Raw genomic sequence first — 57,671 nt, 5'->3', positions numbered from 1 at the left:
AAGTATCCGAAACCAAATCTTTATTTTGCAATAGAACCTAAATCTAAAAATGACGAGGATAAGATTTCACAAGCTCTTCATAAGTTACATGAAGAAGATCCTAGCTTCGTATCTGAAAGAAATTCAGAAACTAAACAACATTTAATAGGTGGACAAGGAAATGTTCAACTTCAGATAGTTTTGGATAAACTTAAAAATGTTTATGGCGTGGAAACAAATATTGTTCCTTTAAGAATTGCTTATAGAGAAACTATTAAAGGAAAATCGGATGTTCAAGGAAAACATAAAAAACAATCAGGTGGGGCAGGTCAATATGGAGATGTATTTATGAGATTTGAGCCTACGGCAGAAGAGTTTGAATTTGCAGAAGAAGTTTTTGGAGGAGCCGTTCCTAGAAATTATTTCCCTGCTGTTGAAAAAGGTATCAGAGATAGTCTTGAAAAAGGAATTTTAGCGGGATATCCTGTTGTAAATGTTAAGGCAACCCTTTATGATGGTTCATATCACCCTGTAGATTCAAACGAAATGGCATTTAAAATAGCTGCTTCTTTGGCATTTAAAAAAGGAATGGAACAAGCACATCCCGTTTTACTTGAACCTATAATGAAAGTGGAAGTAAAAATACCTGAAAGTTATATGGGAGATGTAATGGGTGACTTAAATAAGAGAAGAGGAAAAGTCTTAGGTATGGAAATGCTTGAAGATGGAACTCAACTTGTTATTGGAGAAGCACCACATTCTGAACTTTTTGAATATGCTATAGATTTAAGGTCAATGACTCAAGCAAGAGGAGACTTTACAATGGAATTTGATAGATATGAAGAAGTTCCTGCAAATATTGCTGAAAAGATTATTGAAGAGTCAAAAACAGAAAAATAGACAATTATAAATTATCCCGCCCTTCCACGACATAAAATATTCAGTAAGGGCGGGATTTTTATTGTGAAACAACAAGGTTCCCGGGAACCCATCCGATGCGAAGCATCGTGGAAGGGAGGGGCTCTTATTTATAAAATTAATATTTTACATAATGGATAAACAAGGGAGAGAGTATATGCGAAATGAAAGATTACCTGCAGAGGAGAGAAAATGGCAGATAAGATATTGTGCGAAAGATGTTTTTCTTCGTAAGGGATTTCATAATACAACTATGGAAGATGTTATTTCAGAGAGTGGTTTGAGCAAAGGTGGAGTTTATAGATATTATAAAAGTACTACTGATATGCTCTATGATTTAATGGAAGATGGTTGTGTATATAGATATAATATAGTAGATAATTTTTTGACAGCTAATAAAAATTTAGATAAATATGATATTGTATCTGAAATGATTGTGGATAAAATTTTAGATGATAATGAACTTTCTAAAGTTTACGCTATGTTCCTTCAAGAAAAGCAATACGATGAAAATTTAGAAAGACTATTCTTGAAATTGAAAGAAGAAACTTTTTCCGATTTAAATAAACTTTATAAAAAATTTGGTTTTTCTTTTGATTTTAATGAATATAATTTTATAACAGATTTTATGAATAGTTTAGTTTTGGGAATAGAAATACTAAGTGCTAAAAATTCATTTTTTGAAAATCGAGCACTTATTAAAAATATTGTTAGAGAATATTTAAAAAATGCAGAAGAAGAGTAGATTGTTCTACTCTTTTTCATTGTAAAACAATAGTATCATCGGATAATGTGCAACACAAAATATTTAAAATAGTATTATTACAATTTTGTAATAAAAAAATTTGAAGAATTTTTGAGTGAGATATTGTAATTTTTACTATAATAAAAATTTAACGAATTTTTTTAATAAATAAACTTTGAATAATCATAATGTATATTTTTATAATATAACGTTTTAAATATATATACTTTATTTTTTTTGCCTGTTTCAGTTTTTTTACTTTCATGTAAGATAAAATTTAAACAATATTAACTATTAATTAAATGTAATATAATAAAATTAAAGATTGCAAAAAATAACTGATATACTTTTATTGGACTATAGTAAGTTATTTTTATAATATCATTTTTATGATAAAATAATAAAAAAATAAAGGAGGATATATATGAATCAAAAAATGTTAAAAAAATTTCTAGTTGGTTTATTAGCATTTAATATTTTTACAACAGGAGCATTTTCGGCGCACGAAAATGATAGTAAAATTACATATGCACAAAAAAAACAAAGTTTTGCCTTTGTTATTTCAGATCAAAGCGGTCCAATTATGACTAAGGATTTTATTTTTGAAGTATTAGATGAAAAAGGTGGAAAAACAGAAGTTAAAAGTATGATGTCCATGTTGAATTTAAAACTTTCAAAAGGCAAATATACTGTTAGGTTAAAAGATGATGAATATACTATGAAAGATGTAAGTTTCATAGTAACGGATGATGGAATTGCTAATTATGATAGTATTGTAAACTTTATGCTTACAAAGAAAAAAGCAGAAGAAAAAGCAAAAGAAATTCCGATTACTATAATGTTAACTACTCAAAAAGGGGAAGTTAAGGGTGTTGTAATGGGTAATTACGAGTTTGAAGTTTTTGATAAAGAATCAGGGAAATTTGTTACATCAGCGACTTCTGATAAATCAATGTTAAATCTAAAACTTCCGGATGGTATTTATACATTAAAGCTTAAGAAAAATAAAGATTACACAATGAAAGATGTTAGATTGGATGTATATGAAGATGATGGCTCTTACACTATTGATGAAAAAGAATCTATGGAGTTGAATTTAGTTAAGATTAAATCTGAAAGTGAAAAGCCAGCTATTCCGGAAATTAAAGGTTCTAAAGAGGTTTTAGTCAGAGTATTATTTAACGGTAAGCCTAAGAGTAATTTTTCTCTTGCATTAATGGAATTTGATCCAATTCCTAATATAGTACAACAAAAATCAACAGATGAAAAAGGTGAAGTTAAGTTCAGCGGTTTTAAGAGCAATGTAAAATATCAAATAAGACTTAGAAGCGCGGATAAAACAATGACTTTTGAAACTGAAGTTTTTGAATTCACTACAAATGAAAAGGGAATGGTTACAAAGATTAATAATAAAGAAGTAAATAGCAAGGAAGATGCTGTTGTAGAATTTAGAGGTTCTAATAAAGATTCTGAAAAATTTAAAACTTTTCCAGTTGAATTTTATGCTAAATATAAAGATGGAACTCCTGCAAAGGGAGTAGAGTTCTCCATAAATAGACTTTCTCCAAGATTATCTTCATATAGAAAAGCAAAATCAGACGAAAATGGAAAAGTTGTTTTCTTGCTTGAAGGAGAAGCTCCAAAAGATGCTTCCTTTGGAAGACTTTATAATATAACAATTTCAAAAATGGAAATGTTTAAACATAAATCAGTTCCTTTTGGAATGGACTTTACAGTTGATGATAAAGGAAATGTTAAAGTTATAAGTGTCGAAAGAGAAATAGGCGATAAAGATACAGACACTTCAAATCCTGATAAATACAATAAGACATTTACACTTGAAAAAGAAGATAAAACACATATTTATAACGAATTTAAAGCTCAATATGAAAAAGCTGTTGAATATTTAAAAAATACTAAATTTGAAAATAGTAAAGAATCAAATAAGGCTAAAAAAGATCTTGAAAATGTAATCTTTGCATCAAAGGCAGAGTTGGAAGAAACTATTCCGGAATATGCATTAAAAAAGACAGATGAATTAAAAAATGCTATGGACAATTTGAAAAAGTTTGAAATAGCGAATGAAAATCCAAGCAAATCTGAAGAAAAAGTAAATAAGATTATAAATTCCAAAGAAAAAGTTACAGTTGAAAGTGAAGGTTTAAATGCTAAATTAAAATTGATTGTGAAAAGATTAGATAAAAACACAGTTGAAACTTTAAAAAATAAAAATGCAGATTTATTTGATATTTTCTTTACTCTTGGAAATGGTACTGAAAAAATGCCTAATCAAAACTATAAGGTAACATTGGAAAAAAGAAAAGGAGAAACTGTTAAACAAGTTTGCTATGTAAATGAAGATGGAAAATTGGAAAAGCTTGAATTTACACAAGATGATAAAAATGTTACTTTTACAACTACTCACTTTTCAAAATATGCAGTAATTTATGAAAATAAAAGTGAAGTAAAAAGAGAAGTTAAAAAAGGCGTTAAGAAAGCGCAAAAAATGCCAAAAACTTCTATTTCTGAAATTAGTCTAGCTGTTCCAACATTGCTTTTTGGAGTGATGATTGTTATAAATAAAAAAAGAAATAAATAGTTAATTTAAAAATCTCAAGGCTAGAGCTTTGAGATTTTTTTATTGACATGAAAAATTTTATGGTTTATAATTTGTTTTAATTGGATTGAAATTTTAAATAAGTGAGATAATTATGAGAGATATTGAAGTTAATATAAATGATTCTGGACAAAGAATCGACAGATTTTTAAAAAAATATTTGAATAATGCAAGTACTTTTATGATTCAAAAATTTTTGAGAACAAAAAAGATAAAAGTTAATAGAAAAAAAGTTGACTCAAGTTATATTTTAGTCTTAAATGATGTAATTAATATTTTTATTTATGAGGAAGAACTTGAAAAACTGATAGTTTCAAAATCAAAAAAATATTCTTATTCAAAAAAGCTTGATATTGTATATGAAGATGAAAATATTATTGTTATGAATAAACCTAAAAATTTATTATCCCATGCATCTTCTAAAGAAGATTATGGAAATAATTTGGTAGATTTTATGATTGGATATTTGCTTGAAAAGGGAGATTATAATCCAAGAGCTGAAAAGACTTTTGTTCCTGCAATAATTAACAGATTGGATAGAAATACTTCAGGTCTTGTTATAGGTGCTAAAAATTCAATGGCTCTTAGAGAGTTAAATAGATTAAAAGAAAATTCAATAGAAAAATATTATAAGACTATTGTAAGTGGGAAGGTTAAGAAAAATTTTGTCATTAATGAAAAACTTGAAAAAGACGAAGAAAAGAATAAATCGACTATTTCTAAAAATGGTAAAGACTCTATAACAGAAATTTATGTAGAAAAAAATAATGATGAATTTAGCCTACTAAAAATAAAACTTATAACCGGAAGAACACATCAGATTAGAAGTCATTTAAGTAGTAAGGGTTTTTATATTATAGGTGATATTAAATATGGAAATGCAAAAGTTAATAAGTTTTTTAGAGATAATTTTAATTTAAGAAGCCAATTTTTACATGCTGAAACAATAATTTTTAAAAATATTGTTGGAGATCTGAGTTATCTTAATAATAAAGAATTTTTTGCACCAATGGATGAAGTTTATAAAAATATAATTAGGAAAATATTTTGATAAAAAGTTATATAACTTTTGTTGTGGGTATATTCTCCATATCAGAACATTATTAGGAGAGTATTATGAAAATTTTAATTGATGAAAGAGCTAAAAATTTTTTGAACAAAAAAAATAATAATATCATTACCATTGATGTTAAAGGTTGTAGTTCTTGAAGTGGCGTTGTTTTAAAACCAATGGCTTCATTAGGTAAACCTTTAAATGCAGATAAGTACACATTGGAAAATGTAGATGGTATAGATGTGTATGTTATGAATGGAATAAATGCAGTTAATGATACTGTTAATGTTTCAACTATGAGTTTTCTTTTTATTGAAAATTTAGTAGTTAATGGAATAATTGTTTAAAAGGCTGTTAATTCAGCCTTTTTTGTTAGGAGTGATTTTTATTAAAGTTGTTATAAATAAAGAAGCGGAGAAACTTTTAAAGGAAAATCAAATAGATATAATTGTTGAGCTTAAAGGTTGGAGCAACTGAAATTGCTCAACTGAATTAAAACCATCGGTTTCGATTGGTATACCAAAAAATACTAATGCTTTTGACTTTTTTAAGGTAGATGAATATAATATTTATGTAAGTAGGAAAATTCCAAAAGATGCATTTGTTGAAATTTCTTCCGGAAATTTTTATGGTTTGGAATATTTAATAGCAATTATAAAATAATTGTTATGTATGATAGATTTTAAATATAGGGATGATAATATGGCTAAAGGTTTTAAATTGATTATTCCTACAATGGAATACGAAAACGAAATACAAAATTTTAGACAGGAATTTTTAACAAATGGTGGGGATATGGATGGGTGCTTATCTTTAAGGAGAATGGAAAATATTTCTGACTGGATAAAACAAGTTGAAGATTTTTCATCAGAAAAAACATGTCCAAAAGAATATGCCCCACAAACCCAATTTATTTTTATCAGAGAATTGGATAAAAAAATTATAGGTGTTATTCAAATAAGGCATTATCTAAATGAATTTTTTGAAAAATATGGTGGACATATTGGATATTCAGTATGTCATTCTGAAAGAAAAAAAGGTTATGCAACCTTAATGCTAAAAGAAATTTTACCTGTATGTAAAAAAATGGGATTTGAAAAAATATTAATCACTTGTTTAAAGGAAAATGAAGCTAGTAAGAGAGTAATCATAAACAATGGAGGAATTTATGAATCTACTGTTTACGAGCCTAAAGATAAAGTTTATTTAGAAAGATATTGGATAAATTTGTCTGATAAGTAAATTAAGATATAATATTAAAATTAGTTGTAAATAAGTGACATTTTTTAGGAGCTAAAGGTATGTCTGATAAAATTAAAAAATATTGGGAACAATTTTGTGATGAAAAGAATATTTCTAAGGATACAAAATATGAAGCATGGAGTTTCGGAAACACAAAAGAAATGGCTGATGAGTTGGCTGATTTAGTAAATAGGGGAATTAAAACTGCCACAACTGGAGCTTATGAGCTATATGAAGAAGATGAAGATATTCCAAAGGTTGGTGAATACAATATTATTTTAGATGGTTCAGGAGAACCGAAATGTATTACGATAACAAGAGTAGTCGAGATTTTAGCTTATAATTTAATATCATCTAATCATGCTTGGCTTGAGGGTGAGGGTGATAGAAGTTATGAGTATTGGAAAAAAGTTCACGATGAATATTTTACTGAAGAATTTAAAGAATGCAATAAAGAGTTTTATGAACAAGCTCCTATGGTATGTGAAGTATTTGAAAAAGTGTATTAAATAGTAAAATATAGAATAAATTTTAAGACAGTAAATCATATCATAATTTGCTGTTTTTTTTATTTATATTTTTGTTGAAATTCAATTATCAAAATATTTTACCATTAAAATAGTAGGTTAGCAAATTTATCAATCTAAGTTAGTTTACGACTTGAAAAAAATCGCAAAATATGATAATATATGTGAAAAAGTAGCAGTAAAATTATTGTTAGGAGGAAATTTTATGTGCGGTATTGTTGGATATATTGGCAGTTCAAATGCCATTGATATAATTTTAAATGGACTAGAAACTTTAGAATATAGAGGATATGATTCATCAGGAATTGCATTTTTAGATAATAATAAGATAGATGTTGTTAAAATTGTTGGAAGAATTAGTAATTTAAGAGAAAAATTAGAAAGTGAATATAAAAATAAAATTTCAAATATTGGAGTAGGTCATACAAGATGGGCTACACATGGAGTTCCTTCAAATGAAAATTCACATCCACATTTGAGTATGAATTCAAAGTTTGCAGTTGTTCATAATGGAATAATTGAAAATTATTTACTTTTGAAAGAAGAACTTTTAAAGAAGAATTTTGTTTTTAAATCTGAAACTGATACTGAAGTTATTCCACAATTATTGGAAGATTTAGATGATGGAGATTTCTTAAGCACTGTTTTCAAGATGAGAGATAAGGTTAAGGGAAGTTATGCCTTTGGTATTTTAAGACAGGATACTAATGAACTTATCGGAACAAGAAAAGAAAGTCCATTGATTGTGGGCGTTGGAGATAACGAATTTTATATTGCTTCAGATGTTATTGCAGTTTTAAAATATACAAGAGATGTTATTTATCTTGAAAATGGAGATTTAATTCATTTTAAAGATGGAAAATATACTATTTATGATGAAAAAAATAATGTTGTAAAAAGAGAAATTAAACATATTGATTGGTCCGTTGAATCAGCTACTAAGGACGGATATGATCATTTTATGTTAAAAGAAATTTATGAACAACCAAAAGTAATTGAAGAAACTTTCCGCAGAAGATTAAATGAAAATGATAAATTAATCTTAGATGGAATGGAAAATCTATTAGAAGGAGATTTGAAAAAGTTCAATAAATGTTATGTTGTTGCCTGTGGTACAGCATACTATTCAGGTCTTGTAAGTAGAGAAATTTTAGAAAAGGCTTTGAGATTTCCCGTAATTGTTGATGTTGCTTCCGAATTTAGGTATTCAGACAGAATGATTGATGATAAAACTTTAGTTATAATAATCAGTCAATCCGGAGAAACTGCTGATACTTTAGCTGCTCTTAGAGAAGCTAAAGCAAAAGGAGCAACTATCTTGAGTGTTACAAATGTTGTAGGTTCTTCAATAGCTAGAGAATCTGACAATGTATTCTATACTTGGGCAGGTCCGGAAATTGCTGTTGCAAGTACTAAAGGATATACAACACAAGTTACAGCTCTTTATATGATTGCTTTGAAATTTGCTGAAATTTTAGGAACAATTTCTTCCGATGAATATAAGAATATAATTAATCATCTAAAGGAATTGCCTAGTAAGATAGAATTATTATTAAAAGATACAGAAATTTACAAAAAAATTGCATTGGAATTAAAGGATAAGACTACTTGTTTCTATTTAGGAAGAGGTCTTGACTACTATACTGCTATGGAAAGTGCATTGAAATTAAAAGAAATTTCATATATTTACACTGAAAGCTTTGCAGCCGGAGAGTTAAAGCATGGGACTATTGCATTGATTGAGGACGGTACACCTGTTTTTGTAATTGCTACTCAAGAAAGATTGTATGAAAAAGTTATTTCAAATGTAAAAGAAGTAAAAGCCAGAGGAGCAAGAGTTTTTGAGATAACTCAATTAGATAATAATCTTGATGTTTCTGATGAAAGAATATTAATTCCAGGTACTATAGAAATTTTAATGCCTATAATTTCGATTGTTGCAAGTCAACTTATCGCTTACTATGCATCATTAGCAAAGGGAAATGATGTTGACAAGCCAAGAAATTTAGCAAAATCTGTTACGGTTGAATAGATTTAAAGGGACTGGGAAGTCCCTTTTTTATATAAAGGAGAAAATTATGTATAAGTTAATAGCGCTTGATATGGATGGCACTACTTTTAACGAAAATCACGAAATATCTGATGAAGTTAAAGACAGCTTATTTTATGCGATGAACAAAGGTGTTAAAATCGCTTTTATTTCAGGTAGAGAAGAGTTTACAGTTAAAGAAATTTTAAAAAGTTTAAGTTTAGATACTTACTATGGGGCTTTAAATGGTAGTTTGATTTCTACAACTTATAGTGAGGTTCCAAAATTCGTAAAGAGTTTAGAAAAAAAGTATATTTTTGATGTTTTAGATATTATTGAAAATAACGGTTTTTCACCTATTATTTTCTTGAAGGATTTTATTTTTACCAAAGATTCAAATGATGAATATGTTGAAATTATTTCTAAATTTATAAATCCTGAAATAGCTAGAGTTAAAGATGTAAAACAATATATTAAAGATAATAAATTGGAAGAAAAAGTTTTGAAAATAGGAATTTGTCAAGAATATGATGTATTAAAAGAATTGGACGATAAATTTACCAATACCATAAAGAATGAATACACTATTTCTTTTTCTCTTCCATTTTTTCTTGAGTTAATGGCAAAAGATACGGATAAGGGCTCTTGTTTAAGAGAAATATGCAGGCTTAACAATATTGATATATCTGAAACTATTGCAATGGGTGATGGAGAAAATGATATACCGATGCTCAATATTTGTGGACTTTCTGTTGCAATGGGAAATGCAATGGAAAATGTTAAGAAGAATGTGGATTATATAACTGATACTAATAAAAATGACGGGGTTGCAAAAGCCATAAGAAAATTTGTTTAGAGGAAATTATGGAAAAGAATTTTGTTGAAAAAACCGAAAATGTGGAAAGTTTTGTAAATGAAGTAATTTTAAATGCAATTAAAAATAATGCTTCAGATATACATTTTGAACCTAGAGAAGATAATTTTTATATAAGATATAGAATAGATGGAGAGCTAATTGACATTTATCAAATAAATAGTTTAAATGCCCCAATTATTATTTCTCGTATAAAGATTATTTCAAAAATGGATATTACAATTAAGAGAATGCCACAAGATGGAAGACTGGATTTTGATTATAATGGGAATTTAGTTGACATTAGAGTTGCATCAGTTCCTGTAATTTTGGGCGAAAAAATTGTAATGAGAATTTTAAATGCTGGAAATTTTAAAATTGACATAGAAAATCTAGGATTATATGACGAAGAAAGGCAATTAATTGAAAATATAATAAAAAGTCCAAATGGAGTTCTAATTATAAGTGGTCCTACGGGAAGTGGAAAGTCATCTACATTGTATTCATTTGTAAAAAAATTACAAAATGAAAATATCAACATAATTACTTTGGAAGATCCTGTTGAAGTTAGAATTAGTGGAATAAATCAAATAAATATAAATTCAGCTTTGGGACTTGACTTTGCGACTGGTCTTAGAGCGATGTTAAGACAAGATTTTGAAGTCGGATTAGTTGGAGAGATGAGAGATAGAGAAACTGCAAATATTGCTCTAAGAGCAGGAATAACAGGACACCTTATCTTTACGACTTTGCATACTGCAGACACGGTTTCAGCAATAATAAGACTTTTGAATTTAGGAATAGAAAATTATGTTATTTCTTCAGGTGTAATAGCAATTTTATCTCAAAGACTTGTTAGAAAACTTTGCCCAAAATGTAAAATTAAAAGAGATTTAACAAATTTTGAAAAAGAGATTTTTAAGAAAAATAATCTTGAAACACCTGAATATATCTATGAAAAATGTAGTTGTGAACATTGTAATAGAGGATATATTGGTAGAACTTTAATTTTGGAATCTTTAATTTTAGATGATGAAATAAAAGAAATAATAAATGGAAATTGTAATAGTGTAAGACTTTATGAATATTTTAAGAAAAATGGAAATGAAAGTTTATATAAAAACGGATTAAGAAAAATTGCAGATGGAATAACGAGTTTTGAGGAAGTAAATAAAATTTTATTTTCATTAGGAGAATTTTAAAATGAGCTTTAAAGAAAAAGTTTTTAATATTTTAAATATGGAAATTGGAAATAAACACAATTTATTAGATTTAAGTATTTCTTTAAAAGAGGCAGGGCTTCTTTTAAAATCAAATATTAATACTGCAGAAACTATAAACTTGCTTTCAAAAACTTCGCCAAATAAAAATTTAAAGAAAATTTTTTCAGAAGTTTATGAAAATTTATTGCAGGGACATGATTTATATAACTCCTTTTTAAAAGTCAATAAATTTGACAATTTATTTTTATCTTTGATAAAATCAGGGGAAAGTTCGGAAAGACTATCTGAAGTTTTTCTATATCTATCTTTGTACTATGAAAAAAAGTATAAACTTAAACAAAAACTTATAAGTTTATTAACTTATCCCTTTATTTTATTGTCGGTTACAGTTATAGTTTTAATTTTTCTTTTGAATAATGTTATTCCAACATTTTTGGATATTTTTGAAGATAGCAATATTGAATTACCTGCTATTACAAAGTTTTTAGTTAAAAGCATTGATTTTGTTAAATATAATTATCTTTATATTATTTTAGGAATCTTGGTTTTTATCCTATTTCTAAAACTAATTTTAAAAAAATATAAAGTTAGAAGATTTTTTGGAAAATTGCTATTTAAAATTCCATATATAAAATCGCATTATCAAAACTATATAACTTCTGTAATTGCAAAAAATTTTACTATCTTGCTTAATGGAAATATAAATATAGTTGATAGCTTGGAGATAATAAAAAATTCTACTAGAAATGTATTTATACAAGAACATTTGGAAAAGGCGATTTTAGAAATAAAAAACGGTAATTTAATTTCAACATCTTTAAATGACGAATTGATTTTTAATCTCGCATTTATAAACATGCTTGCAATAGGAGAAAGTAGTGAAAATTTAGTTGAAATACTAGAGAGTGCAACGGAATACTATGATTCAAAAATAAATTATTCAGTTGATAAAATTTTACAGTATTTACAACCTTTAATTATAGTTTTAATCTCTCTATTTGTAGCATTCATTGTATTTGCAATAGCAATACCAATTTTTGATTTATCTAATGGAATAAGTATAGAGTAATTATTTTGATGGAGGTAGTATATGAGAGCGTTACTTGTAATTGATTTACAGAAAGGGATAATAAGTCAAAGAGATTGTAGTAATGAAATAGATAAAATTAGGTGGTTGATTGAAGATTTTAAATGTAAAAATATGCCAATTATTTTTACAAAACATCTTGATGAAAATATTGAAAGCCCTTTATACAAAAATTGCGAAGGTATTGAAATAATAGATAATTTGGATATAAATGCAAAATATATAGTTGAGAAAAGTAAGCCAGACTCATTTTTCAATACTAATCTTGAAAAAATTTTAAAAAATGAAGACATAACTGAATTGGTTATTTGTGGTTTTAATACTGAATATTGTTGTTTATTTACTTCTATAGTTGCAGCTGATAAAAATTTCAAGGTTTATTTTATAGAAGATGCAACTGGAACGGTTTGTGATGAAAATACTTATGAAATGCCTGGATTGGATATTCAAGATTTTATAGGGTCAATACTAAACTGGTCAAATATGGTAAATGTTTTGTATTTAGATGAATATAAGAAAGAGTTGATTTAATAAATTTTTAATTAAAGAAAAGCAAGTTATTTTAAAACTAACTTGCTTTTTTGCTATATATAACTTTATTATAAATATAATTAAGTCCAGTATTATTCTTGAAAATTATTAATATAAGTTGTATAATTTAATTAGCGACGAAAACGTCTTTAAGAGATATAATTATATAAAATGGATATTTTTTTAAAACTTGTTATTAATAATAAATATCGATAAGAAAATAAATAATTTTTTTGTCGACACTAAATTTTATAATCTTTTTTATATTTAAGTACTTTAGTTATTCACATTTCTTTTTTAATATGTTACAATATATGTGAGAAAATTTTGGAGGAAATGTGTTGAGTAGGGAAAAGATATATGTAAAAAACCATTATAGATATGATGCAATATTTATATTTTCTATTTTAGCGATGTCTGTTGGCTTTCTTTTTGACAGTCCTAAAGAAATTTTAGACGGTTATATTAATATTTTAAAATCTCCAAGTCATCTACTTACTGATTATATGGCGGTAGGAGGAATAGGAGCAACATTTTTAAATGCCGGTTTTCTTATGTTACTTGCATCTTTTGTGTTGTGGAGAAGGCAACAATTATTGACGGGTCCTATTATAGCGGCGCTTTTTACGCTTTTTGGTTTTTCCCTTTTTGGAAAAAATCTATTTAATACAATTCCGATAACTTTCGGAGTTTACCTTTATGGTAAAATTGAAGGTTTAAAATTTAATACATTGACTATGAATAGTCTGTTTGGTACTGCACTTGGTCCTGTTGTAAGTTATATTTGTTTTGGGATTGGACTTCCATTTTTTAAAGGATTAGTTATTTCTTATGCAGTTGGTATTTTTATTGGAATGATTATTCCCGCACTCTCTGCATCATTTTTACGTTTCCATCAAGGTTACAGCCTATATAATATTGGTTTTACATGTGGAGTTATTGGTCTTTTCATTCAAGGAGTTTTTAAATCTTTTAATTTAGAAGTAAAAAATGTAAATGTTGTAAGTGATGGAAATTTACGAATTGCAATTATAATGTATATATTTTTTACTATAGTTTTCACTTTGGGATTTTATCTAAATGGATTTAGTTTTAAAAATTTAGGAAATTTATTAAAGAATAGTGGTAGGGCTCCATCTGATTTTGGGAATATTTATGGTAGAGGTGTCAGCATGATTAATATGTCTGCACTTGGAATTATATATACTACTTATGTGTTAATTATGAATCAACCTTTAAATGGACCAATTCTTGGTGGTATATTTACCATTTTTGGTTTTGGAATATTTGGGAAACATATTAGAAATGTATTACCCATTCTTGTAGGAACATTAATTGCGTACTTTTTAAATATTTATGATCCGCATAGTGTTTCTGCAACAGTTACTATTTTATTTGCAACAAATTTAGCTCCAGTTGCTGGAGAGTATGGTTTTATTGCTGGAATATTTGCAGGCTTCTGCCATGTATCAATTGTTTCTAGTGTTGGTGTCTTGCATGGAGGCTTAAACCTTTATAACAATGGTTTTTCAGGAGGTTTTGTTGCTGCAACTTTAGTTCCGATTTTTGAGTCAATCAGAAATTCGAGATTTTTTGATAAAAAAGAGGAGGAATATCTTTGAATACAATAAAAAATGAAGAAAATTGTGCAAAGTTGATTGTTAGTGGTCTAGTACATTATTATTTTAGTAAAAGAGTTCAAGATTTAAAAATAGATTTTAAAATAGAAAAAGATTCCCTAAGAGTTATTGCTGAGGGAAATGTTAAAATAAAACCGAAAGATTTAGAAGAATTAAATAGAATTTCGAATTCTGCAAGACTTCCGGAGTTTGAAAATTATTATGATAATTTAATAGGATTAGGAAGCAATTCAAGTGATATATCAAATATAGATACTTTAGGTTCTATGGTTGATGAGGCGATAGTTTCTTATTCAGATGATGGTCTTTTGACTATTTTGTTAGTTAGAAATTTCTAGCCTTTAGTATTTGGCAAATTGTACATATTAGTTTATTGTCCTGCCCTTTGGGTATCACAATTATGCTAAATAAAACTACTATAAGGAGTAACATATATGAAAATATTAGAGGTAAAAAATCTCCATGTTAATGTTGGAGATAAAGAGATTTTAAAAGGTATCGATTTGGATATTTTTGAAGGAAAGGTTCATGTCATCATGGGACCTAATGGAGCGGGAAAATCTACACTTACTAATGCTATTATGGCTCATCCTAATTATGAAGTTACAAAGGGCGACATATTTTTTAAGGGTGAAAACATAAATGAATTAAGAGCGGATGAAAGAGCAAAACTTGGAATGTTTATGTCTTTTCAAAATCCGGAAGAAGTTCCTGGAGTTACCGTTTCAAATTTCATCAGAGCTTCAAGAATGTCAATAACAGGAGAAAAAGAAAGTGTTATTGAATTTCAAAGAGAGCTTGAAGAAAAAATGGAAAGTTTAACTATGGATGCTTCTTATGCTCAAAGGTATTTGAATGTCGGTTTTTCCGGTGGAGAAAAGAAGAAAACTGAAATTTTACAAATGGTTATGTTAAATCCTGCACTTGTAATGTTGGATGAAACTGATTCCGGACTTGATATTGATGCAGTTAAGGTTGTTTCTGAAAATGTTGAAAAATTTAAAAGTGAAAATAAATCAATTTTAATCATAACTCATCACAGAGCAATTTTATCAAGAATCAAACCGGATTATGTACATGTTTTGTATGATGGCAAAATTGTTAAAACATCAGATGCTTCTTTGATTGATAAAATTCAAAAAGAAGGTTATTCTTGGGTTGAACAAGAGGTGTAGTTATGACATCAGAAAGAAAAAAAACGCAAGTAGAAGAAATGGACAGAGGTGTCTATGATATAAAAAACGAAGTAAGGTATTTTTCAAAAACTGAAAAAGGCTTAACTCGTGATATTGTTATGCAAATTTCCAAAGAGAAAAATGAACCTGACTGGATGTTGGAATTAAGACTTAAAGCATTGGAAGTTTTTGAAAAATCTAAAAATCCAAATTGGGGACCTGATTTGTCTCCTGTTGATATAAATGAGATTACAACATATATTCGTCCGGACGCAAAAATGAGTGAAGATTGGAATGAGTTGCCTGAGGATATTAAGGGAACATTTGATGCACTTGGTATTCCGGAAGCGGAATATAAAAGTGCACTTTCAGGAGTTGGAGCTCAATACGACAGTGAAGTTGTTTATCATAGCTTAACTGAGAAAATGAGGAAACAAGGAGTTATTTATACAGATTTTGAAACTGCCGTAAGAGAATATCCTGATATAATAAAAGAATATTTTATGACTTGTATAAAACCTGAAGATCATAGATATGCTGCGCTACATTATGCAGTTTGGAGTGGTGGCTCTTTTGTTTATGTTCCAAAGGGAGTTAATGTAAGTATTCCACTACAATCATATTTCAGACTTAATGCACCGGGAGCAGGGCAATTTGAACATACTTTAATCATTGTTGAAGAAGGAGCGTATTGTCATTTTATCGAAGGCTGTTCCGCGCCGAAATATAATGTTTTAAATGTTCACGCCGGAGCAGTTGAACTTTTCATAAAGAAAAATGCAACTTTAAGATATTCTACAATAGAAAATTGGTCAAGAAATATGTATAACTTAAATACAAAAAGAGCAATTGTTGATGAAAATGGAACTATTGAATGGGTTTCAGGATCTTTCGGTTCAAAGGTAAGTCTATTATATCCAATGAGTGTGTTGAGAGGAGAAGGAGCAAAAAGCGAATTTACCGGAATAACTTTTGCAGGTAAAGATCAATATTTGGATACCGGTGCTAAAGTAATTCATGCAGCTCCAAGAACAAGCTCATCAATAAATTCAAAATCCATATCTAAGGGTAATGGAGTTGCAATTTATAGAGGCCTTGTAGATGTAAAACCTAATTGTCCCGGCTGTAAATCAACTGTAACTTGTGAATCCTTAATGTTGGATCAGGAATCTCAATCAGATACAATTCCTGTTATAAATATTCAAACATCTGATATTGATTTGGGACACGAAGCAAAAATAGGTAGAATTGATGACGATGTAATTTTTTACCTTATGACGCGTGGTATTCCTGAAGAAGAGGCAAAAGCTATGATTGTAAGAGGTTTTGCAGAACCTATTGCAAAAGAATTGCCTTTGGAATATGCTGTTGAAATGAATGCTTTGATTAATCTTGAACTTGAAGGAACTATTGGTTAGGAGGTGTCTGTATGAGAGGAAATTTTATACCAAGTAATACTTGGAATGCAACAAGAGTTAATAATACAGAAGTACTATTACCTAATCTGAATCTAAAAGAATATTCTTTAATTAAGAGTGAAAATAAAAATTTGGATTTTTCTTATGAAAAATTTTCGTTTTCAAATGAATTGACTGAAAAATTAAAAGGCTTTACAAATCTAAAAATGGATTTTATTTCAACAAAAGAAAATCCGTTAAATAAAGTTGTTTCATTGGAATTAAACGAAGAAAATAATCAATTAGTCGATGTTATAAAGGTAAGAGCTGAAGAAAATTCGACTTTAAACTTAACTTTGGATTATTTTTCAAGAGAAAGTGTTAAAGGGTTCAGACATTCAATTATAGAAATTGAAGCTGAAGAAAACAGTGATGTTAAAATTTACATTTCTCAAAGATTTTCTTTGGAGGTTTTGAGTATTCAGAGCGTTTATTATAGAGTTAAAGAAAATGCAAATGTTGAATTTGTTCAAGTTGATTTAGGAGGCAGAGAAAATTATGTTTCCTATATAGGAGATCTCGTTGATAACAATTCAAATGTCAACGTAAATTCTATTTATTTCGGCAAAAATGAACAAAAATTAGATTTTAATTATGTGGCAACTCAAAGAGGACGTGCTACAAATTATGATTTGGCGATTAAGGGAGCATTAGCTGATAGAGCTCAAAAGACTTGTAAAGTTACTATTGACTTTAAACGTGGTTCATCAACTTCAAAGGGATCCGAAGAAGAATATGTAACATTACTTTCTGATGATATAAAAAATGTTGCAGTTCCGATTTTGCTTTGTACTGAAGATGATGTTGAAGGAATTCATGCAGCGAGCGCGGGGAAAATTGATGAAAATATACTATTTTACATTATGAGTCGTGGTTTTAGTGAATCTGAAGCCAAGAGATTGATTTTGGAATCAAAATTCGCCGAAACTATTGATTTAATAGAAAATGAAGAAATAAGAAAGAGAGTTTATACAACTTTGTCCAAAAAACTTTCGGAGGTATAATATGACTAAAACTGTTCTTGATATTAGAAAAGATTTTCCATATTTGAATGAAGAAAAAGTTGGAAAAAAAGTTATTTATTTAGACAATGCAGCTACAAGTCAAAAACCTCAAGCTGTTATTGATACTATAACAAATTACTATTCTTATCAAAACGGAAGTCCACATAGAGGCAGTCATTATTTAAGTATGTCTGCGACTGAAATTTATGAGGGAACAAGAAAAAAAGTTAAGAATTTTCTTAATTCAAAGAGAACGACTGAAATAATTTTTACAAAAAATGCTAGTGAAGCGCTTAACTTAGTTGCCTATTGTTATCTTAATAAATTAAAAAAAGATGATGAAATAATGCTTAGTATTATGGAACATCATAGTAATTTATGTACTTGGCAATTTTTAAAAGAAAAAACAGGGGCTAAACTTAAATATATTTACCTTGATGATAATTTTCAATTGGATATGAAATCTTTTGAAGAAAAAATTTCCGATAAAGTAAAATTGGTATGTATAACTGCTGCATCAAATGTAGTAGCCACAATGCCTGACATCAAAAAAGTTATTGAAATCGCTCATAAAAACGGAGCAAAAGTTTTAGTTGATGCATCACAAATAGTTGCACATAAAAAACTGGATGTTCAGGATTTAGATGCTGATTTCTTAGCCTTTTCAGGACATAAAATGTTAAGTGCAATGGGCGTTGGTGTGCTTTATGGAAAGTTTGACCTCTTAAAAGAAATGGATCCATTCCTTTATGGAGGAGATATGATTGAATATGTTTATGAAGATTATTCAACATATCTTTTACCGGCAGGCCGTTTTGAAGCAGGGACACAAAATGTAGGAGCAGTTGCTTCGCTAGGTTCTGCTATTGACTATCTAGAAGAATTGGGATTTGATTATATAGAAAAACTGGAAGGAGAACTTATGAATTTTGCTTTTGAAGAAATGAAAAAGCTAGATTTCATAAAGACTTATACTACAAAGGACAAAAATAGATGTCCTGTAATAGCTTTTAATGTAAAAGATGCTCATCCTCATGATGTATCTTCAATACTTGATAGCTTTGGAATTGCAATAAGAAGTGGGCATCATTGTGCAGAGCCTTTGCATAGATATTTGAATGAAAATGCAACTTGTAGAGTGAGTTTTTCTTTCTATAACACTAAAGAAGAAGTAGAATATTTCATTGATAAATTAAAAGAAGTAAGGAGAATATTACATCTTGGACATTAGAGAAATTTATACTGAGATAATAACAGAAGAAAGTAGAAATACAAAAAATAAAAGATATTTGGAACATCCGACTCACGAAGAAAAAGGTCATAACCCAAGTTGTGGAGATGAAATTACATTACAATTAGATATTGAAGACGGTATAATCAAAGATGCCTCTTATGTTGGAGTAGGTTGTGCAATCTCCCAAGCCTCAACATCACTTATGATTGATTTAATTAAGGGAAAGACTTTAGACGAAGCAAAAGAACTTTGTGAAACATTTTTAGCAATGATTACAGAAGGTCTTGAGGGCGATGAGCTAAAAAAACTTAAGGATGCTATAGCTCTTCAAAATATTTCTACAATGCCTGCAAGAGTTAAATGTGCTGTTCTTGCTTGGCATACATTAAAAAATATAATTGAAGCTAATTAAATATGGTCGTAACTCTTTTGAGTTACGACTTTTTGAATAGGAGTGTATATGAGGATATTTTTTATATTATATTTGCTTTTAGACGGTTTGTTATACAACTATAAATTATTGATTTCTATAATTTTTATAATGAATTTAATATCTTTTACAATATTTTATATTGATAAAAGAAAAGCTATAAAAGGCAAGAATAGAATTTCAGAGAATAGCTTATTGTTATCAGCTTTTTTATTTGGCTCTATCGGAGCTTTTTTATCTATGCAAATATTTAGACATAAAACGAAAAAGTTGAAATTTAGAATTTTAGTACCACTATTTTTTGTTATGAAAGTATTGATTTTATATTATTTATATAAATATATGTTTTAGGTGATGTTATGAAAAATATTAGATTTTTTACAGAAAGATTGAATATAGCAGATATGCAGTTTTCCGATTGTGACTACGCAGCGAAAGAATGGGGAAATGAAATATCCGGAAAATATATGTGTGATCCATTTTACAAAAATGGAGAAGAACTTAGAGATATATTGAAAGATGAGTTGGAAAATTCGGAAAAATGGACTGACGATTTCTATTTTTCAGTTTTTAAAAAAGAAAATGATGAAATAATAGGAACTGCTTGTGCTTTTGAAGTTGAAAAGAGTAAGAAAATATGGGGCATAGGATATTCGATAAAGCTAACTGAATGGAATAGAGGTTATGGAACAGAACTTGTTAATGGTTTGTGTGAATTCTTAAAATTATATAATGTAGAAATTATAAACACATTAATTGCAAAAGAAAATATTTCATCTCTGAAGATTTGTTTTAAGAATGGATTTGAGATTTTTAAAGAAACTGAATTTATTAAATCAGGAACGGATATAAAACATTCAGCATATGAACTTAGGAAAAAATTATAAAACAATTAAATAATTAAAGTCAAAGATATGAAAGAATTAGGAATTATTTAAAGGAAGTAATAAAAATTACTTCCTTTTTTAGAGAAAAAATTCCACTAGAAAGTGGAATTTATAAAAAAATATTAAAAGTTAAAATTTATCTTTAAATAAATCGTATAAATTAAAAGCTATTGCTATTGTCATACAAGTAATTGTAATAGTGGAAAGGTTGTTGAAATCAAATATAATTAAAAATACTAATAAAGTGGTTACTAAATAATTTGTCCATTTTTTTCTCATAACTGCCTCTTATAGATTAATATTAAATAATAATTTATTGAACTATCAAAACAATATATTTACAACTGTATTATACCATAATATAGTATTTAATTAAAGTATTCATAATGTAAAATTAAAATTATCAGGTTCAAAGGTCAATTTCTGTCTAAAAAAATGAAAAAATTCTAAAAAAGACTTTACATTTTACAAAAAATCTGTTAAAATTTAAAGATAATAATGTAATAGTGGGATAATATGTATTTTTATCTTTTTTTAATTTTTCAAAGGGGTGAAGTTTTATGACACATACTGAAAAGTATGGAATCACAGAAAGGGTTAGTTATTCAAAAATTCAAAATGTTTTGGATCTTCCAAACCTAATTGCCATTCAAACTGATAGTTATGATTGGTTTATTAAGCAAGGAATTAGAGATGTTTTTGACGATATTAGTCCGATTAGAGACTATTCCGAAGCGATGAAGCTGGAATTTTTAAATTATCGTTTAGAAAATGCTCCAAAGTATTCAGAACAAGAATGTAAGGATAGGGATATGAACTATTCAACACTTCTAAAAGTAGATGTTCGTTTAACAAACAATAATACAGGCGAAGTTAAAGAACAAGAAGTGTTTATGGGAGAAATTCCTTTGATGACTGACAACGGGACTTTTATTATTAATGGTGCTGAAAGAGTTATCGTAAGTCAGCTTGTTAGAAGTCCGGGTGTATATTATGGAGAAGAAATTGACAAGTCAGGTAATAAGTTATTTTCTTCAACAGTAATTCCGAACAGAGGTGCTTGGTTAGAATATGATACCGACACAAACGGAGTTGTAAGTGTTCGTATTGACCGAACAAGAAAATTGCCTATAACAACTATGATTAGGGCGTTGTTATATGAAACAAATGAAGAAATGGTTGAAAATTTCGGAGATATTAAAGAACTTCATACTACTTTGGAAAAAGATATAACAAAGAGTTATCAAGAAGCTATTCTTGAAATTTATAGAAAATTAAAACCTGGAGATCCTGCTACTGTTGAAAGTGGGGAAAGTTTATTACATAATTTACTTTTCGATCCAAGAAGATATGATCTTGCAAAAGTTGGTAGATATAAATTTAATAAGAAATTAGCTTTAAGAAATAGATTAATAGGAACAATTTTAGCTGAAGATATTTTCAAGACTGATAAATTCGGTGAAATGGAAAAAATTGCAAGTGTTGGAGATTATATTTCAGAAGAACTTGCTGAAAAAATTGAAAATGCAGGATATAAGAGAGTTCATGTAAAAGTTGAAGACAAAGAGATTATCGTTGTTGGTAACCACTTTGTTGATATTGGTGCGTTTGAATTGGGATTTGACATTTCATGCAATGGACTTTCAGAAAAAGTTTATTATCCAGTTATGATGGAAATTTTAGAATCTGCATCAGAATATGAAGGCGAAGAATATGAAACACAAGTTAAGAGAGCTGTTAGAAATAGAGTTAAAGAGCTTTCTCCTACTCATATTATTCGTGATGATATTGAAGCTACTGTAAGTTATGAATTTAACTTATTCTATGGTCTTGGAATTTGTGATGATATTGACCATTTAGGAAATAGAAGAGTTAGAGCTGTTGGAGAACTTTTACAAAATCAATTTAGAATTGGTTTATCAAGAATGGAGAGAGTTGTTAGAGAAAGAATGTCAACTCAAGATCCAGACCTTGCTACGCCTCAAGGACTTATTAATATAAGACCTCTTGTTGCGTCTTTAAAAGAATTCTTTGGTTCTTCACAATTATCACAATTCATGGATCAAAACAATCCACTTGCAGAACTTACTCATAAGAGAAGATTATCAGCATTAGGACCTGGTGGTCTTAGTAGAGATAGAGCAGGATACGAAGTAAGAGACGTTCATGAAAGTCACTACGGAAGAATTTGTCCGATAGAAACTCCAGAAGGTCCAAACATCGGTCTTATTACTTCTCTTACAACTTATGCAAGAGTTGATCAATATGGATTTATTGAAACACCATATCGTGTTGTAAATAATGGAATTGCTACAAAGGACATTGTTTATTTAACTGCTGATGAAGAAGATGAAGTTATTATCGCTCAAGCCAATGAACCACTTGATGAAAATGGACGTTTTGTAAACGAAAGAGTAAGTGGTCGTGGTATTAATGGCGAAAATGATATTTATCCAAGAGATACAATTCAACTTATGGACGTTTCTCCTCAACAAATTGTATCAGTTGGTACAGCAATGATTCCTTTCCTTGAAAATGACGATGCTACTCGTGCGTTGATGGGTTCAAACATGCAAAGACAAGCAGTGCCTCTACTTGTTACTGAAGCTCCTATTGTAGGAACCGGTATAGAACATAAAGCGGCAAGAGATAGTGGTGTTGTTATCATTGCTAAAAATTCAGGAATTGTTACAAAAGTTGATAGTGATGAAATTCATATTAAAAGAGATTTAGATAATGTAGTTGATAAATATAGATTACTTAAATTTAAACGTTCAAATCAAGGAACAACAATTAATCAAAGACCTATAGTTAATGAAAATGACAGAATTAATGCAGGGGATATTATTGCCGATGGCCCTTCAACAGAAAATGGAGAAATTGCATTAGGTAAAAATATTTTAATGGCATTTATGAACTGGGAAGGTTATAACTACGAAGATGCGATGTTGTTAAATGAACAACTTGTTATAGATGATGTTTTAACTTCATTACACATTGAAGAACATGAATGTGAAGCGAGAGAAATCAAATTAGGTTCTGAAGAAATCACAAGAGATGTTATAAATATCGGTGAAGATATGAGAAAGAACTTAGATGAAAATGGTATTATAAGAATTGGTGCTGAAGTTAATTCGGGAGATATCTTGGTTGGTAAAGTATCACCTAAGGGAGAAACTGAATTAAGTGCAGAAGAAAGACTTTTAAGAGCTATTTTCGGAGAAAAAGCTAGAGAAGTAAGAGATACTTCTTTAAGAGTTCCTCATGGAGAAACTGGTATTGTTGTAGATGTTAAATGTTATAGTAGAAAAAATGGAGATGAATTACCACCAGGAGTTAATGAAGTGGTTAGAGTTTATGTAGCCACTAAGAGAAAGATTAATGTAGGAGATAAAATGTGCGGTAGACATGGTAACAAAGGGGTTATTTCAAGAATAATGCCTCAAGAAGATATGCCATTCTTACCGGATGGAACTCCTTTACAAATCGTTCTTAATCCGTTAGGGGTACCTTCTCGTATGAACATCGGACAAGTACTTGAAGTGCATTTAGGACTTGCAGCTAAAAGACTTGGTTGGAAAGTTGCAACACCTGTATTTGACGGAGCAAGTGATATTGATGTTCTTGATGCATTAAAGCTTGCTGGTTGTCCTGAATCAGGAAAAATAAAACTTAGAGACGGAAGAACTGGAGATGAATTTGACAATCCTGTAACTGTTGGTTATATGTATATGTTAAAACTTCACCATTTAGTAGATGAAAAGATTCATGCTAGATCTATCGGGCCTTATTCTTTAGTTACACAACAACCACTTGGTGGTAAGGCACAATTTGGTGGACAAAGATTTGGAGAAATGGAAGTTTGGGCATTGGAAGCATACGGTGCAAGTCATACTTTACAAGAAATGCTAACTGTTAAGAGTGACGACATTGTAGGTAGAGTTAAAACTTATGAATCAATTGTTAAGGGTGTAAATATTCCTGAACCAGGTATTCCTGAATCCTTCAAAGTTCTTATGAAAGAATTACAATCATTATGTTTAGATGTTAAATTGATTGATGAAGAAGGAGAAGAAATCAAACTTAGAGAAAATTCCGATGAAATTAAGGCTCAACTTGTTTTAAATGAAGAGTATGCCAAAGAAGAAGAGGAAGAAGATTTTGACTTTGATTCATTTTATGATCAATCTGGAAATAAGGAAGAAGATTTTGATGGCTTTGACCTTAGTTTCTTAGAAGATAAAGATGAAAAAGGAAAAAACAGTTCAGAAAAAGTAGAACAAGACGAAATATTTATAGAAGAAGATATTGATCAATAACATAGAGGAAGGGAGTGGACTCCTTGTTGGAATTAAATAATTTTGATGCAATGAAAATTGGCTTAGCTTCACCTGATAAGATAAGAAGTTGGTCAAGAGGAGAAGTTAAAAAACCAGAAACCATAAATTATAGAACTTTAAAGCCTGAAAAAGATGGTCTTTTCTGTGAAAAAATATTTGGACCGGTAAAGGACTGGGAATGTAATTGTGGTAAGTATAAAAGAATAAAATACAAGGGAAATGTATGTGAAAAATGTGGAGTTGAAATCACAAAGTCTAAAGTAAGACGTGAGAGAATGGGTCATATAGAACTTGTTGCTCCGGTTTCTCATATATGGTATTTTAAAGGAATACCTTCAAGAATGGGTCTTATATTAGATATGAGCCCAAGAGCTCTTGAAAAAATCTTATATTTTGCAAATTATGTTGTTCTTGATGCAAAAGATACTGACCTTTATGTTAAACAATTACTAACTGAAGGCGAATATGGAGAAGCTTGTGAAAAATTTGGTACAGAAAATTTCAGAGTTGGAATGGGTGCTGAAGCAATTAAAGAGCTTTTAGAAAATATAGATTTAGATGAGCTTTCAGATGAATTGAAAAAAGGTCTTGTTGATGCAACTGGTCAAAAGAAAATTAGACTTTCGAGAAGACTTGAAGTTTGTGAAGCTTTCAGAAAATCAGGAAATAGACCTGAATGGATGATTATTGATGTCGTTCCTGTTATTCCACCTGATTTAAGACCTATGGTTCAACTTGAAGGTGGAAGATTTGCAACTTCAGACTTAAATGATTTGTATAGACGTGTTATAAATAGAAATAACAGATTGAAAAAACTTATTGAAATTCACGCTCCGGAAATCATTATGAGAAATGAAAAGAGAATGTTACAAGAAGCTGTGGATACATTAATAGATAATGGTAGACATGGAAAAGCTGTAACAGGAGCAGGAAATAGAGAGCTTAAATCTTTATCAGATATGTTAAAGGGAAAGACAGGAAGATTTAGACAAAACTTACTTGGAAAGCGTGTTGACTATTCAGGACGTTCAGTAATCGTAGTAGGACCAGATTTAAAATTCCACCAATGTGGACTTCCTAAAAAAATGGCTCTTGAATTATTCAAACCCTTCATTATGAAACAATTAGTTGAAGACGGAATTGTTCATAATATTAAGAGTGCAAAAAAATATGTAGAAAGATTAAATTCAAATGTTTGGGACATCTTGGATAAAGTTATCAAAGATCATCCTGTGCTTTTAAACAGAGCACCGACTCTTCATAGACTTGGTATTCAAGCATTTGAACCGGTTTTAGTTGAAGGAAAAGCAATAAAATTACATCCGTTAGTTTGTACTGCATATAATGCCGACTTTGACGGTGACCAAATGGCTGTGCATTTACCTTTATCAACTGAAGCCCAAGCAGAAGCAAGACTTTTGATGCTTTCTACAAATAATATTTTAGCACCAAAAGATGGTAAGCCTATCACAACTCCTACACAAGATATGGTATTAGGTTCATATTACTTAACAAGTGGAACTGTTGAAGAACAAGCTGTTCGTTCATTTATGGATTATGATGAAATGTTTAAGGCTTATTCTACAAATAATGTTAAAATTCATGATACTGTTAATATCTTGTATAGAGATGAAGAAACAGGAGAAAGTCAAATCGTAAAATCAACTGTTGGTAGATTTATATTTAATGAACATATTCCACAAGATTTAGGATTTGTTGATAGAAGTAAAGATAAATTCTCATTAGAAATAGATAGACTTGTAGATAAAAAAATGCTTGGTAAGATTGTAGATAAATGTTTTAGAAAACATGGAAATATTAAAACTGCTGAAGTATTAGACTATATTAAATCTACAGGATATAAATATTCAACTGTTGGAGCTATTTCAATTTCAATGAATGACGTAATAGTTCCAGAAGAAAAATGGGAAATTCTTAAAGAAGCAGAAAAGAAAATTGCTGTTTATGAAGAATTATTTAGAGACGGTTTAGTTTCCGAACAAGAAAGATATGAATATGTAATCTCTGTTTGGACTAAAGCTACTGAAGATATTACAAAGATTCTTGTTGAAAAGCAAGATCCTACAAATAGTATTTCAATCATGGCTGACTCAGGAGCCAGAGGTAATATTAACCAAATTAGACAGTTAGCGGGAATGCGTGGACTTATGAGTTCTGCTACTGGTAGAATCGTAGAAATTCCTATCAAAGCAAACTTTAGAGAAGGTCTTTCAGTACAAGAGTTCTTTATTTCAACTCATGGTTCAAGAAAAGGACTTTCAGATACTGCACTTAGAACAGCTGACTCTGGATATTTAACAAGAAGACTTGTAGATGTTTCTCAAGATGTTATTGTTAGAGAAGATGACTGTTGTACAGATGAATATGTATTGGCTAGAGACTTTAAAGATGGAAATGCCATAGTTGAAAAACTTGCGGATAGAATCGTAGGAAGACATTCATTTGAAGATGTATTAAATCCTACTACAGGAGAGATATTAATTCATAAGAATGAAATGATTACCGAAAGTCTAGCTGAAAAAGTTGAAAAACTTGGAATTACAGAAATAAAAGTACGTTCTGTTCTAGGCTGTAAATCTAAACATGGTGTTTGTGCAAAATGTTATGGACGTAATCTTGCAACAGGAAATCCAGTTAACATTGGAGAAGCTGTAGGAATTATAGCTGCTCAATCTATTGGGGAACCTGGTACTCAGCTTACAATGAGAACATTCCACTCTGGTGGAGTTGCCGGTGTTGGAATCACTCAAGGTCTTCCTCGTGTTGAAGAACTTTTTGAAGCAAGAAAACCAAAAGGACTTGCTTATATAACTGAAATAGACGGTACTGTAAAATTAGTTGATAATAAGAAGAGATATGATATAGTTGTAACTGCCGATGATGGTGATGAAAGAATTTATGCTATACCTTATGGAGCCAGAATTAAAGTTAAAGATGGAGAAAAAATTAAAGCGGGCGATATGCTTACTGAAGGTTCTATAAATCCACATGACATTTTAGCTATTAAAGGTCCAACAGGTGTTCAAGAATACATCACTAAAGAAGTTCAAAAAGTTTATCGTAATCAAGGAGTAGATATCGATGATAGACATATCGAAATCATTATAAAACAAATGCTTTCTAAAGTTAAAATTGATACTTCAGGAGATACTAATTTCCTAGAGGGAAGTCTGGTTCCGTTTAGAGAAGTAGAAGCTGTTAATAGACAAATGTTAGATGAAGATAAGATTCCTGCAACTTTTGATAATGTATTATTGGGAATCACAAAGGCGTCTCTTGCTACTGAAAGTTTCTTATCAGCGGCATCATTCCAAGAAACAACCAGAGTTTTAACTGATGCTTCTATAAAAGGAAAAGTGGACGGGTTGATCGGATTGAAAGAAAATGTAATTTTAGGTAAACTTATTCCTGCCGGAACAGGTATGAAAGTCTATAAATCCATTGAAATTGATTATGAAACAATGGAGGAAGAAGAAAGACTTGCAAGAGAAGAAACTGTTGAACATAATGAATCTGAAGAAACTAAAGAATATGATGAATCAAATGAAGTAGAAGAAAAAGAAAGTGAAACTGAAACTGAAGAAGTTGAAAAAATAGAGGAATAGTATTTAGAGTCGGAAAATTTTTCCGACTCTTTCTGTAAAGTGAGGCGTAAAATGAAAAAAGCTTTAATTTTAACGGCATCTTTCGGTGGTGGGCATAATAAAGCTGCTAATAATATTAGAGAAAAGCTTGAACTAAGAGGTTTTGATGTAGAAGAAATAGATTTATTAAAAGAAATTTCTGAAAAATTAGACAGTTTGCTTGTTGGAGGATATTTGGGAATTGTAACTAAGACTCCTGAAATTTATGGACTGATATATAAAGGAACAAATTTAACTCAATCACAAAATGTCCTTTCAAAACCGATTTTAAATATTTTGAGCAATAAGATATTACCTATTTTGGAAGAAAAAAGACCTAATGTAGTCATAGGAACTCATGTTTTTGCAATTGGAATTATGGAACATATAAAGCAAAAAAAATATTATAATGTTCCCTTTATTTCAGTGATTACAGATTATATAACACATAAGATGTATTTTAGCGATTATGTAGATTATTATATAGTGGCAAGTGAATTTACAAAAAGCAGAATGATTGACGACGGGATAAAACAAGATAGGATTTGTGCTTTTGGAATACCTATAAGTGATAGCTTTAAGGAAAGACATTATGAAAAAAAAGACGGATTTAATATTTTAACGATATTTGGAACTTTAGGAATGAATGATTTCTCTGAATATATTATGCCGATATTGGATATTGCAAATGACATCAAACTTACTATGGTCTGCGGGAAAAATGAAGAATTAAAAGAAAAACTTGAAAAAAAATATAGTCTGTTTATAGATGAAAATAGACTTGAGATTTTTGGTTATACAAATGAAATTGCAAGACTTATGGAAGAAAATCAAATTTTGATTACAAAGCCCGGAGGACTTACAGTTACTGAGGCAATTGTTAAAAATATTCCACTCATAATTCCATTTTTTATTCCGGGTCACGAAGAAGAAAATAAAAATTTTATAGTTGAGGAAGAAATTGGAGTCTATGCAAACGGCATTGATGCAGTTGTAAAGGAAATAAAAAAATTTTATAAAAATAGAAGAAAAATAGAATATATGGCTTTGAATATGGAAGATATAGCAAAAGGATTTTCAGTAGATAAAATTGTAGAATTAGTTGAAAAAATAAGTTAAATTCATTGACAAAAATGATATGTTATAGTATAATCCACTATGGATAAAGATTTTTAGGAGGTTTTTATATGAAAATTAAAAAATATTTAATTTCTGCTATGGCTATATTTTTAATGGGATCAATGGTTGCTTGTCAATCAAAACCGGCTGAAAATAAAAAAGCAGAAGAAAAAAAGGAAGAAAAGAAAGAAGAACCTAGGATGGAAAAGGCTTCTGACGAAGAAAAAAATTCAACTATAAAATCATTGGAAGCTCAAAAAGCTATTGAATTGGAAATTCCTAATTTAAAGGATGCAGACAAAGAAAGTATTGAAAAAAAATATGCTAATTTAATTGCTCAAGTTAAAGAAGATAAGATTGATAAAGCTGAAGTTATTAAATTAGGTAAAGCCGCTGAAAATTATATTAAAAATGTAAAAGAATCAAGAGGCGAAAAAAAATAAGATTACATTTTTAATGAGGGTTTTAAGACCCTCATTTTTTATTGTGAGAAAATAAATTGTAAATGGTAGTTTATATATAATATATAAAGCATAAAATATTCTTAAAAATAATCAATAGTTATTATTATTGAAAATTGTTGGGTATAAATGGATTATAAATTTTACTTCTTAATATAACTATTTTATTAAATTTAAAATAAAAAATATAAGCACTAATCACAATCATATTATTAGGATGTAAATACCACACTTAAAATTTATAGAAAATAAGCTATGTAAAATTTTTGCATAGCTATTTTTTTATTCAAGAGCTATATTATAGACAAAGATAAGAAACTATTAAATCGTTGAAAAAACTCATTTACTATGATACAATGATTATGTAAAATATTGGAAAATTATTTTGTATAATTGAAATTTATGGAGTATTAGTTATTATGAAAAAATTAAAAAAAAATATTTATCTATATTCTATGTTAATTGTTATTTTTAGTATTTTTACAGTTTATTCAAATGCTAATATGCCAATGGTAATTAAGGAAATTACAGATAGTATTACAGAAAAACAATTTGATAAAATTTTTGGATATTTTGTAAAATATGCTCTACTAATAGTATTAGTGTTGTGTTCTGAATTTATTGGCAAATTGTTGAATGCTAAGTATAGAAGATTATTATACATGAAGCTTAGAAATCTTTTTGTAAGAGGAATTTTATTAAAGGGTAAAAAGGGAGAAAATCCTCAAGAACTTTATTCTATTTATAATAATGAGATAGAATCTGTTGTAGAAGAATACTATTTAACAATACCACATATTATATTTCAAGCAGTATCTATTATTTGGTATATGTATTTGCTGTTTTCATTGAATATTCTTGCATCATTTATTATCCTAGGAACTAATATTATATCAATTCTAATTCCTTATTTTTTTGAAATAGATATGCAAAGAATAAGAGAAAAGAGTATTTTAGGACTAAGACGATTAAATACGGCTTTTTATGATATTGTTGAGGGAATAGGCACTATAAAAAGATATTCTGTAGAAAAAAATATAAATAATAAAATGGAATCTATTTCATCAGATGAACAAAAATATGCTTATAGATATAGCATAAAAAATGCAGTTCTAGAAATTAGTATGGGAGCCATTTCATTTATATCCCAGTTTCTAATTTATTATGTTGTTATCAGTTCAATTATTAGTGGAAAAGAAACTATCGGAGCTTTTATAGCAATTTTGCAATTATCGGAGTTGTTAATATATCCGATTAATACTATTTCCAGCTATTTGATAACTGTATTTTCTATAAAGAAAGTGAAAAATGATTTATTTAATACCTTATCCGATTGTGAATTTGAAGAAAATGAGCAAGAGAGAGTTGAGAAAATTGAATTTGAAAATGTAAGTTTCTCTTATAACCAAAATAAATATATTATTGATAATTTTTCAAATGTTTTTGAAAGTGGTAAAAAATACCTTATTAAAGGTCAAAACGGCTCAGGAAAGAGTACGATTTTGAAATTACTGTTTGGGGAGTTTGAAAATTATAGCGGAAATATAAAGATAAATGGTAAAAATATAAAGGATTATCCTGATATTTCAAAAAATATTGTCTATGTTGAACAAAATTCTTTCCTATTCAATGAAAATATAGTTTCAAATATAACTTTATTTAAAAATTTTGAGGATAATTTGATTTATGATATTTTAAATAAAGTAAATTTGGATAAAAAACTTATAGAAAATAGAAACGAAAATTTGAATGAATTGAATCTTTCAATTTCCGGTGGTGAAAAACAAAAAATTATAATTGCTAGAGCTTTACTTAGAAATAGTAATTTTTTGGTATTTGATGAGGCTATGAGCAATATTGATAAAAATTCAATTTCAATTATAGAAAAAATGATTTTAAGTGATGAAAACTTGGGCTTTATTAATATTTCCCACAATTATTCTGAAGAAAATGTAAAAATGTATGACTACATTTTAGAATTTACAGGAGAAAAAATTAATATAATAAAGAATTAATAATTGTAAATAAATACTATATATGGAGGAGTTATTTTATAATGAAAAATTCAAAATTCGATTTGCCGATTAAGTTAAAAAAATCCAGTGTTATTTTTCTATGTATTTTTTCGCTGGGAGTTTATTTTATTTCACTTATTTTTCCTTATATTTTTAAGAGTATTCTTGATAATGTAGGGAATATGGACAGTGGAAAATTATATTTATACATATTTGGGATAATTGTATTTGCGGTTTTTATTCATGGAATTAGCTATTTATGTGATTATCTAAATCAGATATTTTGTAATAAAACTGCTTTAAAATATCAAAAACAAATTGTAAAAAAGATTTCTGCGATAAACACACCGGACTATGAGGGGATGAGCAAGGCTAAGGTGTTGAATCTTTTGAATTATGATATAGCTGTAATTTATACATATATTAATTTAAAAATAGATTTAGTAGTGGATTCTATAAAGATTTTATTAGTAGTTCTTATACTGATAAAAATTAATTACATACTTGCAATAATAACTTTTATATTAATACCGATTTATTATCTTGGAAATTATTTTAATAAAAATCGAATGGAAAAACTTGCAAGTGAAGAGATGAAATTAAATGACAAAATTTTTGAACAAGAAGAAGATGTTGTTTATAAAAAAACAAGTATTGAGTTGTTTAAGGCTTGGGGCATGTTTTTTAAGAAATTTAATTATATAGCAGAAAAACGTTGGAATATTACAGGTACAAAACATAAATTTTTAATTTTAAATATGGAATTTCCAAAATTTATTTCAACTCTTAGTCCTTTTATAGTGTTAATCTTGGGGGCAAGTTTTGTTCATAGAGGAATTTTTACTATTGGAACATTGATTATGTTTTTACAATATGCTCAAATGATTTATACTCCGATAACGTCCATTGCAAATTTAAAGGCAAATGCAAATTCTTCAGTAGCAAGTTTTGAAAGGATTAGAAACTTTTTAAACTATGAAAATGAAGAAAATAATTATTCAAAACTTTTTGTAAAACAAGAAAATCCTATAGAAATTAAAAATGTCGAAATTACAAATGCAAAAGATGAGTTATTGTTTAAAATAGATGATTTTACAATTTCTAAAAATGGGCTTTATATTCTAAAAGGTGATAATGGAACAGGAAAAACTACGCTTTTAAATTTACTTGCAGGGGTTTATTCCGTAAAACAAATTAAGGAAAAAGGTGGATATTTTAGAATATCGGAGGATAAAAAAGACGATATTTCCTACTTATATAATCCCGCAATGTTGTTTAACGGAACCGTTAGAGAAAATATAGTTTTAACTGAGATAGAAAGGGAAGAACAAATTTCAAAGATGCGAAATCTTTTGAAAAAATTTAATGCAAAAGATGAAAATTATGAAGTTAAAACAAATCCTGCAAATCTTTCACTTGGAGAACAGCAAAAACTATTTTTGATAAGGACATTTATGCAAGAAAAGAGTATTGTTTTACTTGACGAGCCGTCAGCAAATTTAGATATTGAATCAAAAGCTATTTTAAGAGATTTTCTAGAAGAAGAAAAGAGAAAAAGCATAATGATTTTAATAGCTCACGATTTGCTTTATGAAGAAATTGCTGATGAAATTTATACTATAAATAATAAAAATTTAGAACTTTCTAAATAAAGATAAAAGAATTTCATTCCCGATACTTATGTGTCGGGTTGTTTTATAGCAGATTTTTTAGTGAAAAAAATTTACAATATATGTACATATGTGATATAATATAAGTAGCTTTGCGCCTAATGGCAAAGCTACTTATATTTCATCATAACTACCATAAAGAATAATCAAAAAGGAGTTATGATTTAATTATTAGCTTTATACTTGTAGATAAAGCTTATATATTTTAGATAAAAATAAATTGTTAAGATAAATTAAAGTTGATTGTAGTTATAAAAGGAGAGATATACTTTGTTTGATAAATTAGAACTATTAGTTGAAAAATTCGAGGAGCTTGAAAAGAAAATTATAGATCCTGAAATTATGAAAGATATGAATGTTTGGCAAAAACTTGCTAAAGAACATGGCGATATGAAGCCTATTGTTGAAAAATATAGAGAATATTCTAAACATAAGAAAGAACTTGAAGAAAATAAAGAGATGTTAAAGGAAAGTTTAGACGATGAAATGAAAGAACTTGTTAAAGAAGAAATTTCAGAGCTTGAGGATAGTATTGAAAAGGAAGAACAAGATCTTAAAATTTTGTTATTGCCAAAAGACCCTAATGATGAAAAGAATGTATTTATGGAAGTAAGAGCCGGTACAGGTGGAGATGAAGCGGGACTTTTCGCAGAAGATCTTCTTAGAATGTATAGAATGTTCGCAGATAAACAAAAATGGAAAACAGAAATAATGAGTATTTCTGAACAAGGTGTCGGTGGAATTAAAGAAGTTGTTTTCTTAGTTAAAGGTAAAGGGGCATACTCAAAATTAAAATATGAAAGTGGTGTTCATAGAGTTCAACGTGTTCCTGCTACAGAATCAAGTGGAAGAATTCATACTTCTGCTGCAACTGTTGCAGTTTTACCGGAAGTTGAAGATGTTGATGTCGTTATAAATCAAAATGATCTTAGAATTGATGTTTACAGAGCTAGCGGTAATGGAGGACAATGTGTAAATACAACTGACTCTGCTGTTAGAATTACACATATTCCTACAGGAGTTGTTGTTACTTGTCAAGATGAAAAATCACAGCTTAAGAATAAAGATAAGGCAATGAAAATTTTGAAATCAAGACTTTATGAAAAGTATCAAGAGGAACAGAATAAGGATATTGCTGATGCAAGAAAATCACAAATCGGGTCAGGAGACAGATCTGAAAGGATAAGAACTTATAATTTTCCACAAGGAAGAGTTACAGATCACAGAATAAATATGACTATTTATCAATTAGACAGTTTCCTAAATGGAGATATTTCCGAAATGATAGATGCGCTGATTACAAGTGATCAAGCTAAGAAGATGTTGGCAATTGCGGAGTAGATTATGAATCGCAATTTGCAAAATAAATTAACTAAATTCGGTATTTATCTTGTATTGTATACATTTGGAATATTTGTATTTTTTAATTTCGTTTTTGCTAAAAAAGAAACCAAAATTGCAGGTAATACAGCAAAAGAGGTTGAAACTAAATCAAAGACTTTAAATGCTAACGGAATAGATGTAAGTAAACTTTCTACAAAAGTTAATACAGGTAAAAAGGCAAATATTTTGACTGAAAAAACCGTTCTTGAAGGGCTTAAAAATAGTGAGGATTCAGATATTCAAGAAATATTAAAAAGTAAAGATAAATTAAGCTATAGCTATTTGGCTTTGCTTTATAGAAATCCTTCTGCAAAACTTTTTGTTAAAGACAAGCTTGAGAATAGAACAGTTGATAATTTTACCGGAGAAAGTGTTGATTTTAAAAGAGATATTCCATATTATTTGCAATGGGACAGACGTTGGGGACAAAACAAATATACTGATGATAATATAGCCATAAATGGTTGTGGTCCAACTTCAATGGCTATGGTTATTTCCGGACTTTTAAAGGACAATTCCATTACTCCTGTAGAATTGGCAAAATATGAAGAATATTCTGAAAAATCAGGAACCGGTTGGGAATATTTTACAGAAATTCCAAAAAAATATGGAATTAAAGTTAAAGAGTTGTCAACAAATGAAAAAATTTATAAAAATGAGTTAAAGAATGGAAGACCTATAATTGCAAATGTAGGACCGGGAGATTTTTCTTCAACTGGACATTATATCGTTTTAGTTGGAGTTGATGAAGACGAGATGTTCATAATAAATGATTCTAATAGCCCTACAAATACAAATGAAAAGTGGAGTTTTGAAAGATTAAGAACACAGATAAAGAATTCTTGGTCTTTTGTTAAAGGAGAATAGTTTTGAATTTTTTAGAAAGAATTTTAGATTTTTTAATTTATTTTTTCAGGTCAAAGCCTGAAGGATATGACATAGAAAAATACGGTTCTACTCATATCGTGCTTGTTATAATTGCTTTTGCAGGAGCAATTATAATTTATAAGTATAGAGATAAATTTAAAAATAGCAATAAAAATATTTTAAAAGTTTTTGTTGCAATATTATTTTTACAACAGTTTATATTATATTTTTGGTATATAACAAGCGGTGCATTTTCGATAGAAACCAGTCTGCCTTTGTATGATTGCAGGGTTGCGATTATATGTTTGATATACGGGGTGTTTTTTCATAATGAAAAGTCAAAAAGAATCGGGATTTATCTTGGCTTTGTAGGCTCAATAGTTGCACTATTGACACCGGAGTTAGATAAATTTGCATTTCCACATTATACTTGGATAAGCTTTTTTGTTGGACATACTCTATTGCTATGGGTAAGTTGTTATATATTCTTTGTAGAAAAAATAGAAATTTCATTCAAAAAATATACAGAAGTTTTTGTTTTTACAAACATTTTGCATATAGCAATTGTAATTTTCAACAGTCTTACAAACTGTAACTATGCATTTCTGTCAGAACCGCCAATTTTTAAAGATGTAGCTGATAGATTGCATCCAATAACATATATAGCAATAATGATGCTGATATTAAACTTTGGACTATATCTTGTACATTCATATTTTATGAAATCAAGAGATAGGGAATTTAAAATATCACATAGAGAAATTGAAAATTAAAAATATTTTGTTTTAAATTAGTAACTGAATATTAAGTAAAAGATGATTTAAGAATACACCTAATAGTTATATTATTAATAAATTAGGTGTATTCAATATAAACTTTGTTATTAGTTAGTGATTACATACAAACGTTTTTTTATAATTGGGATAGTAATCAAAGGCAAGGGAGGAGAAAATGAAGATATCTGAAATTTATAGAAATGAAAGAACAAAAAAACTATTGGGTTTATTAAGTCTTTATTTAGTATATGTGTTATTTTTCAAAAGTGTTAGTTTTCCGTCTTTATGGGGAAAGTTTTTTATAGATAAATATGATTTAAAAAGTTATTTAATGTATGAAATATCAAAAAGGTTAATTACTCTGATAATTTCTGTTTTTATAATTTGCGTATTATTTAAAAATAAATTAGATTTAGATGATTCAAAAAAGATGAATTTAATAAAAAGTATTTTAATAGCTATAACTGTATTTTTACTATATTACTTTTTTATTGCTAGAATAACAATATATTTACAAGGGTATTTATTCAATTCATTTGAAAGTCCTGCTACAAATATAATAACAAAATTAATCAATCAAGTACCAGCTTATATTATATGTGTTGGAATTTTAGCTCCAATAATGGAGGAATTAGCATTTAGAAAGGGATTGTTTGGGTTTTTATATGAATTATATTCAGGATGTAATGAGTATGTTAGGATAATTTCTTCGGTATTAATTTCATCAATAGTTTTCGGAGCAATACATAATGGGTATTTTCATCCTTCTATGATATACTATTCTGTTTTTGGAATAGTTTGTTCACTATTATATCTATATACTAAACGTATTTCATCACCCATAATAATTCATATGATGCTTAATTTGACTTGGGCTATATTTACAATTTTTGGATAAAATAGTTTATTATAAATTACAGTAAAAAGTACTGCATCCATTACTTGTTTTCGAGTTTTTGGAGCAGTACTTTTTTGTTTATATTTTAAATAATTTTAATTTAGCTTTTTATTATCTTTTCTTCTTTGAAATGTAAAGACCTGCAAGAGAACTGATAGCTAATGTTGATAATGTAACAAAATTTAAACCTATTGATGTTTTTGCCAATTTAGATTTTTTACTTTGCTTTTTATTGTTATTTTCAATTTGTTTATCATCTTTTACTTTTTGGAATTTGTATTCTATTGCATATTTAGAAAAATGAGAAGTTTCAAAACTTATTTCTTTTCCATTTTGATTGAAACTTAAAGCATTTAATTTTCCATTATCATCTAAATAGTGGACAGCTACTACTTCATTATTTGAAGTTTTTGGAACTGTAACTAAAAATTTCCCATTTTCTACTTTTTTAAGATTTCCTGATTTATCTAAGAATTCAATATCATAAAGATTTACATTTTTTCCTCTTAAACTTTCGAATTTGTTAGAATCCGGTTTGTTTACTTTCAATTTTAAACCTTCAAGTATCTTCTTTGGCCCTTTAACAGAAATTTTAGTTTGTTCATCGATAAGTGTAATTTCTTCATCTTTGTTTTCATCAGGTTTATTTGGTATATCTAATCCTGTTTTTTCAAATTCTATCACTAAAGGATATATTCCTAAGCTATGAACATCAGTAATTTTTACAATATCTCCAATCTGTTCAAATTTTAATTCTTCTTTGTTATTTCCGTTTAGATAATAAGCGGAAGAAACTTTTTTACCTGTAGGGATTTTTCTTAGAATTTCAAAATCTCCATAGGCTAATTTAGTTCTTTCACAATTTTGTCTTACATGATTAAGTAGAACTAAATCGAGAATCATAGCATCTTTTTCTTTTAATTCAGGATAATCAGATTTATCTAAGTGGTCAGTAAGCAAGAATAAATTTTTAAAGTCCATTCCTTTTATTGTTGTGTTACCTGGTTTACAAGTAATAGAGCCATTAGTTCTACCTGAAATTTTATTTTTTACTTTGATAATTTCAGCACTTCCACAAGATGAATGATCAAAAACATATTTAATTCCCGGAGTTCCCCATTCAGTTTTATCTTTTACAACGATAGGGAATGTATCAATTATAAGATTTTCATTAGTTGGTTTAGCAACATAAGTTACATCTTCCATTAATCTAACTTTTAAATGTCCTAATTCATCTGTTGTAGCTTTTGTAGTATGAATTGCACTAATAAATTGAATTTCTTCATTTACAAGAGCTTTATTATCTTTTACGAACTTAATGTCAATTTCATAAGTTCCATCATTTTTAACATTAGATGTATTATTTTTAACAACAAGTTCTGTTAATTCTTTTTTATCTTTGAAGGAAAATGGGAACTTACCTTCTTTTACAGCTTCAAAATGTTTATTGTGCATAAAATATTTGTTTGAAACTAATTGTAAGAAATATGAATTCTTTTCAAATAACTCAAGAGCTGGTAACTTTCCGTTTTCATCTAGAGTAAATTCTCCTTCATATTGTTGTTTACTTGAATTAAATAATTTGAATTTTATATCTTTTTTGTCTGCACCTTCCGGTAGTTTTACAGAAATCGGTAAAGTTTTTACTTTGCTTTTACTTACTTCACAAACAACATCTGAATTATCAGGACAACTTGGACAAGAAGGATCTGTATCATTTCCACCAAGACCTGGAATATTATTTCCTACACCGTCATAACGTTTTAAAAATACAGCTTTAAGTTTTCTATTCTTACCTTGAGAAGTATCTCCTTCTGGTACTTTTGGCCAATATAAACCGTCTTCTTTATCTTTTTCAACTGTAAATTCTATAGGCTTTTCTAAATAATATTCAGAGTCCTTATCCTTCATAGTTATTTTATAAGACTTACCGATTTTTGCATCAAAATTTAAAAAGTTATTTTCATTTTTTCTAATTTGAACTGAGTTTGTTCCAATTTCTTCAATTTTAAAATCAATAGATTTTTTTAGATGTTTTCCACCTTGAATAACATAAATTCTAACTAGATAGGAACCTTGATATACATTTAGTTTTTCAACCTTCTCTTTTGATTCGTTTTCAATACTATTATCATCATTTATTCTGAATTTAAAGCCGCTCATTTTATAAGTATTTTCAACAGATCTAACTATATTTATAGTATATTCGGTATTTTTGTAAAGTTCTAATTCGATTTTTCCATTTTTACTTACAAATTCTTTAGTTTCTCCACCACCCATAACTACGAATTTTAAATTATTTTCAGTAACTGCTTTATGTGAAGTAATATCAAAAACTTCTAGAATTTTTTTTGTTAATATTCCATTTTCGGGTTTTTTACCAATTAAGTCTGATTTTTTAACAACAACTATTTTTTCTACAGTTTTTTCGGATAATTCTCCGGTTATTTCATTATAATATTTTGCTATACCGTTTTTATCTGCCTTAAACCAAATATAGTTTTCGTATCCATTATCAGTTTTTAAAGTATATTTATCCTTATCAGTTGAAATACCTAATTTCATTCTAGCTCCAAGCGGTACTTTAACTCCTGATAATTTTCCATTTGAAGTTACATAATCAGCCATATCCTTGTTTTCCTTGTTAAATGTATGGAAATTAACTCCATCCGGAACTTTACTTCCATCAGGGAAAACAACTTCTATTTCTTTAATAGTAACATCCTTATTTTCATCCTCAGTATTTTCGTTATCATTTGATTTTTTTTCAAAAATTAAACTATTGATTTCAACTTCATCACCATTTAAGTTAGAAGTACGCAATGTCTTCTTTACAGAATCAAATTTTAGAATATTAAGATTTTTATTGTCTTTTTTAATATTTGATAATTGATAATTTGATTCTCCTTTAATCTCAATAGTGTAAAGATTACCTTTATCTTCAACTACTGAAAAGTCAAAAACCCCATTAACACTTTCAATATCGTACTCTTCCTCGCCCCAAAATGCATAATCTGGGTGAGTCTTTACTTTTAAAGTAATTTCTTTTGTTAATCTTTTTCCTGTAGCTTTATCAATACCTTCTAAACAAAAGTTTGGAAGTTTTGCATTTTTGGCTTTCTCTGTGTTTTCAGCATATACGGTATTACCAGTAGCCATAGCCATAGGAGTCAATGCTAAACTTAAAAGTAAAGACATTACTACAAATTTTCTAAAAATTCCTTTTTTTCTTTTCATATTTTCCTCCGTAAAATAATTTTTGCAATATAATTGTATACTGAACAACTTTTTTTTGTCAATAAGCACTTAAATTTTCTTTTTTTCTAAATTTTTAGTTTTTGTGACTTTTTTCTTTTTTTGCAGTGTGTAAAAATATATATAAAGATGATTGTTAATTTTTTTGTATATATAATTTTTTTGTGAAATAAAAAACAATTAAAGCCTCTTAAGATAGAATTTTATTTTATATAAAAATGATAATATTTTATCTTGATTAATTTTTAACTCTTAAAAGATAACTTTATTATATTAAATCTAACAGTAAAATTTATAATTAAATAATTTTTAGAGAAATAAAAAAATGATTTATCAAACGAAAAAACATATTGATAAAAAATATAAAAAAGATAATTAAAAATTTTTATAGATGTAAAATTTTTTAAAAAACAAGTAATATTATGTCATTAATTCATTTTATTTACATAATATAAAAAATTTAAATAAAAATTTATTAAAAATATTTTTGAGTTTAATTATGAAAAAATTTTTAATTTATGGTATACTATAAGATGATATTTATAATACAAAGAAGGGGTTTTAATTATGAAAAATTTATATTTGTTATACGGGGGAAAGAGTACAGAACACGAAATTTCTGTTTTAACTGCAAAGTCCGTTATAAATAATTTAGATAGAAAAAAATATAAGATATTTCCTATTTATGTAGATAAATGTGGAAGATGGAATTACTTGGGAAAAAATACTAAGAATATTGAAAATGAAAAAGAGTTAGTTGTCGAAGGATTTGGAAATGTTGCAGATTCTATTTCAAATTTTTTTGCAAAAGACTTTGTAAATGAAAATGCGATTTTCTTTCCGGCAATGCACGGAACTTTTTCTGAAGACGGAACTATTCAGGGTTTTTTTGATATAATGGACCTTACATATGTGGGAAATAATGTTTTATCTTCCGCAGTTTGTATGGATAAGGGAACTGCAAATGATGTTTTTGCGGGTAATGGAATTTTACAACCTGAATATTATTTAGTAACGAAATATGAATTTAATAAAAATAAAGATTTACAAATCAAAAACATTCTTGAAAAAATTGGAGAAGTTTCTTTTATAAAGCCTTGTAATGCGGGATCAAGCGTTGGAGTTACAAAGGTAACTAAGAAAGAAGAGATTGAACCTGCTCTAATTGAAGCTTTTAAATATGATAATAGAGTTTTAGTTGAAGAGGCTGTTATTGGAGATGAGCTTCAAGTTTTAATTATGGGAAATAATATTTTGAAAGCTAGTTTACCCGGTGGTGTAAAAGTTACTAGAGAATTTTTTGACTATGAAGCAAAATACTTTGACGAAACTACAGACCATATTATTCCTTGGGATTTAACTGATGAAGAAATTAAAGAAATTCAATCTGTAGCAAAAAGAGCCTATGCAGTTACAAATTGTAAGGGTTTTGCTAGAGTTGATATTTTTGTAAGAGATAGTGATAGAAAAATGCTCGTAAATGAAATTAATACAATTCCGGGAATGACTGCTGTTTCTATGGCTCCTGCAATGTATATGAAAACTTTCAAAAAGACTTATAGCGACTTTTTGGACGAGTTAATTGAACTTGCAGTTGAAAATAAAAAAGAAAAAGATTCTTTGACAACAAATAGGGGGTAATTATGTTAAAAGCAACTTTGGAGACTATAGCTAAAATAGTTGGTGGAACTTTGGTTACTACAAGTATGAAAGATAAAATTATAGAGGGAGTTTCTACAGATACTCGTGAGATACAAGTACACAATTTATTTATTCCTCTTGTAGGAGAAAAATTTGATGGGCATAATTTTGCTTTTGATGCCGTGAAAAAGGGAGCAGTTGCTACTTTATGGGATAAAAGACATCCTACACCTTACCTTGATGCCGGAATTATTATTGTAGATAATACTCTACAAGCATATCAAAAACTTGCAAGTAGTTATTTAAAGGCAACTGGAGCTAAAGTTGTAGGGATAACCGGTTCAAACGGTAAGACTGGAACTAAAGATATTTTAGCATCAATTTTAAAGGAAAATTTTAGAGTTCATAATACAGCAAAAAATCTTAATAATGAAATAGGTGTTCCAAAAACAATTATGGAAATGGACTTAGATGATGAAGTTGTCGTTTTGGAAATGGGAATGGAACGCTTTGGAGAAATTAAAACTCTTACGAATATTGCAAGACCTGATATTGCAGTTATTACAAATATTGGAGATAGTCATTTATTGGAACTTGGAACTAAAGAAAATATTGCTAGAGCAAAGTTTGAAATTCTAGAAGGGTTAAAGCCGGATGGAGTGTTCATCTTCAATAATGACGATGAAGTTTTAAGAGAAGTAATAAAAGAATATACAATTACTCAAAAAGTTATCAAAATAGGAACAAGAGAAGATTCGGATGTAATCATAAGACCTATTCGTTCGGATGAAGAGGGAAGCAGTTTTTCAATCGGAGAATATGCTTACAGTATTCCATTTATTGGGAAACATCAAATTTACAATGCTTCAGTTGCGATAACAATAGCCGGACTTTTGGGAATGAACTATGGCGATATTGTTAGAGGTCTTTCAAGAGTAAAATTAACCGGAATGAGAATGGAACTTATGCACTTGTCAAGTTTTGATATCTTAAATGACTGTTATAAGTCAAATCCTCAAAGCTTAACTTCCTGTATTGAAACTGTCTATACTATGAAAGGCTACAAAAATAAAATTTTAATTCTTTCCGATATGTTGGAGCTTGGTGAAAACGAGAGAAAACTACATTTTTCTGTAGGAGAAAAAATAGATAGAAATAAGATTGATTATGTGATATGCATTGGAGATTTAGCTAAAGAGATTTACAATGGAGCAAATAGAAATTTCAATGTCAACAACCTTTTCCATTTTGAAACTAATGAAGAAGTCGTAAATAAAGTTAGAGAACTTATTTCGGAAGATACTTTAATTATGGTTAAGGGAAGCAGAGGAATGAAACTGGAAAAAATTATTGAAATGTTAAAGGAGATTTAATAAAAGGAGGTATATATGAAGCTTTTTTTAAAGAATATAGGAAAAATAGAAAAAGCAACTATAGATTTAAATGGGATTACAGTTATAGCTGGGGAGAATGATACTGGTAAAAGTACTATAGGAAAGGCATTATTTGCAGTTTTTAATAGTTTTTATGATATAGAGTCTAAAATAAAAATGGAACGTGAGAAATCTATAGAAAATTATATATTTGCAAATTCTAATTCTAATTCAATTAATTTAAGTATATTAAGAGAAAATTTTATTGATACTGTTATTAATGAGCTTAATTCTGATAATATTCATAATATTGATGAAAAAACTATAAAAAAAACTATATATAATAACATTGAAGAAAATGTAGATGACGAAACAATAGAGTTAGTGGATAAAACTGCAAAAAAAGTTAAAGAAGTTTTTGGTATTTCACATTTAGAATTTTTAAAAGAAATTTTAAAAAATAATTTACTTACAGAGTTTAGTTATCAAATAGGTAATATATTTTCCAATGAAGATTCAGAAATAACTTTAACAATAAAGGGAAGAGATATAAATATAAAAATAAAAGATGATAAGTTTTTTAGTGTTGAAAATGATATTTCTCTAGGAACTGAAGTTATATATATAGATAATCCTTTCATAATAGATGATATTGATACAATAATTTTATCACGACTTAATAGAAATATATCTTCAAAACATAGTTATTTTTTACGTAAAAAATTAGAAAGTGAGTATTTTTTAAATACAATTATTGATAAAATAATAATTCAAAAAAGTTTTGAAGAAATCTTTAATAAAATAGATTTAGGGAATTTTGTGAAATTTGGTCCTGGAATAAAATATAAGAAAAATAATAATGAAAAAGCTTTAAATGTAGAAAATTTATCTACAGGAATAAAATCTTTTATGCTTATAAAAACTCTACTTTTAAATGGACATTTATCTGAAAATGGGACTATAGTTTTAGATGAACCTGAAGTACATTTACATCCAGAATGGCAATTAATATTTGCTGAATTGATAGTTTTGTTACAAAAAGAATTTAATATGCATATATTATTAACAACTCATAGTCCTTATTTTTTAAATGCTATTGAAGTTTATTCAGCTAAATATGAGATTAAAGAAAAATGTAAATTTTATTTATCAGAAAATGATGGAAATTTTGCAAAATTTAACGATGTTACAAATAATTCAGAATTGATATATAAAAAGTTAGCAAGACCATTTCAAGAATTAGAAAATGAAGGAAGTAGATATGAGTAGGCTTATAGATATAGACATATTTAGAAATAATATTATTTCACTAAAACATTCTTCCTATGATAATAAAAACAATTGTCATATGACTTCAGATAATATGGAAGTTATTGATTTTGATAAGGTCAAGAGAGAATATCTAAATAATATAGGGCTATCGGAAGAATGCGCAAAATCTGTAGATGCTATTATTGATTTCAATGGTAATTTTATATTAATTGAGTTTAAAAATGGTAAAATGAAGAATGAGAAAAAACCCGTTAAAGAAAAAATAAAAGATTCTTTGTTAATTTTTGGAGATATTATCGGGAAAACTATATCTAGTATAAGGAATGATACCAAATTTATACTTGTATATAATGAGAGTAAAAATTCGAAAATTGAAATAAGTAAAAGGGTATCTTATTTAGCCGGAGAAGAAATTATAAGATTTGATTTAGAAAAATATAAAGGTCTGTATTTTCAAGAAATTCATACTTATACTGAAAAAGAATTTGAGAATTATATCAAAAAAATATGTAATTAAAGGAGATTTAATATGAATAAAGAAAGACTTTTAAATACATTTTTAGATTTAGTAAAGATTTACTCACCTTCAAGAAATGAAATAAATGTTATGAAGTATATAACTAAAAAGTTAGACAAACTTGGAGTTAAATATATTTTACATGACCATTCAGCTGAATATGGCGGAAATACTCCTGTAATTATTGCAAAACTTGAAAAAAATTGTGATGACGAAAAACTTAACCCAATTTCTCTTTCTGCTCATATGGATGTTGTTGAGCCTTCAAAGGATTTAGATGTTTATGTTGAGGACGGACTTGTTAAAACGAGAACTAAAACAACTTTAGGCGGAGATGATAAGGGTGGAGTTGCAATTATTTTAGAAACTTTTGAAAATTTAGTTGAAAATAATTTACCACATAATGATGTATTTGCAGTTATAACTCCATCTGAAGAAATTGGACTTTTGGGAGCAAAATCAATTAAATGGGAAGAAATTCCATCTGAATTTATGCCTGCAAAAGATATGCTTGTGTTAGATAATGGTGGTGGATCAGATTTAGTAGCTGTTGAAGGGCCTTGTATGTATAAGATAAATGTTCATTATGAAGGAGCTTCTGCACATGCGGGAATTGAGCCTGAAAAAGGAAGAAGTGCAATTATAGCTATGAGTAGTGCTATTTCAAAGATGAAAATTGGAAGATTAAATGACCACACTACTTCAAATATAGGTAGCATCGTATCTGAATTTCCTACAAATGTTGTTCCTAAAGATTGTAAAATCAGAATGGAAGTTAGATGTTTGAATGAAGATGAAGCAAAAGAAAATGTTGATAATTATATAGATATTTTTGAAAAAACTGCAAAAGACTTTGAAGTTAAATGCAATATCGAAGTTAAATACGATTATCCACCATTAAAACAAATTGATGAAAATAATTTATTAAATAGAGTTTTAGATGCTTATAAAAAAGTTGGAATTACAGCAAAACCAATTAAAATTGGTGGCGGTTGTGACGGAAATATTTATTTAAAAAATGGATTCCATTCTGTAATTTTAGGAGTTGGAATGTACAAAATTCATACGATTGAGGAATATTTAGTTATTTCCGATATGGAAAAAACGGCTGAGGCGGTTATGGAATTTATTACAAAATAGGAGGGAATATGTATAAAGGATATAAATTAATTCAAGAAAAATATATAAAGGATGTAAATTCTGACTGTATTTTACTTGAACATGAAAAAACCGGTGCTAGAGTTTTTTTGATGAAAAATGATGATGACAATAAAACTTTTAGTATCGGATTTAAAACTATTCCTACAGATAACACAGGGATTTGCCATATAATTGAGCATTGTGTACTATCCGGTTCAAGAAAATTTCAAACAAAAGAACCTTTTATGGATATGGTAAAGATAAGTACAGCTACATTTTTAAATGCTATGACTTTTCCTGATAAGACTGTTTATCCTGTTTCCAGTAGAAATGAAAAAGATTTTAAAAATTTAATGGATGTATATATGGATGCTGTTTTCTATCCTGCGATGAAATCTGATAGAAGAATTTTTATGCAAGAAGGTTGGCATTATGAACTTGAAAATGAAGAAGACGAGCTTAATATCAAAGGGGTAGTTTATAATGAAATGAAAGGGGCTTATTCTGTTCCTGAAACAACTCTTTATTATAGAGTAAATAATGCTCTTTGTTCTGATACTGTTTATGCTAAAGAATCAGGTGGAGAACCTTATGAAATTCCAAACTTAACTTATGAAGATTTTTGTGAATTTCATTCAAAATATTATCATCCTTCAAACTCATATATTTATTTATATGGAGACTGTGATATGGAAGAAAGACTTGAATTTTTGGATAGAGAATATCTTTCAAACTTTGAAAAAGAAGAACTTGATAATTTTGAAGGAAATCAAAAACCTTTTGAAAAACCTAAAAATGTCTTTGATGAATATTCAGTTTCAAAGGATGAAGACACAAAAAATAAGACATTCTTAGCTTATGTTTCTTGCTTTGGAGAAAGTGATGGGCTAAAAGATGGAATTATATCAAGATTACTAAATGAAGTTTTGATTGAGATGCAAGGTGCATATTTAAAAGAAGCTCTTCTTAAAGAAAATATATGCGAAGATGTTTCTTCAATTTCTATGGAATCTACAAAATTTTCAAGTTTTGGAGTTTATGTTACAAATTCAGAAAGGGAAAATTTAGATAAATTTAAGGAAGTTGTAGAAAAAACTTTAGCAGATGTTATTAAGAATGGAATTGAAAAAGAAAAGCTAATTGCGGTATTGAATAGAACAGAATTTTCTGTAAGGGAACTTTTAAATTCTACAACTGCCGGAATTGAATGTATGTTGCATATCTACGAGAATTGGTTGTATGACAAAAATCCTATGGAATCACTTGCTTTTGATGATGTTTTATCAGAAATTAGAGAAGAAATTCTAAATAATAGATTATTGGAAAGAATTATTGAAGAAAAGATTTTAAATAACAATCATAAGGCATTTATTGTTCTTTCACCGAGTGCCGGACTTAATGACAAAAAGGATTTGGCTCAAAAAGAGTGGTTAAAAAGATACAAAGAGTCTTTAAATAAAATTCAAATTGAAAAAATAATTGAAAATACTAAGAATTTAATTGAATATCAACAAACTGAAAGTTCAGATGAACAAAAAGCTACAATTCCAAAATTAAAAATTGAAGATATAGATAAAGAAACTTTAAAAATTCCGAATGACATAGATAAAGTGGAAGATATAACAGTTTTAAAACATGATATTTTCACTTCAGGTATTAATTATGTAGATATTTGTTTTGATTTAAAACATATCTCAAAAGATGAAATAGTATATTTATCATTAATCGAAAATCTATTAAAATCTTTGGATAAAAAATCAATGTCTTATAAGGACTTTTCGGTTGAAACATTTTTACGTTGTGGAGGGATTTCAACTACAATTGTAACTTTGACAAATTCAAAAAATAGGGAAAAATTTGTTCCAAAAATTGTTGTAAGTGTGAAATTTTTCTCTGAAAAACTTAAAGAAACTGCAGAGCTTGTAAAAGTCTTATTAAAAGAAACAATTTTTACAGATAAGAATAGAATAAAAGAAGAAGTTTTAGCTATAAAAGGTGAATTGGAACAAGATGTTATTGGAGCTGGTCATCTTTACGGAATAAACAGAGCAAAATCATATTATTCAAACAAGGCATATTATGATGAAAAAGTTAAAGGTATTGATTATTTAAAATTTATTCAAGATTTAGCTGAGAATTTTGATGAAAAAATTGATAATGTAATTGAAAAAATGAAATTTGTTTACAATAGAATGTTTAAGTTAAACGAAACAATTGTAAATATAACAACAACAGAGGATAATTTTGATAGTATAGAAAAAGAATTTGTTGGACTTGTAAAAGAATTTCCTAAAATAGAAGATTCTTCTTATGATTTTACTTTTGAAAAAGAAAATTTAAAAGAAGGAATTGCAACTTCTTCAGATGTAAATTATGTTGCTTTTGCAGGAGATATGAAAAAATATGGAGTTGAATATTCAGGAAGTTTTGCATTGCTTTCCAAAATTTTGAGCACTACTCATATGCATAATAATATCAGAGCAATAGGTGGAGCTTATGGAGCTGGTTTTAGTATAACTAGAGATAGTGAAATAATTATGTTTAGCTATAGGGATCCTAATTTAAAATCTACAAAAGAAATTTTTTCAACAGTAGGAAAATTTGTTTCAGAAATGGAACTTTCAGAAGAAGATTTAGAAAGTTTTAAAATTTCACTTGTAAAAGATTTTAATCCATTACTTACACCAAAACATAAAGGTTATACTTCTATGATTATGTATATTACTGGATCAGATGAAAAAGAATTAGAAATCTACCTAGAGGAGCTTTTAAATGCAAGATTAGAAGATTTAAAAGGACTTTCAGAAGTAATCGATAAAGTATTAAGTCAAGATACTTTTGTTGTAGTTGGAAATACCAATAAAATAAAGGAAAATTCTGAAGAATTTAATAATATTGTAGTTTTGAAGAAGTAATATAATATTTTAGAATTTTTTAAAAGATTAGGTTAAGCGAAAGCTTAACCTTTTTTAGTTGCTAATTTTTATCTGTTTTAGTCTTTAAAAAATGCTATTTAATTTTGTTAAATTATATAGTAAGTATTATAAAATTAAATATATTAATAATTTTAATACTTATGTTAATTTAATCCATCAAAACATTTGCATAAATATAGCTTATAAACAATAAAATATCCATAAAAAATTAATATAAATAAATCGTTGACTTAATTACATTAAATGATATAATTTAATTAGTCAAAAATTTCTTAAATAATAAAAAAGATAAATACATAATTTAACAAAGTTTTTGACAATTTTTTTGGAGGGTTTTAAATGAATAAAAAAGGAATTAGTTTATTGTTATTATCAGCACTGGTATTTAGTTTTACTGGATGTGGAAATACTGCAAAGAGAGCTGATAACAACCAAAGTTCTGAAAAGAAAGAAGAAAAAAATGAAAGTAAGATGACTATAGCGGATGTTGATTTGAATGATCCCGATTTAGAGGAAAAATGGAAAAAAGAGCCACGTTATGGAACAAAAATCACTTTAGGATACAACGGGGGGCTTTGTACTTCTGGTTTAGGAATTGCTCATGTTAAGGGATTTTTGGCTAAACAAGGTTTAGAGGGGGAGATTAAAAACTTACAATTATCTGTTGCAGATGCTATTGGTACAGGTAAGTTAGATGCGACTACTGACCATATTTCAACTTCTGTTGTTCCTGCAGTAAATGGAACTAATATGGTATTTACAAGAGGTGCTCATACTGGTTGTAAATCACTTTTTGTTTTAAAAGATTCAGATATTCAAAAGACAAGTGATCTAATTGGAAAAGAAGTTGCAATTCATGATGGAATAGGAGCTTCTGACCACAATATAGCTTTAAGATTTTTATCAAGAGATAAGGTTAACTATTCAAAAGTTAAATTTAAAAATGTAGAAACTGCTGCAACTATTCAATCTATGCAAAATGGAGAAATTCATGCGGCGATGTTTTCAGACCAGTTTGCACAAAAGTTTGTTGATCAAGGAATTATTAGACCGATTCGTTCAATAACTACTGATGATGATTTTAAAATCGAACCCTGCTGTGTACTTATTTTAAATAAAAAATTTGTTGAAGAAAATCCTATAACAGCAGCAAAACTTACTAAGGCTCATAAAGAGGCCAGTGATTGGATTGAAGAAAATAAAAAAGAAGCTGCACAAGTAATTAATCAAAACAATTGGGGTTCAGGAAATGCTGACTCTGACCAAAGATTTTTAGAAACCTATAATTTTAAAGTTACTGATGAGAGAACTACTGAATCATTGACAGATGTTTTAAAAGATTATGCAGAATTTAAATTGATAAAACAAGAAGCTAATTCAAAGGAAACTTTAGCGGAAATTTGGAGACCTATGAAAAAATAATTTGGAGTAAATATGAGTATCGATGTAAAAAACTTGACTAAGGAACAGTTAAAGGAAATAGAACAGAAGCCAAAAAGCAATTTATATAAATTATTTGATAAAATTATTATATTTTTGCCTGTAATAGCTATAGTAATGGCTTTATTAGAATTTTATTATGTTCCTAATTATGGAGAAAATGGAATAACTGATGTTTATGGCATATTTTTGGGAGTACAACTTGCTTTATTTTTAATTTTTGGAATTTTATCATTCTTTATAAAGAGAGTTTATTATAAAATTAGACATATTGCTCCCCTAGCCACATTTGTCTATATTTTGCTTATTTTATATGATTATGCAACTTTAAAGACAAATTCACTTTTACTACCTTATTTTCCTTGGGTGGATAATATTTTAAATGCAATGTTAACTGATAGAGCTTATTTGCTAGATTGTATTAAAAATTCATTGAAGTTATTATTTACTGGTTATTTTTGGGGAGTTTTAATTGGACTTATAACTGGTATTGCTTGTGGTTATAGTAAAATTGTAAGTTATTGGATTTCTCCTTTTATGAAATTATTGGGAGCAATTCCATCTATTACTTGGATTCCTGTAATAATGGTATTCGCAAGTTCTCTTTTCAAAGGTGCTGTAATAGTAATTGCACTTGGGGTTTGGTTTTCAGTAACAATGTCTAGTTATACGGGAATTAAAAATATCGATGTAGCCTATTATGAAGCAGCGAGGACATTAGGTGCTAGTGAAAGACAGTTAATTTTAAATATAGCAATTCCATCCGCACTACCACATATCTTTCAAGGTTTAGTGATGGGTATGAGTACGGCTTGTGTATCATTGTTAGCTGCTGAAATGATAGGAGTTGAATCCGGACTCGGTTGGTATATAACTTGGCAAAGAGGATGGGCAAAATTCTCTAATATGTATGGTGCAATAATCATAATTTGTATTATCTTTGTTATAGTAAATTTTGCTTTGGGATATATTAGAAAGAAAGTTCTTAAATGGCAAGAAGGAGTGATACAATAATGGAAAAAAGAAAATTAGAATTAAAAAATGTTACGAAGATTTTTCCTAATTTTGATAATAAAGGTATCACCGAAGTTCTTCACGATATAAATTTAACTGTTGAAGAAGGAGAGTTCGTTTGTATAGTAGGACCGTCCGGATGTGGAAAATCTACCCTGTTAAGATTAGTTTCTGGATTAATTCCTGTAACTACAGGAGAACTTATGCTAAACGATAAAATAATCGACGGGACGAATGTCAATAGAGGTATGGTGTTTCAAAAACATACTTTATTCCCTTGGTTGACACTAAGACAAAATGTAGAATTTAGTTTTAGAATGTCAGGAAAATTAAAAGAAAATAAAGAAAAAGTTGATAGATTTATCAAGATGATAGGAATGGAAGAATTTCAAAATTTCTATCCTCATCAACTTTCAGGTGGAATGGCTCAAAGGGTTGCACTCATAAGGACTATGATAACTGAGCCTGAAGTTTTCTTGCTTGACGAACCTTTGGGTGCTTTGGATGCTTTTACAAGAATGAATATTCAGCATGAACTAATAGAAATGTGGAAAAGTAATAAAAATATGATGTTTATGCTTGTAACACATGATGTGGACGAGGCAATTTATCTTGGAACTAGAGTTATTGTTATGGCACCAAGACCTGGGGTTATAAAAGAAGATATAAAGATTGATATGGAGTATCCTAGAAATAGAAATAGTGATGAGTTTATAGAACATAGAAAGCATATTTTAGATGTTCTTAACTTTACAACATAAAATTTTTAAGTAATTTATTTTTAATATTAGATATAGTTTAATTATATAATGTTCCCTATGAGCAAAAGAGATGAGTTCTTCTTAGACTTGTCTTTTTTGCTTATAATAGGTTTTTCTTATGAATAATGATTATTTAATAAGAAAAAATAATTTAACATTTTAAAGTAAATAATATATAATTTAAGTAGTTGCTTTTGTGTATACTTATAAAACTAGAAAGGAGATAAAATGAAAGAAGAAATAACTAAAATTAAACTTCCTAGTAAATTTGAAGATTTTAATGAGACCAGAAAAAATGGTTTTTTAAAGATGAAAGAATTGAAAGAATCTGGTCAAAAAGTTGCAGGTATATTTTGTACATACACTCCTCAAGAAGTGATTTATGCTGCCGGACTTATTCCGGTTAGCTTATGTGCCACAACTGAAGATTCTATAAAATACGCCGAAAGAGATTTGCCTAAGAATCTTTGTCCATTGATAAAATCAAGTTATGGTTTTGCTGTAAGTGATACTTGCCCATATTTTTATTTTTCTGATATTGTAATTGGAGAAACAACTTGTGATGGAAAGAAAAAGATGTATGAACTTATGGGTGATTTTAAAAATGTTCATGTAATGCAATTACCTCAAAATAATAATGATGAGTTATCATTGAAACTCTGGACTAATGAAATTTATAAATTAAAAAGAAAGTTGGAAGAAACTTTTGATGTGGAAATAACTGAAGAAAAACTTTGGAATACAATAAAGATGGGAAATCAGGAAAGAAGAAATTTAAGAAAATTTTTTGAACTGGGAAAGCTAAACCCCTCACCTTTAAGTGGAGTCACAATGAGTGGAACTCAAGATGCTTTTGGTTTTAATTTTAATAGAGAAGAAAAAAACAAAAGTATTGTTGAAAAAACTAAAGAAGTTTACGAAATGTGGGAAAAAGAACTGAAAGGTAAGAAGAGCAAAAGACCAAGAATTTTAATTACTGGTTGCCCGGTAGGAGGAATTCGTGAAAAAATATTGACTAAAATTGAGGAAGCAGGAGCTGACATTGTAGTTTATGAAAATTGTTCAGGAGTACGTGAAAAACTTAAACTAATTGATGAAACTATGGATAATCCAATAGATGCAATTGCAAAAAAATATCTTAACTTAAGTTGTTCTGTTATGTCACCTAATGAAAAAAGGTTTAGAGATTTGAATATGCTTATGGATGAATATCAAGTAGATGCAGTTATTGAAATTGTACTTCAGGCTTGTCATACGTTTGCTGTAGAATCTACAAAGGTTAAAAAATTTGTAACAGAGAAAAAGAGGAAACCTTATATGTATATAGAATCTGACTATTCTATGACTGATGTTGGACAGGTTTCAACCAGAATTGAAGCGTTTTTGGAGATGATATAATGAATATAGGAATAGATATAGGCTCAACTGCTTCTAAAGTAGTTGTTTATGATAAAGACAAAGATGAAATACTTTATAAAATATTGATGCCATCAGGTTGGAATAGTAAAGAAACTTCTGGAGAGATTTATAAAAAATTAGTTGAAAATGGATTTGATGTAGATAATTCATTTGTTGTAGCTACTGGATATGGAAGGGTTTCAGTTCCGTATGCAGATAGAGTTGTTACAGAAATTACAACTCATTCAAAAGGTGCAATGTATTTGTTGAAAAGAGATTGTGATGTAATTGATATCGGTGGGCAGGATACAAAAATTATAAATATATCGAATGGTATGGTTAGTGATTTTATAATGAATGATAAATGTTCTGCCGGAACCGGAAAATTTTTGGAAGTTATGAGTAATAGACTTGGAGTTAGTTTAGATGAGATGTTTGAATTATCAAAAATTGGAACACCAATACCTATAAGTTCAACTTGTACAGTTTTTGCTGAATCTGAAATAATCTCTCTTATGGGTCAAGGGCGTGCTAAAGAAGATATTGCTAGCGGGGTTGTTCATTCAATAGCAAATAAAGTTGTAGGACAAACAAGAAAATTTAGAAATGAAGCGGATTTATACTTTTTAACAGGAGGATTTTCAAATAATCCTTATATGCTAGAACTTTTGGAAAAACTATTGGGGAAAAAAGTAGAAACTCATGAATTAGGTAGATTTGCAGGAGCATTAGGCGCTGCTCTTATGGGAAAATAGAAATATATCAAAAATTTTGCTAATAACAGGACTTTTTTGTAATATAACAATTCTCAAGAAAAAAGAAAGCCATAAGCTTTCTTTTAATCGTTACGGTGATTTGGGGGTACACCGTAATTTGGAGAGAGTAACTCATCAAAATTATAATGAGTAATATAGGTTATGTTATTCTTTAAAGTAAAACATCTTTAATTCTAAGCACTAAAATTTTACCTAGAGAAAGTATACCACATTTTTAGGAATAAGTCAATAGTTTTTATCTTTTTTTATAATTAAATTTTTTATGATATGCAAATTTTGTCTTTTGATTAAAATTATGGTAAAATAGTCTAAAATATATTAAAGTATTTAAACAGAGGAGATTTTATGAAAAAAAAATCTTATGCAAAAATAAATTTAATTTTAGACGTAATAGAAAAAAGGCAGGATGGATATCATAATATAGATGGAATTATGCAGATGATAGATTTGTACGATGAGGTAGAAGTTAAGATTTCCGATAAATTCGAAATTACTTCCAATTCCAAAGATATTCCTTTAGATGAGAAAAATTTGGTTTATAAAGTTTATAAGGCTTTGAAAGAAAAATATAAATTTAATGAAAGATTTTCAATACTTATTGAAAAAAATATACCGGTTTCTGCAGGTATTGCAGGTGGTAGTACAAATTCAGCGGTTGTTATAGAAATGATTGATGAAATTTTAGGATTAAATATGAGCTTAGATGATAAAAAGCAAATAGGTAAAAGTGTTGGTGCAGATATTCCATATTTACTTGTCGGAAAAACTGCGAGAACTAGAGGAATAGGAGACGAACTTGAAATTTTAGATAGTTTGCCAACTACAGATATTTTGATTGTTAATAACGGTGTTGAAATTGCTACGCCATATGTCTATTCAAATATAGTTCCCAGCGGGAATAGTGATAGAATTGATAAACTTATTAATGTATATAAGAATAAAAATTATGACGAATTTTTTAAAGGTTTATATAATGTAATGGAAAAAGTGTCAATTTCATATTGTCCTGAAATTCAAAACATAAAAGATAAGATGTATGAATTTAATTGTATAAAATCTCTTATGAGCGGTTCAGGGCCAACTGTATTTGGGATTTTCAACGATGATAAGGACATAAAAAAAGCTTATGATTATTTTAAGAAAATTTATAAGAATACTTTTATAGTAAAAACAATGGAGAGATAGTATGGATAATAGATCAATAGGAGTTTTTGATTCCGGAATAGGAGGGCTTACTGTTGTCAAGGAATTGACGAAAATTCTACCAAATGAAAAAATAGTTTATTTTGGAGATACCGCCAGAGTTCCCTATGGAACCAGAAGTGAAGAGACAATTAAAAGATTTTCTAAAGAATGTATTGAATTTTTGAATCAAAAAGATATAAAAGCCTTAATTATAGCTTGTAATACTGTTTCTGCAGTTGCACTTGAAATGCTTAAAGAGTTATTTGATATGTACATATTGGGTGTAATTATTCCCGGAAGCAAAATGGCAAATTATGTTACAAAAAACAAAAAAATAGGAGTAATAGGTACAAATGCGACAGTTTTAAGCGGAGCTTATGAAAAATGTATAAAGAGTGAGAATTCTGAGAATATAGTTTATTCAAAAGCATGTCCGTTATTTGTTCCAATAGTGGAAGAAGGATTATCAAACACTGAGATAGCATTGGAAACGGCAAAATATTATTTGAATGAATTAATAAATCAAGATGTAGATACTATTGTCATGGGTTGTACTCATTATCCTATATTAGAAAATACAATAAAGGCAGTAGTTGGCAAAGATATAAGTTTAGTGAATCCAGCAAAAGAAACTGCCAATGAAATGAAAAAATATTTAGAGTTTAATAATTTATTAAATGAAGAATCTGAAAACATTAAAAATAATATATTTTATATAACAGATGACGAGAATAAATTTAAGAAAAATTTGCTAGATTTTATAAAAATTGATAGTCCGAATATAAAAAAAATATATTTAAAATAATGGATATAGATTGCAATAAGGACTCATCCTTTCTGTGATGCTTTTCATCGGTCAGTTTTCTTGTCACATAAGTTTGACAACTCTAGAAATATATAATAATAAAAAGATAAAAAAGTATTGACAACCATTAAAATAATTGATATAATAAAGACCCAGTGAGAGCTGGGTCACTTTTTTTGTAAAAATTTAATAAAAAATTTTTAAAAAAAGTGTTGACAACCAAAAAGAGATGTTGTATAATATAATGGTTGTTGTGAAACATTAAAAATTTCATATAGTGATAAGAACTTTGAGAGTACAAAGAGAAACAATAATTTAGGTGTAACAAAAAAAGTCAGCGAGAGCAGACGAAC

46 protein-coding genes (1 of these 46 running past the window's edge) are annotated in these 57,671 nt (G+C 28.2%); 44 read left to right on the top strand and 2 right to left on the bottom strand.

Features of this window, described 5'->3' with window-relative positions:
* The 21 genes from fusA to VJI94_RS03825 form a co-directional block, all read left to right on the top strand.
* Positions 1-879: the 3' portion of an elongation factor G gene (gene fusA / locus VJI94_RS03925; protein WP_150263223.1), read on the top strand. It extends 1,182 nt beyond the left edge of the window; only the last 879 of its 2,061 coding nucleotides appear in the window; its start codon lies beyond the left edge, outside the window; the stop codon is at positions 877-879.
* 175 nt (positions 880-1,054) lie between these two features.
* Positions 1,055-1,642, top strand: a complete 588-nt coding sequence (locus VJI94_RS03920) for a TetR/AcrR family transcriptional regulator (RefSeq protein ID WP_248111004.1) — start codon at positions 1,055-1,057, stop codon at positions 1,640-1,642.
* A 424-nt stretch (positions 1,643-2,066) separates the two neighbouring features.
* A complete protein-coding gene (locus VJI94_RS03915; protein ID WP_324008417.1) occupies positions 2,067-4,241 on the top strand; it encodes a hypothetical protein in 2,175 nt (724 codons plus the stop codon).
* A 112-nt stretch (positions 4,242-4,353) separates the two neighbouring features.
* The gene (locus tag VJI94_RS03910; RefSeq protein ID WP_324008416.1) at positions 4,354-5,310 is read left to right on the top strand and encodes an RluA family pseudouridine synthase; all 957 of its coding nucleotides are present in this window, start codon (positions 4,354-4,356) and stop codon (positions 5,308-5,310) included.
* Between the two features lie 65 nt (positions 5,311-5,375).
* A complete protein-coding gene (locus VJI94_RS03905) occupies positions 5,376-5,660 on the top strand; it encodes a CC/Se motif family (seleno)protein (protein ID WP_324008415.1) in 285 nt (94 codons plus the stop codon).
* 325 nt (positions 5,661-5,985) lie between these two features.
* Complete coding sequence (locus VJI94_RS03900; protein WP_324008414.1) at positions 5,986-6,555, top strand: GNAT family N-acetyltransferase; 570 nt, start codon at positions 5,986-5,988, stop codon at positions 6,553-6,555.
* Positions 6,556-6,614: 59 nt separating this feature from the next.
* Positions 6,615-7,064 carry an ASCH domain-containing protein gene (locus tag VJI94_RS03895; protein ID WP_004832828.1) on the top strand — a complete coding sequence of 150 codons (450 nt, stop codon included), beginning with the start codon at positions 6,615-6,617 and terminating at the stop codon, positions 7,062-7,064.
* A 223-nt stretch (positions 7,065-7,287) separates the two neighbouring features.
* Positions 7,288-9,114: a glutamine--fructose-6-phosphate transaminase (isomerizing) gene (gene glmS, locus VJI94_RS03890; protein WP_324008413.1), complete on the top strand. Its 1,827-nt coding sequence runs from the start codon at positions 7,288-7,290 to the stop codon at positions 9,112-9,114.
* 46 nt (positions 9,115-9,160) lie between these two features.
* Positions 9,161-9,967, top strand: coding sequence for an HAD family hydrolase (locus VJI94_RS03885; RefSeq protein ID WP_118059100.1), 807 nt, complete (start codon positions 9,161-9,163; stop codon positions 9,965-9,967).
* An 8-nt stretch (positions 9,968-9,975) separates the two neighbouring features.
* Complete coding sequence (locus VJI94_RS03880) at positions 9,976-11,166, top strand: GspE/PulE family protein (protein WP_324008412.1); 1,191 nt, start codon at positions 9,976-9,978, stop codon at positions 11,164-11,166.
* Between the two features lies 1 nt (position 11,167).
* The gene (locus tag VJI94_RS03875) at positions 11,168-12,256 is read left to right on the top strand and encodes a type II secretion system F family protein (protein ID WP_004832832.1); all 1,089 of its coding nucleotides are present in this window, start codon (positions 11,168-11,170) and stop codon (positions 12,254-12,256) included.
* A 21-nt stretch (positions 12,257-12,277) separates the two neighbouring features.
* The gene (locus VJI94_RS03870) at positions 12,278-12,805 is read left to right on the top strand and encodes an isochorismatase family cysteine hydrolase (RefSeq protein WP_324008411.1); all 528 of its coding nucleotides are present in this window, start codon (positions 12,278-12,280) and stop codon (positions 12,803-12,805) included.
* A gap of 338 nt (positions 12,806-13,143) precedes the next feature.
* Positions 13,144-14,427 carry a DUF1576 domain-containing protein gene (locus VJI94_RS03865; RefSeq protein ID WP_233428826.1) on the top strand — a complete coding sequence of 428 codons (1,284 nt, stop codon included), beginning with the start codon at positions 13,144-13,146 and terminating at the stop codon, positions 14,425-14,427.
* Complete coding sequence (locus VJI94_RS03860) at positions 14,424-14,783, top strand: hypothetical protein (protein WP_004832835.1); 360 nt, start codon at positions 14,424-14,426, stop codon at positions 14,781-14,783. The genes VJI94_RS03865 and VJI94_RS03860 overlap by 4 nt, the downstream gene beginning before the upstream one ends.
* 96 nt (positions 14,784-14,879) lie before the next feature.
* On the top strand, positions 14,880-15,620 hold the full coding sequence (gene sufC / locus VJI94_RS03855; RefSeq protein WP_029950072.1) for a Fe-S cluster assembly ATPase SufC: 741 nt from the start codon (positions 14,880-14,882) through the stop codon (positions 15,618-15,620).
* Positions 15,621-15,622: 2 nt separating this feature from the next.
* Positions 15,623-17,038, top strand: coding sequence for a Fe-S cluster assembly protein SufB (gene sufB / locus VJI94_RS03850; RefSeq protein WP_029950076.1), 1,416 nt, complete (start codon positions 15,623-15,625; stop codon positions 17,036-17,038).
* Between the two features lie 11 nt (positions 17,039-17,049).
* Positions 17,050-18,081, top strand: coding sequence for a SufB/SufD family protein (locus VJI94_RS03845; RefSeq protein ID WP_029950077.1), 1,032 nt, complete (start codon positions 17,050-17,052; stop codon positions 18,079-18,081).
* A 1-nt stretch (position 18,082) separates the two neighbouring features.
* Complete coding sequence (locus VJI94_RS03840; RefSeq protein WP_004832839.1) at positions 18,083-19,312, top strand: aminotransferase class V-fold PLP-dependent enzyme; 1,230 nt, start codon at positions 18,083-18,085, stop codon at positions 19,310-19,312.
* Positions 19,302-19,727, top strand: a complete 426-nt coding sequence (sufU, locus tag VJI94_RS03835; RefSeq protein ID WP_009354354.1) for a Fe-S cluster assembly sulfur transfer protein SufU — start codon at positions 19,302-19,304, stop codon at positions 19,725-19,727. The genes VJI94_RS03840 and sufU overlap by 11 nt, the downstream gene beginning before the upstream one ends.
* Before the next feature lie 48 nt (positions 19,728-19,775).
* A complete protein-coding gene (locus tag VJI94_RS03830) occupies positions 19,776-20,096 on the top strand; it encodes a DUF1294 domain-containing protein (RefSeq protein ID WP_324008409.1) in 321 nt (106 codons plus the stop codon).
* 8 nt (positions 20,097-20,104) lie between these two features.
* Positions 20,105-20,632, top strand: a complete 528-nt coding sequence (locus tag VJI94_RS03825) for a GNAT family N-acetyltransferase (RefSeq protein WP_278553390.1) — start codon at positions 20,105-20,107, stop codon at positions 20,630-20,632.
* A 129-nt stretch (positions 20,633-20,761) separates the two neighbouring features.
* On the opposite strand, the gene VJI94_RS03820 is transcribed toward VJI94_RS03825, so the two are convergent.
* Positions 20,762-20,911: a hypothetical protein gene (locus VJI94_RS03820; protein ID WP_324008408.1), complete on the bottom strand. Its 150-nt coding sequence runs from the start codon at positions 20,909-20,911 to the stop codon at positions 20,762-20,764.
* Positions 20,912-21,192: 281 nt separating this feature from the next.
* On the opposite strand from VJI94_RS03820, the gene VJI94_RS03815 reads away from it, so the two are divergent.
* From VJI94_RS03815 to VJI94_RS03770, 10 genes are all read left to right on the top strand, one after another.
* Entirely contained in the window at positions 21,193-24,951 is a 3,759-nt protein-coding gene (locus VJI94_RS03815) for a DNA-directed RNA polymerase subunit beta (RefSeq protein ID WP_324008407.1), read from the top strand.
* 23 nt (positions 24,952-24,974) lie between these two features.
* Positions 24,975-28,598 (top strand): DNA-directed RNA polymerase subunit beta', encoded by a 3,624-nt coding sequence (gene rpoC, locus VJI94_RS03810; RefSeq protein ID WP_324008406.1) that lies wholly within the window; start codon positions 24,975-24,977, stop codon positions 28,596-28,598.
* Positions 28,599-28,649: 51 nt separating this feature from the next.
* Entirely contained in the window at positions 28,650-29,735 is a 1,086-nt protein-coding gene (locus VJI94_RS03805) for an MGDG synthase family glycosyltransferase (protein ID WP_004832844.1), read from the top strand.
* A gap of 68 nt (positions 29,736-29,803) precedes the next feature.
* Positions 29,804-30,178 carry a hypothetical protein gene (locus tag VJI94_RS03800; protein ID WP_324008405.1) on the top strand — a complete coding sequence of 125 codons (375 nt, stop codon included), beginning with the start codon at positions 29,804-29,806 and terminating at the stop codon, positions 30,176-30,178.
* Positions 30,179-30,615: 437 nt separating this feature from the next.
* The gene (locus VJI94_RS03795; protein WP_324008404.1) at positions 30,616-32,211 is read left to right on the top strand and encodes an ABC transporter ATP-binding protein; all 1,596 of its coding nucleotides are present in this window, start codon (positions 30,616-30,618) and stop codon (positions 32,209-32,211) included.
* A 41-nt stretch (positions 32,212-32,252) separates the two neighbouring features.
* Positions 32,253-33,863 carry an ABC transporter ATP-binding protein gene (locus tag VJI94_RS03790; RefSeq protein WP_324008402.1) on the top strand — a complete coding sequence of 537 codons (1,611 nt, stop codon included), beginning with the start codon at positions 32,253-32,255 and terminating at the stop codon, positions 33,861-33,863.
* A gap of 288 nt (positions 33,864-34,151) precedes the next feature.
* Positions 34,152-35,222 (top strand): peptide chain release factor 1, encoded by a 1,071-nt coding sequence (gene prfA / locus VJI94_RS03785; RefSeq protein WP_029950098.1) that lies wholly within the window; start codon positions 34,152-34,154, stop codon positions 35,220-35,222.
* 3 nt (positions 35,223-35,225) lie between these two features.
* Positions 35,226-36,131 carry a C39 family peptidase gene (locus VJI94_RS03780; protein WP_324008401.1) on the top strand — a complete coding sequence of 302 codons (906 nt, stop codon included), beginning with the start codon at positions 35,226-35,228 and terminating at the stop codon, positions 36,129-36,131.
* A gap of 2 nt (positions 36,132-36,133) precedes the next feature.
* A complete protein-coding gene (locus VJI94_RS03775; protein WP_004832855.1) occupies positions 36,134-36,904 on the top strand; it encodes a TIGR02206 family membrane protein in 771 nt (256 codons plus the stop codon).
* Between the two features lie 178 nt (positions 36,905-37,082).
* Complete coding sequence (locus tag VJI94_RS03770) at positions 37,083-37,805, top strand: CPBP family intramembrane glutamic endopeptidase (protein WP_324008400.1); 723 nt, start codon at positions 37,083-37,085, stop codon at positions 37,803-37,805.
* Positions 37,806-37,916: 111 nt separating this feature from the next.
* Here the strand turns inward: VJI94_RS03770 and VJI94_RS03765 are convergent, their stop codons facing one another.
* A complete protein-coding gene (locus tag VJI94_RS03765) occupies positions 37,917-41,042 on the bottom strand; it encodes a hypothetical protein (RefSeq protein ID WP_324008399.1) in 3,126 nt (1,041 codons plus the stop codon).
* Between the two features lie 585 nt (positions 41,043-41,627).
* Here VJI94_RS03765 and VJI94_RS03760 point away from each other — a divergent pair.
* The 13 genes from VJI94_RS03760 (at position 41,628) to murI (ending at position 57,318) form a co-directional block, all read left to right on the top strand.
* Positions 41,628-42,701: a D-alanine--D-alanine ligase family protein gene (locus VJI94_RS03760; protein ID WP_324008398.1), complete on the top strand. Its 1,074-nt coding sequence runs from the start codon at positions 41,628-41,630 to the stop codon at positions 42,699-42,701.
* A 2-nt stretch (positions 42,702-42,703) separates the two neighbouring features.
* Positions 42,704-44,074 (top strand): UDP-N-acetylmuramoyl-tripeptide--D-alanyl-D-alanine ligase, encoded by a 1,371-nt coding sequence (locus tag VJI94_RS03755; protein WP_029950114.1) that lies wholly within the window; start codon positions 42,704-42,706, stop codon positions 44,072-44,074.
* A gap of 15 nt (positions 44,075-44,089) precedes the next feature.
* On the top strand, positions 44,090-45,343 hold the full coding sequence (locus tag VJI94_RS03750; RefSeq protein ID WP_324008397.1) for an AAA family ATPase: 1,254 nt from the start codon (positions 44,090-44,092) through the stop codon (positions 45,341-45,343).
* On the top strand, positions 45,321-45,863 hold the full coding sequence (locus VJI94_RS03745; protein ID WP_324008396.1) for a hypothetical protein: 543 nt from the start codon (positions 45,321-45,323) through the stop codon (positions 45,861-45,863). Before VJI94_RS03750 ends, VJI94_RS03745 begins: the two co-directional genes overlap by 23 nt.
* A 12-nt stretch (positions 45,864-45,875) precedes the next feature.
* The gene (locus tag VJI94_RS03740; RefSeq protein ID WP_324008395.1) at positions 45,876-47,003 is read left to right on the top strand and encodes a M20/M25/M40 family metallo-hydrolase; all 1,128 of its coding nucleotides are present in this window, start codon (positions 45,876-45,878) and stop codon (positions 47,001-47,003) included.
* Between the two features lie 8 nt (positions 47,004-47,011).
* Positions 47,012-49,918: an insulinase family protein gene (locus VJI94_RS03735; protein ID WP_324008394.1), complete on the top strand. Its 2,907-nt coding sequence runs from the start codon at positions 47,012-47,014 to the stop codon at positions 49,916-49,918.
* Between the two features lie 360 nt (positions 49,919-50,278).
* Positions 50,279-51,361, top strand: coding sequence for an ABC transporter substrate-binding protein (locus VJI94_RS03730; RefSeq protein ID WP_324008392.1), 1,083 nt, complete (start codon positions 50,279-50,281; stop codon positions 51,359-51,361).
* Positions 51,362-51,373: 12 nt separating this feature from the next.
* The gene (locus tag VJI94_RS03725; RefSeq protein WP_281703308.1) at positions 51,374-52,393 is read left to right on the top strand and encodes an ABC transporter permease; all 1,020 of its coding nucleotides are present in this window, start codon (positions 51,374-51,376) and stop codon (positions 52,391-52,393) included.
* A complete protein-coding gene (locus VJI94_RS03720) occupies positions 52,393-53,154 on the top strand; it encodes an ABC transporter ATP-binding protein (RefSeq protein ID WP_269720810.1) in 762 nt (253 codons plus the stop codon). Before VJI94_RS03725 ends, VJI94_RS03720 begins: the two co-directional genes overlap by 1 nt.
* A gap of 228 nt (positions 53,155-53,382) precedes the next feature.
* Positions 53,383-54,552 carry a double-cubane-cluster-containing anaerobic reductase gene (locus VJI94_RS03715; protein WP_324008391.1) on the top strand — a complete coding sequence of 390 codons (1,170 nt, stop codon included), beginning with the start codon at positions 53,383-53,385 and terminating at the stop codon, positions 54,550-54,552.
* Positions 54,552-55,307, top strand: coding sequence for an acyl-CoA dehydratase activase (locus tag VJI94_RS03710; RefSeq protein ID WP_324008389.1), 756 nt, complete (start codon positions 54,552-54,554; stop codon positions 55,305-55,307). The genes VJI94_RS03715 and VJI94_RS03710 overlap by 1 nt, the downstream gene beginning before the upstream one ends.
* Positions 55,308-55,673: 366 nt before the next feature.
* Positions 55,674-56,513, top strand: coding sequence for a 4-(cytidine 5'-diphospho)-2-C-methyl-D-erythritol kinase (gene ispE, locus VJI94_RS03705; RefSeq protein ID WP_004832865.1), 840 nt, complete (start codon positions 55,674-55,676; stop codon positions 56,511-56,513).
* A gap of 1 nt (position 56,514) precedes the next feature.
* Complete coding sequence (murI, locus tag VJI94_RS03700; protein ID WP_118059080.1) at positions 56,515-57,318, top strand: glutamate racemase; 804 nt, start codon at positions 56,515-56,517, stop codon at positions 57,316-57,318.
* The last annotated feature ends 353 nt before the right edge of the window (positions 57,319-57,671 follow it).

Source organism: Parvimonas sp. D9 (genome assembly GCF_035282565.1).
Classification (GTDB): domain Bacteria; phylum Bacillota; class Clostridia; order Tissierellales; family Peptoniphilaceae; genus Parvimonas; species Parvimonas micra.
The sequence above is the reverse complement of the archived record's forward strand: the minus strand, read 5'-3'. Positions and strand labels throughout refer to the sequence as shown.

Excerpts from the sequence above, each read along its gene's own strand:
- VJI94_RS03875 (WP_004832832.1), top strand. The coding sequence starts at position 11,168 with ATGAGCTTTAAAGAAAAAGTTTTTAATATTTTAAATATGGAAATTGGA.
- VJI94_RS03750 (WP_324008397.1), top strand. The coding sequence starts at position 44,090 with ATGAAGCTTTTTTTAAAGAATATAGGAAAAATAGAAAAAGCAACTATA.
- sufC (WP_029950072.1), top strand. The coding sequence starts at position 14,880 with ATGAAAATATTAGAGGTAAAAAATCTCCATGTTAATGTTGGAGATAAA.
- VJI94_RS03885 (WP_118059100.1), top strand. The coding sequence starts at position 9,161 with ATGTATAAGTTAATAGCGCTTGATATGGATGGCACTACTTTTAACGAA.
- glmS (WP_324008413.1), top strand. The coding sequence starts at position 7,288 with ATGTGCGGTATTGTTGGATATATTGGCAGTTCAAATGCCATTGATATA.
- VJI94_RS03715 (WP_324008391.1), top strand. The coding sequence starts at position 53,383 with ATGAAAGAAGAAATAACTAAAATTAAACTTCCTAGTAAATTTGAAGAT.
- VJI94_RS03760 (WP_324008398.1), top strand. The coding sequence starts at position 41,628 with ATGAAAAATTTATATTTGTTATACGGGGGAAAGAGTACAGAACACGAA.
- VJI94_RS03725 (WP_281703308.1), top strand. The coding sequence starts at position 51,374 with ATGAGTATCGATGTAAAAAACTTGACTAAGGAACAGTTAAAGGAAATA.
- VJI94_RS03720 (WP_269720810.1), top strand. The coding sequence starts at position 52,393 with ATGGAAAAAAGAAAATTAGAATTAAAAAATGTTACGAAGATTTTTCCT.
- VJI94_RS03745 (WP_324008396.1), top strand. The coding sequence starts at position 45,321 with ATGAAGGAAGTAGATATGAGTAGGCTTATAGATATAGACATATTTAGA.
- VJI94_RS03800 (WP_324008405.1), top strand. The coding sequence starts at position 29,804 with ATGAAAATTAAAAAATATTTAATTTCTGCTATGGCTATATTTTTAATG.
- VJI94_RS03790 (WP_324008402.1), top strand. The coding sequence starts at position 32,253 with ATGAAAAATTCAAAATTCGATTTGCCGATTAAGTTAAAAAAATCCAGT.
- VJI94_RS03900 (WP_324008414.1), top strand. The coding sequence starts at position 5,986 with ATGATAGATTTTAAATATAGGGATGATAATATGGCTAAAGGTTTTAAA.
- murI (WP_118059080.1), top strand. The coding sequence starts at position 56,515 with ATGGATAATAGATCAATAGGAGTTTTTGATTCCGGAATAGGAGGGCTT.
- VJI94_RS03840 (WP_004832839.1), top strand. The coding sequence starts at position 18,083 with ATGACTAAAACTGTTCTTGATATTAGAAAAGATTTTCCATATTTGAAT.
- ispE (WP_004832865.1), top strand. The coding sequence starts at position 55,674 with ATGAAAAAAAAATCTTATGCAAAAATAAATTTAATTTTAGACGTAATA.
- VJI94_RS03820 (WP_324008408.1), bottom strand. The coding sequence starts at position 20,911 with ATGAGAAAAAAATGGACAAATTATTTAGTAACCACTTTATTAGTATTT.
- VJI94_RS03780 (WP_324008401.1), top strand. The coding sequence starts at position 35,226 with ATGAATCGCAATTTGCAAAATAAATTAACTAAATTCGGTATTTATCTT.
- VJI94_RS03815 (WP_324008407.1), top strand. The coding sequence starts at position 21,193 with ATGACACATACTGAAAAGTATGGAATCACAGAAAGGGTTAGTTATTCA.
- VJI94_RS03910 (WP_324008416.1), top strand. The coding sequence starts at position 4,354 with ATGAGAGATATTGAAGTTAATATAAATGATTCTGGACAAAGAATCGAC.
- VJI94_RS03740 (WP_324008395.1), top strand. The coding sequence starts at position 45,876 with ATGAATAAAGAAAGACTTTTAAATACATTTTTAGATTTAGTAAAGATT.
- VJI94_RS03735 (WP_324008394.1), top strand. The coding sequence starts at position 47,012 with ATGTATAAAGGATATAAATTAATTCAAGAAAAATATATAAAGGATGTA.
- VJI94_RS03825 (WP_278553390.1), top strand. The coding sequence starts at position 20,105 with ATGAAAAATATTAGATTTTTTACAGAAAGATTGAATATAGCAGATATG.
- VJI94_RS03870 (WP_324008411.1), top strand. The coding sequence starts at position 12,278 with ATGAGAGCGTTACTTGTAATTGATTTACAGAAAGGGATAATAAGTCAA.
- VJI94_RS03830 (WP_324008409.1), top strand. The coding sequence starts at position 19,776 with ATGAGGATATTTTTTATATTATATTTGCTTTTAGACGGTTTGTTATAC.
- VJI94_RS03915 (WP_324008417.1), top strand. The coding sequence starts at position 2,067 with ATGAATCAAAAAATGTTAAAAAAATTTCTAGTTGGTTTATTAGCATTT.
- VJI94_RS03755 (WP_029950114.1), top strand. The coding sequence starts at position 42,704 with ATGTTAAAAGCAACTTTGGAGACTATAGCTAAAATAGTTGGTGGAACT.
- VJI94_RS03805 (WP_004832844.1), top strand. The coding sequence starts at position 28,650 with ATGAAAAAAGCTTTAATTTTAACGGCATCTTTCGGTGGTGGGCATAAT.
- VJI94_RS03795 (WP_324008404.1), top strand. The coding sequence starts at position 30,616 with ATGAAAAAATTAAAAAAAAATATTTATCTATATTCTATGTTAATTGTT.
- VJI94_RS03730 (WP_324008392.1), top strand. The coding sequence starts at position 50,279 with ATGAATAAAAAAGGAATTAGTTTATTGTTATTATCAGCACTGGTATTT.
- VJI94_RS03845 (WP_029950077.1), top strand. The coding sequence starts at position 17,050 with ATGAGAGGAAATTTTATACCAAGTAATACTTGGAATGCAACAAGAGTT.
- VJI94_RS03895 (WP_004832828.1), top strand. The coding sequence starts at position 6,615 with ATGTCTGATAAAATTAAAAAATATTGGGAACAATTTTGTGATGAAAAG.
- VJI94_RS03710 (WP_324008389.1), top strand. The coding sequence starts at position 54,552 with ATGAATATAGGAATAGATATAGGCTCAACTGCTTCTAAAGTAGTTGTT.
- VJI94_RS03920 (WP_248111004.1), top strand. The coding sequence starts at position 1,055 with ATGCGAAATGAAAGATTACCTGCAGAGGAGAGAAAATGGCAGATAAGA.
- sufB (WP_029950076.1), top strand. The coding sequence starts at position 15,623 with ATGACATCAGAAAGAAAAAAAACGCAAGTAGAAGAAATGGACAGAGGT.
- VJI94_RS03765 (WP_324008399.1), bottom strand. The coding sequence starts at position 41,042 with ATGAAAAGAAAAAAAGGAATTTTTAGAAAATTTGTAGTAATGTCTTTA.
- VJI94_RS03880 (WP_324008412.1), top strand. The coding sequence starts at position 9,976 with ATGGAAAAGAATTTTGTTGAAAAAACCGAAAATGTGGAAAGTTTTGTA.
- VJI94_RS03770 (WP_324008400.1), top strand. The coding sequence starts at position 37,083 with ATGAAGATATCTGAAATTTATAGAAATGAAAGAACAAAAAAACTATTG.